This is a genomic window from Flavobacterium suzhouense (assembly GCF_042684765.1).
Taxonomy (GTDB): domain Bacteria; phylum Bacteroidota; class Bacteroidia; order Flavobacteriales; family Flavobacteriaceae; genus Flavobacterium; species Flavobacterium suzhouense.
Genome location: NZ_JBHUMD010000007.1, coordinates 57672 through 115342, shown reverse-complemented (window position 1 = coordinate 115342; position 57671 = coordinate 57672). Strand labels below are relative to the sequence as shown.

Here is a 57671-nt window from a genome sequence, read left to right as displayed (position 1 = left end):
GCCGTTACATGCTACATCTACCTGATCAAAAGTGATATCAGCCGGAAGGATCTCAATAGCATCCTCCAGTGTTACTGTAACTGTTTCATCACATAATGTAGTCGTATCGGTTATAGTTACCGTATATGTACCATGAGGAAGTGCTGTAAACAGCGGGCTTGGCTGAGCCGCCACATTAACAGGCCCTGCAAGCTCATAAGTATAGTTTCCTGAGCCACCATCGCCTTCTGCTTCAATCTCACCGTCATTATCAGCACATGCTGGCTGAACTGTAGGCTGTGCAGTTACGCTTAGAGGAGGATAAATAGTAACCGATACCGGTGCTATCATAGTACATCCGTTAGCATCCATAACCTGTACAGTGTGGTTACCGGAAGTCAGATCAGTATAGGTAAACGGAGCCGTTTGAGCTTCGAAAGCACCTCCGTCAAGGCTATAAGTATAACCACCTGCATTACCTGCCGTCTGGGTTACATCAATACTAAAGCCTCCTTCAGCAGCACTACACTGTATTCCCGGAGTAATTACTGCGGCAATTACCGGAGAAACATCTGTAGGCAATGTTATTGAGAAAGGTTTTATACAGTCGTTGGCATCTTTTACATATACAATGTAGTTACCACCTTCCGTATTAAATACCGGCGAAGCCTGTCCTGCCCATGTAGCTTCAGTAGGTGCAGGAGCCGCAGCTGCAAGCAGCTGGTATGAATATGGAGCTGTACCAAATGAAGCCGAAGCCATAATGATACCTGCATTAGTATCGCAATTGTCGTTTTTAGTTACTACAGCCGATGCTACAAGCATTGTTGCCGACTGGTTGATTTCAAAACTTGCCGATGACTGGCTACATCCTGCAACTGAACCATCAATTTCAGTATAAACGATTACGTAATCGCCAGGAGCCAAATCGCCAGGGATGCTAGTAACCGTAGTTGAAGTTCCTGTTGTAGGAATAGTAGCTGTTATACCTGTTGTAAGGTTTGAAGGAGACCTGAAAATCTCATATTTAACCTGGGTAGTCGTAGCGCTGTATCCGCTAAATGTAAATCCTACATTACCATCAGCTTCACCAAAACACGTTACGTTATTTGGTATAATCGTAGTTGTTGTAATTGTAGAGTTTGTAGGTATCGGGTAATCTGCCTGCTCAAAATAGTAACAATCGGTAGTAGTATCCCATACCACAAAAGTATACAGAACACCCGGTATAAGGTTATTGAATGTCGCTATTGTAGGAGTACCTGCATCTGCATCTTTATAGTCTGTAGCTACGTTAGCAACAAACGGCAGGCTGCTTTGCGTTAGTATTGCAAATTTATATGTACTACCAATGATAACTGCACCTACCTCTACAGTAGCTGTACCTCCGTTAACACAATCTACCGTTGAGCTAACATCAATATCAAGTGCATTTGGCGGAGATGCAATTACAATATTATTTATTGTAGAAGTACATCCGTTAGCATCCGTTACCTCGATGGTATAGATACCATAGTTTACAATCATGAATGTATATGGTGCACCGTTCATATTTGTCTGAACCGGAAGTACATCGCCAAAGTTATTACTTACAGTATAAGTATAAGGAGCGACACCACCTGTAACTCCGCCACCAAAACCTACTACGATCTGACCGTAAGCAATACCTCCCGGATTATTACATGAAATATCGGTTTTATCATAGTTAAAGGCAATCGGATCCGGCTCATCAATATATTCTGTATGTGTTACTGTACAGCCATTAGCATCAGTTACGGTAACCGAATAATTACCTTCCGGCAGTCCGCTTACCTGCGTACCGTAAGATGTTGAAGTGTCAGTGTTTGTAACCGCAATGGTATAAGGAGCAAGTCCTTTAGTATTATCAATATTTACAGTAAGGGCACCAGTACTGGCTCCGTTACATAAAATATCAGTAGTTGGCCCGAAAGCAAATTCAGGTTGTACCAATGGCGCTACTGTTCTTACAGGCGTTGTTACTGTACAACCCGCCGCATCAGTAATACGGAACTGGTAATTGCCCGCTGTAGCTGTGCTATATGTAAACGAACCTGTTACCGTTACCGGTGCAGCATATGTAGTACCTCCATCAGTTGTTACTTCATACGTATATGAAGCTTGTCCACCACCTATAGTCACTGCAATCTGAGCATCGGTTGGAGCCGGCACACAGGTAATTCCTTTTGTTAAAGATGTTGAAGCCGTAAGCTGAGCGTTTATTGTTCTGGTTACGGTTGTTGTGTTAGTACATCCGTTAGCATCCCTTACTGTAATAGTATGGGTACCCGCTGGAAGATTATTGTAAGTAGTACCATCAGCTGCTGTACCCGCAGCATAAGCTGCACCATTAAGGCTGAACTGGAATGGAGCTTTACCTGTTCCCGCAGTTACTTCAACAGTAATGAAAGATGAAGGAAGACAAAGATCTGAACCGGTAACTGTAAGTACCGGAGGCCCGTCTGCCTGAATAGTAAAGCTTGCTGTTGTTACAGTACATCCGTTACCATTTAGGTCGGTTACCGTGATTTCATATGTTCCAGGTGCAAGATTTGTAAACGTAGGTGAACTCTGAGGTGCACTTGGTGTTGTACTTGGGCTTGGGCCAGTAATAGTGTATATGTTACTACCCCATCCGCCTGTAACGTTAGCCGTTGCAGTTCCTGTTGCTACTGTACAGGTAGGCTGTAAAAGCGTAGTTGTAACCGCAAGAGCAGCAGAAGGTGCTGTAACTGTTACAGATGCTGAAGCCGTACAGTTTGTAACAGGATTTGTTACTGTTAGCGTATAAGTCCCTGCCGCAATGTTATTAAAGAATATTGGGTTTGAACTAGCTCCATTTACCGTACCCGGAGTGATTACCGTAGCTCCCGCAGATGAAGTTATCGTATAATTGTAGGTTGACCCAATACCACTTATATTAAAGCGTATTGCTCCTGTAGAAGTACCTATACAGGCAACTGGCTTCATCAAATAACCTATTACGCTTGCAGGTGTGATTGGATTTACAGTGAAGCTTCCTGTACGTGTACAGCCATAGCTATCTGTAACCAAAACACTGTATGTATTTGGTGCAAGGTTGTTAAATACACCTGTAGTATTTGAAGCAGCTGCCGAAGCCGGAGCTGTAATTGCATACGTAAATGAACCTGTACCACCTGTAGCGGTAAGTGTTACATTCGATGTTTGCGATGGACATGTTACTGGAGTCTGAGAAACATTTATCGCTGTAATTGCAGGTGGTGCAGTAACCGTTACCGATGCTGTCTGGAAAGTACATCCGTTAGCATCTTTAACCGTTACATGGTAAGTACCTGCTGCAATATTTGTAAATGTTTGAGACGTTCCAAATGTAGTACCATTTATGCTATACTCATAAGGTCCTGTACCACCCGAAGCGTTACCTACTGTAATAGTAGCATTTGTCACACAGGTTAACGGGGCTGTTATAGTTGGCGTTGGCGCTGTTACAGCTGTTGCCGGAACAAGCGTGAAAGTGCGTGGAATTCTACAAACATTAGTTGGTGTAGTTTGTATAACATCAACAGTATAAGTACCCGGTGCAAGGTTAACAAAACTACCGGTTGTACTAGGTGTTACTGTTCCAGAAGAATCTGTAAGTTCATAAGTAATACCCGATCCTGTAGCTGTTACGGTAATAGTACCATTGTTTTCTCCCAAACATTTAGGGTTAGTAAATGCAGTAGTAATGGTTGGCGTAATAGTAGTAATTGTAACGGCATTAGAGTTAACCGTACAGCCATTAGCATCTACCACTACAAATACATAAGTACCTGCATTGGCGGCAGTAACCTCATAAAGCCCATCAGAGAAATAAGGCTCTGCAGGATTGTATACAACTCCATCTTTGCTGTAAGCGGCAAAGCTATATGGTGCTTTACCACCTGTAGCCGTAATTCTTATTATCCCCGGATCACACGTTATACCTTGTTGTACAACTGCTGTAGCCTGAGGGTTGCTGTAATCGTTTATTGTTACTGTCCTTGTAAGAGTACATGTACCGTTGTTTACAACAGTAACAGTATAAGTACCCGGTGCAAGGTTATTAAACGTATAAGGATTGCTATTATTGATCCATGGCGAAGTTATCGTAGCAGGACCGGTAATAGTGTATTTGTATTGCTGGTTAGGATTTACAAACTGTAATCCAAGTGGCTGAATTGTTATACTTGCAGGATCAGTAGTGCTACATGTTTTATCAACAACTGTAATGGTAGCATCTAAAGTTGCATTGGTCATACCAAGGTTACCTATTGTAAACACACAGCCATCGGTAACACCTACCTGACGGATCTCTACATAATAAACACCATCTGCGTTTACGGTATACGTATCATTGGTTGAATATGCCTGAAGTATAGCACCGGTAGACTGGTTTCTAAACTGGTACTCATAACCCGCACCTACGTTTGTTACCTTAATTTCTCCCGGAGAGCCACATATCCTGCTCTTAATTACATACTGAGGATTTAGGTTGTTCTTATCTACATTAAAATAATAAACAGCCTGACAACCTAAGTTATCGATTACCAAACGGTATTCACCGGCGGCATTCGCAGTATAGCTGGTACCTGTCTGTAAAAGTGTCCAGCTTGATTCAGGACATGCATTGTGAGGACAGTTTGCAGGTAGTGCTGTATTACATGTAGCTGTGTTAAGCTTGTACCATCTTGCAGTACCTACTACAGATCCTGCAGATAATAAACGCTCATCATTAAGCCCACATAAAAATATATTAGTCATCACTATACCATTATTGGCACATACGGCAGTTTTATCTGCCTGAGCAATAAGTGGGTTTGGAGGAAGAACCGTAGACAAAACAACTGTAAAATGTTCTTCTATCCCAATACATGGTGCAGTCGGCGTATTAATTACATAATACTCTGCCGGAACATTAACGATTACCGATTGAGAGTTACCAATAGGAACGTCTCCTCCCGGATCTTTTCTGAACCATGCATAACCGGCATAACCGGCACCTGCAGTAAGCGTTAAAGTAGGTCCACAAAGTGTTACGGTACTTTGATACTGACATAATGAAACATCAGCAAGGAAGTTTACCGGCCCCGGTGCTGCATTACATGCAATAACAGAAACACTCGGGTCATCAGTAATTTGAGTTGTATTTTCTACACCTCTATAAGTACCATACGCCGAGTTTTGTATAATATTAGAACAATGGTCGGTAAACTCATTACAGTCACTCGCTACCCTAACTTTGATTCTTATGGTGTATTGCCCACCACCTTTTTTTATCTGGTTATTGTTAGAAACATTAAACAAGATCGTTCCCGGTGTTGGGAAAGTATAGGTCACTCCCGGAGGAAGCGGAAGCACTACCTCTTCAAAAACAGTATTGGCAGGTAATACATCACGAATTGTAAAGTTTTGTGCGTCATCATTACCATTATTCTGATAGGTAATATCATAATATAAAGATTCGCCCAAATCAAGCGGAGCCCCGGCAATATTGGTGCCCGCCATATTTTTTACAGTTTTGGTAAGAACAATTTTCGGTTCAATAACCTCAACCGAAAAAGTAGACAGGAAAGCACCATAACCGTCACCGCTCGTAGTTAATTTCAAAGCAGCTCCAGTAGTACCATTTGGTATTACGCTATTCTTATCCCCGTTTGCTTTTGGTGGATTCGGAATATCAAACATGTCCAGATCAAATCCGAGTGTATTGGTGCTGGCAGGATTCCGTGTGGTAACATACGCCGCATCCCTTGTAATAGTCGAGTTAAAGAAGTTATTTACAGGATTCAGAGCGTTTGACAATGCTGTCTCCGGAGCACTTGAAATATTTGCTTTTATGCTCAAACCATCACCTGTAGTATTTAAGTCACCCTCAAGTGCTCCGATACCAAAACGTGCCTTAACATCAAAAGGCGCAGGAAGTGTTGTAAATCCTGTTACATTGTAAGTTACGGTATTACTTGAACCAACTCCTGAATATCCGTCAAAAACAGACACAAATTTACTAGGAGTATTAGCATCACCATTCTCATAAATAATTACAAGAACCCATCCACCGGCACATCCTCCGTTTCTTTGACCTCTTGTAGCCCTTACGTTGGCAACAGTATATTCACCTTCGGGCTGCGCCAGTCCCTGTACAAGGCTGGTTACATCCTTATAACAAATAATAGGACAGTCTTTAAAAGAAGAATTCAACTGACCATTAGGGTTACCATTGTTATACCCAAAACCATCAAATATTGTAGTATCTGCGGTAAGGTTAGTATAAGTAGTAGCTAAAGGAAATTTTATTTTAACATCCCTAAAGTTATAACGTTGCGCATCTGTCGCACCATTACCCGGCGTAAAATTTTGCCCGCTGTTAGTACTCCTTTCAAAAGGATAAATAGAGGCCCAGTATAAACCTGCATAGGCCACACGATAACAGTTGCTCGTGGTAGGCCATACTAAATTGGCACTACTGGAACTGAATATTTCTCCGGGAGTAGATGTGGGGGCAACGTTAATATACTCCATCGTCTGGCCGTTATTATCACCTCCTGAGTTAAAAGCTGTGTTAGGATTTGGAGACCGGTTAAGTATATTGTTCCCCACAAATATAACGTCCCCCTTTATCCTCATGCTTCCACCCGGGAGCCTGGGAGCAAATGGAACGGCATTTTGTGCCATTACGCCCAGCGAAGATAAAAGCACTCCGAGAAGTACAACGATCCTAAGCTTTAAAAATGTAAAGTTACGCATTGGTTTTTTTTTGTTTTTAGTTGATTTTGGTATTCTTCTTTGGTAAATTCTTTCTTAATTATTGATGCTCATAATCCAGATGGAGTCAAAATAAGTATTGTCAACATTCGAATAATAAGAGATCAGGGCTTCTCTCCATGTAGCATGCTTTTTCAGGTATACATACCACATGTTGTTTTTAGGATTCAGGAATACTCCTGCTTTAATACCTCTCTCGCTCATTTTGTTTATAAACTTCTCTACGTTTTCCTGCGTAGAGTAAACATTAGCGATAATGTAATATCCGGAGTCCATCCCATCTACATTGGCCCTATTAACTTTTTTGATCGTTTCCCTGGGTTTAGAGGTCTTATCTGAGTAAAACTCTTTAATATCCTCCTCCGTTTTCAGGTTCTCGCTCTTTGGCTCCTCAGCTATGTTGGCCGGGGCATCCGTTGTCCTTTTTTGAGCATCTCTTTCATTTTGTAAGGTGTTAGATTTTTCTTTGGCTGCAATCTCTTCTTCCAGTTCAGGGTTAGGGTTATTGTCTACATGCACTATGTATACCCCTTTCCTTTTTCCGGAAGCTTTTTTCTTCTCCGATGCATTTGCTGCTTCGGTAAAAGATTTATGTTTTTCAATTTCTACCGTCTTATCACTGTCTTTGGCCTTCGCATCCTTAGAAACTACATAATAACCATCTTCGGCATGTTTTAGGTCTTCCAGTGTTTTTGGATCGGTTATCCTTTTATTCTGTCTTATATTTTTCAGTTCGATAGGCTTGTTTTCTCCGGCATTCTCTTTAGCCGCTTTCTCCCTCTTTGCATATTCCTTAAGGTTCTTCACCTTTTTGTCGAACTCAGCTTTTTTAATCTTATTCATAGAGTCTTCTTTAATAAGTGCATCCAGAAGGTGCATACTCTCAGGATCAAGATCCATTTTCAGCTTTTCAATTTCAGCTTTATTATCAAAATCAGCCTTAGCAATTTTCTCGGCGGCCTTGTCTCCTTTTTTTCCTGCCAGCTTTTCGGATAGTTCATCTGCAATGCTGTCTTTTAATGCAAGCGCTTCTTCACTTTCTTCGGCCAGACTATCTTTAAGTGCCGCTGCTTTTTCTAATTCAGCCAGCGTATCTTTAGGTTTTCCGGCTTTTTCCTTAAGCAGGTCTTTTCTTGCTACATCCCTGTCTTTTAAACAAAACACCATTGTTATCTCATGGGTCGGCCCAAGATTTACCAAGCCTTCTTTAGTGATTGTTTCATATGTATATCCCAATGAAAGCTTTTTGGTAAAGTGAAAACCAAGTCCTATTGCTATACCATAATAAGGATCAGTACCAGCCTGCGCCCACCCTATCCTTGGGACATTCATCAGTAACGAACCACCTACCCCAAAACCATCAAGTTCAGTATTTTTAGCACGTAGCATAACTCTGAACTCACTATCCTGAAACAGGTCTTTAAGAGCCATAGGGTGCGTATACATTACATGTCCTGAGAATGTTTTATTAGTATACTCTTCAGACATATCTGCCGATTTAAAATCATACTCAATCAGGTTTTCGGCATAAAAACCAAAATCAAACTGTTTGTACTGTACGTTAATACCCGGTTTGATACTTACAAGCGAATTATTTCGCATTGCCATTACCAGCGGATCAGGTTCAGCAGTAATAGTTCTGTTCTTATTAATCCCACTATTATAATAAGCTACATTAAAACCCAGGGTAACATCAAATTTTTGTTTGATTTTTACATTATACGCATAGTTGGCAACACCACCCCAACTGTTTATTACCCCAATGGTTTGCTGGAAAAGCCCGAAACCAAATCCGGCTCTTTCGGTAAATTTTCCGGTATAGGCCAACATATACACCTTAGGTGAATCGTCATACTGAACCCACTGGTTACGGTGGTAAAGCGATACATATCTGTTATCTTCTCTCACAAACGAAAATGCCGGGTTTAATAAAAACCTGTTGAATTTTAAATTGTTTTGCGGCTGCGGGCTAAATGTAAGTACAGGGGCATCCTGTGCATATAGCCCATTAAATGCGGTCAGAAAAACCAAAAGAAGTAAAGCAAAGTATTTTTTTATCATTCTTTATTTCACAATGGTTATCGAACCTCTTCTGGTTACTACATTCTTTTCCATGATCGTGTAATAATACACTGAACTTTTTCTTGACCATTCAAAATCTTCTTCCGGCCAATTATTATTATAATGCGTTTGCTTAAGTACAATGGTACCGTCTGTTCCATACACCACTACTTCTGTATCATCATTCAGGTATTTTAACGGAATAGCCCATTTATCATTGATACCATCGTTATTTGGCGAGATAAGGTTAGGAATGGCAATAAGTGTATTTTCAACAATTGATACAAAGAATGCCCTTGTAACCTCACACTCACCCACCACTACTTTCATTTCGTAGCTTCCCGGCTCTGTAATTACAATATGGTCATCATGTCCTATCACTACACCATTTTTGTACCATGTATATTCGTCTGCTCCGTAAGCCGTAACTGTCATGCTTGTTCCTTCAGGAAGATCTACTTCAGGACCAACGCTTATGGTTATCTGCTCCATGTCAAATGGTTCCAGAACCAATTCGTTAGAAGAAATGGTACAACCATTATAAATAACCTCAAGATGATACGTTCCTACTTCACTAACTGTAATAGACGAGTCAGTTCCTGTAAGGATACTGTTATCGTTACGATACCAGGTATACAGGTAATCGTGGTTAGTAACATTACTGTAAATGGTTACTTCGGTACCTTCTGTACAGAATATTTCGTCCATAGCTATAGTAACATTTTCAACAAATGCAAGCTGAATAGCAACCCCATTTGAAGTAACGATACCAAAATCAGGGATATTTACTTCAAGCGTATAGATACCTGTCTGAGTAGCCAGATATGTTATCTGTGTAGCACCCGGAATAATACCGCCGTCTTTATACCACTGGTAGGCATATCCAAAATTGTTATTAATAAGATCTACAATTCCTGTATCGGTAACAGCCTTAAATTCGGTAATAGAAAGGTTTACCTGTGTACTGATACAGCTTTGGTAATTCTGGTAACCAATGGTAAGTGCAAATCCTGAAGGGTTAGTAAGATCAAAAGTCACCTCTTTAGAAATGATACAATCCTGGTTTTGTGTTACTACTACTTTATATTCACCAGCCAGTGTCACTGTAACAGACGAAGTTGTTGCTCCTGCAATAACAGTTCCGTTTCTGTACCATACAAATGTTGGTTGTAATGCATCAGTAGTCACCGAAAGCACTTTGGTTTGACCCGGTATAATAATATCTGTAACTGCAGAAGTAGCTGTAAGGCTAAATGTGCTTTGTTCAATAGTTAGTGTGTTCGATGTAGTAGTACAACCTCCGGCAGTTACTTTTACCGAATAAGCTCCCGGTTCTGTAGCGATATAAACAGGATTTGTACCTGTACTAACCGAAGTACCGTCTTTAAACCATTCGTAAGTATACGACGGATCGGTAATATTGCTGGTAAAGGTTACCTGAGAACCTGCATCACATAATGTTCCTGATGAAGTTATGCTAACAGCTCCTGCGCCAAGGCCAAGTGCCACTGTAATATTATTTGATACAGCCGGTGCAAAATCAGGTATGGTAGCCTCTACCCTGTACACCCCGTTTTGCGAAGGGTTGTTTAATGTTAGCGTTGCCGATGTTGCGCCCGGTATTGCCACATTATCTTTATACCATTGATACTGGTATCCTATTGAAGCCACATTAATATTACCTGATGGCGTAAGCGCAATAAAATTAGATATGCTAAGTGTTACCGTGCTGCTTGTACATGCAGTATAAGAAGGTCCTGTAGCACTTGCCAGCTGGAAGCCTGTAGGGTAATTAAGCACAAATATCTTTTCCTGAGTAGCGGTACAGCCCGAAGTTTGAGTTACCACCACTTTATACGTTCCGTTTTGCGTTGCTGTAAGTGTTGCAGATGTTTCTGTAAGCAGCACATTATTTCTGTACCATGTATATGTAGGTGCAGCAGCATCGGTAGTTACGGTAATTATTTTTGTCTGACCCGGAAGGATAATATCTGTTGCAGGGCTTGTACTGTTTATTGCTATAACTGCAATCTGAAGTGTAACTGCATTCGACTGGTAAGTACAGCCGTTAAATGTTACTGTCTGATAATAACTACCTGCTGCCGAAGCTGTATATGACGACGCATTAGCTCCGGTTTCAGCCACCCCATCTTTGTACCACTGGTAGCTATAAGAAGGGTTTGTTGTATTCGATGTAAGTGCTACCGTCGATCCCTGGCATAAAGGCCCTGCTGCTGTAATAACAACCGGATCTATAGCGAGCTTAACAATTACTGTATTGGAGAATATTGGGCTAAACTGCGGTATGGTAACCTGTAGTTTATAATCTCCACTATCTGTCACACCATTCAGTGCCAGGGTAACCGAAGTAGCTCCTGCAATAGCAACATCATTTTTATACCACTGATATGAGTAACCCGGTACGTTTACAACAATATCTCCTGTAGGAGTTTGCGCTGTAAAGGCCGTAATAAGCATTGATGTAGAAGCACTCGTACATTGTGTATACGTTCCATCGGCAGCAACAGTGATCTGGAAGCCCAAAGGATACTGAAGCGTAAATATTTTTTGTTCAACTGCAGCACATCCTGCTGTTTGTGTTACCACTACTTTATAATCACCATCCTGCGTTGCGGTAATTGATGCTGAAGTTTCACCCGGTAACAGCACATTGTTCCTGTACCATTCATAAACCGGCAATACAGCGTCGGTAGTAACCGTAAGAGTTTTAGTAGCACCCGGAAGTATAGTATCTATAGTAGGGTTAGTACTACTTACAGTGATTCCTGAAACGATTACATTCAACACGTTTGACTGAGCTGTACAACTACCTGAAGTAACAACCAACTGATAATTGCCCGCCTCACTAACAGTATAGGTAGGAGCATTTACCCCGGCAACAGCTACACCGTCTTTAGACCACTGGTAAGTATAAGCCGCGTCAGTTATGTTTGATGACAATACAATCGTTGAACCCTCACAAAGCGTTCCACTCTTAACAATAGTAAGACCTCCGGTTGGTATTGCGATATTAACATTAATACTGTTGGAATTTACCGGGGCAAAATCAGGTACATTTACAACTACTTTATAACTTCCGTTTTGCGAAGCATTATTCAGGAACAGGGTTGATGCTGTAGCACCCGGAACAGGATTACTGCCCTTATACCACTGATAAGTATACCCAAGCGACGAAACGTTTACAGGTCCCGAAGGTGTTGTTGCTGTGAACGAACTTATACTCAATGTTACCGAGTTACTCACACATGGTGAGTAAGCCGCGTTGGTAGTAATGGTTAAGTTAAATCCTGACGGATAAGTAAGCACGAATGTTCTCTCGGCAGTAGCAGCACAACCTACGGTTTGTGTAACCACTACTTTATAAGTACCATCCTGTGTTGCGCTATAAGTAGCAGCGGTAGCTCCCGGTATAACCACGTTGTTTCTGTACCAAACGTATGCTGGCGAAACAGCGTCGGTAGTAACACTAAGTGTTTTAGGCTGACCCGGCATAATGATATCTGTAGCCGGATTGGTAGTATTTACAGTAATACCGGAAACTACCATGTTTATGGTATTAGACTGTACTGTACAGGTACCTCCGGTAACCACAAGATAGTATGAACCTGCTGTGTTAACGGTTATAGAAGGAGAAGTCTCTCCAGCTACAGTAACAGTATCTTTAAACCACTGATAAGTATATCCAGGATTAGTCACATTTGAAGTTATGGCAACGCTACCCCCTGCGCAAAGACCTGAAGCATTTGTTATCACTACGGCTTCGACAGCAAGATTGATCGTAACATTATTAGACACAATTACTCCAAAAGAAGGAACTGTAGCCTCAAGCCTGTAAGTACCGTTATCAGATGCACTGCTTACAATAAGCGATGCAGATGTTGCTCCTGGTACAGCCACGTTATTTTTATACCACTGATAAGCATAACCTAATCCCGCAACATTTACATTGCCTGAAGGCGTAGTAGCCGTAAACGCAGAAAGGCTTACAGTTGCTATAGTACTGCTACAAGCGGTATAAGCTCCATCTGCTGCAATCGAAAGATTGAGCCCTGAAGGGTAATTCAATACAAATGTACTTTCGGCAGTCGCAGCACAACCCACCGTTTGCGTTACCACTACTTTGTAAGTACCATCTTGTGTTGCACTATAACTGGCAGAAGTAGCACCCGAAATTACTACGTTATTTCTGTACCAAACATACGTTGGTGAAGCAGCATTTGTTGTTACATTTATTGTTTTAGGCTGTCCCGGAAGTATTACATCGGTAGCCGTTACATTAAGATTAATTGAAATTGTAGCTTCCTGAAGCGCAAACACAGGTGTTTGGGTTGTACATGTACCTCCCGTAACCACAACATGATAGTTGCCCAGTGTATTTGCAGTATAAGTAACCGCTGTTGCACCAGGAATCAACACTGTATCTTTATACCATTGGTAGGTATAGGTTGGGCTGTTTACGCTTGCCGATAAAACCACCGATGAGCCTGTACAGAATACAGCATTACCGGTAACGGTAATAGGCTCCATTGCCAGATTTATTACATAATCATTAGACGATACAGCAGGTACATTAGGTATGGTGGCAACAAGTTTATACGTTCCGTTTAGCGATGAGCTGTTTACCGTAAGGGTAGCCGCTGTTGCACCCGTTACCGGTACATTATTCCTGTACCACTGATAAGCATATCCCATAGATGCAACGTTTACGTTTCCTGATGGAGTTTGTGCTGTAAAGCTAGATATCACAAGAGTTGCCGTAGTACTTGTACAAGCGGTATAACCCGGTGCAGGTGCTATGGTAAGCGTAAATCCTGATGGATAATTAAGAACAAAAGTAGCTTCCTTAGTCGCGTTACATCCTATAGACTGTGTAACCACTACTTTATAAGTACCGTCCTGAGTTGCGGTATACGAAGCCGAAGTAGCCCCCGATATAGCCACATTATTTCTGTACCATGCATACTGAGGCCCATTAGCACTTGTAGTAACCGTAAGGGTTTTAGTCTGCCCCGGAATAATAACGTCAGTAGCAGGATTGGTGCTGCTTACTGTTATGCCGGTTACACTTACATGTATGGTGTTAGATTGTGTAGTACAGGTTCCTGACGTAATTCTCAGGTAATAATCACCCGCTGCATCGGCAGCCAGTGTAGATGTTGTTATTGCCGGTATTAAAATACCGTCTTTATACCACTGATATATAAAGGAAGCATCGGTAACATTAGAAGTAAGTGCTGCGATGGCACCTTCACAAATAGATGTAGGTCCGCTAATGGTAGCATTAGCAACACCAAGATTTACAGTAACTGCATTAGATTCCAGCTCCCCGTATCCCGGCATTGTTACTTTAAGTACATATGAACCATTATTTGCCGCATTATTTACAATTAGCTGACTGCTTGTAGCACCTGCCACTGCCGTACCGTTTCTAAACCATTGGTAGGCATAACCATAACTGTTACCTATAAGGTTAGTTGTAGTTGATCCCGAAATGGCATTAAAAACAGATATATTAAGTGTAGCCGATGTACTTGTACAAGACTGATAACCGGCTGCGGTCTGGATAGCCAGATCAAAGGTTTCAGGATAAGTAACTTCAAATGTAGCCACTTTAGTAATGTTACACGGAGTAGGTTCTGTCACCTCTACCTTATATGAACCTGCCTGAGTAGCATTGTAACTAATTTGTGTAGCACCATTAATAACCGCATTATTCCTGTACCATTTATAGACAGGACTCTGAGCGTCGTTTACCCCGGACAGGATAACCGTTTGGCCGGGAATGATTACCGACGCAGCAGGTGGATCCGGTGCTATGGAAAAATCTATAAGATCAAGGTCAATATCGTTAGTTATAAAAACACAGCCACCACCTGTTATCATAAGGTGGTAAATTCCATCAAGGGTTGCCTGATAGCTGGTTTGCGTAGCGCCCGGTATAACTGAATTATTTCGATACCATGTATATGTAAAAGAAGGATCGGTTACATCGCTGGTGAGGGTTTTTGTCCCTCCCGGACACAGCACATTGGTTCCGTCATTTGTGGTAATTTGTGGCGTGAGTACTGTTTGTACATTCACAGTAACAACGTTAGACTGCGAACTATATACGCAACTTCCATAATTTGTTACCGCATAATAACTACCGGCCTGTGTTACCGGAATAGAAGCTCCCGTCTGACCCGGTATTTCTACAAAGTCCTTATACCACTTATAAGTAAGCTGTGGATAGTACAAAGGAGAAGCCGGTGTACCTGTATTAGTAATAGCAAGGTTATAACTGTTGCCAGAGCACAGGTTTACAACACCCACATTATTATTAATGGCGAATGGCTGGTTATGCACTGCATAATAAGCAGGAAAAGCAACACTGGAACCACTAGTTTTTACCGGAGCAGAACTCCTTACCCTTATTTTATAGCTTTCACCATAAGCATTGGTAGGCATTGACACGTTTACAGTATAAGGCGGAGTTCCGTTTGGCACGGTCGCCAAAGTTACCGGAGCTGTAAAATTGCCGGCTGCATTAGAAAGCTCTACTGTAAACACATTCGCTGCAGTAAAACTGCCTGAGGTTACATTTACATTAAAAGAAACCTGAAAAGTGTTAAACGTAGATGAAGCACATGCCTGTGTAAACGCAAACTGAGGTGTAGTAATAGTCTGCGCGTTGGAATACACGCCAAAACCTAGCCATATAAAAAAGCTAAATATTAAATAAACTATTTGTTTTACTTTCTTCATTTCAGTAATTGATCATTGCACGAATATCAACTTTCGAGACTAAACCTATGTAAACAAATTCTTATCAAAAATTAAATTCGACAAAAGGAAATAAAAACACGACCAAATCATGAAGCATATTTACTTTATAAATCATTTTTTTACAAAACTTTAGAATTTAATTAACAGCAGCCATTTTTACTATTGTTACACATATAACAAAAACAGCATGTTTTTTGATTTATTTACATTTTTTCATCATCTCTGTTGTATTTTTTTATTTAAACTTTATACCAGATTCATGTTAAATTATTTAATATTTAAATAATCAACACCCCGAAAAATTGTAAGTTTTTTTAGCAAAGCGCATAAAAAGGTGAATTTTAACACTTATAATACGTCAAAACCGATTTTTTTATCAATACAGTTATTAACAATTACATATGTTGAAAATCAACGAATTAGACACTAAAACATGAAGAACCTGCAAAAAACCGGGGGATAATTTTTGGCAGAAAAGCTTTATACTAAGTTAACTTTTTTTATTAATTAATGAGAATTTTCCGCATAATTATTACTTAAGAAATTTTATTTGGAAATTAAATATGATATCGTGTCAAAAAAATAGTTTATAAAAATGTTAATAACTATTCTTACAAAAGCATACTAGGCGTAATTTGAATATTCAATAATACAGGCATAGTATTATGATAAGATGATTCAGGATCTCATTAGTTTGAATAAAACCTATTTCCTTATATAATAGAATGTTATACAACAAACCACACTAAACACTTCATTTTAATTTTAAATTTGAAACAAATAGGAACATATGGTTCGATTTTAATAAAAATTAAGGGTGTATACGGATTTTAACACGGAGTAGTTTTAAAATATCATACATTTGCACCCGATGAATAAAAAAGAATTACATATAACTAATATGTCACGGACAAAAAACCAGGCTATCAGCCGGATGGTGCGGTCTATCTAGTACCGCTTGTTTTTTGCCCGAATATTCACTTTTATTTATTTTTCTGAATTGAAATCACAATCCTTTTTTGGGAGTCCTGTACATACAGGCATAGTTATTATTGCTTCCCTTAATTTTCTTTTTAGTCCGCGGTCATTCCGGCCATAGGTCTGCATAGTTATTCCTGAACCGTTCCGTACGGTTCCCTCCCCGTTTTACACAATTGTTTTACAACTAATTATATTTTCTCAATGGATGTATCTATTGTGATAGCCCATGAAGGGCATTACAAATTTGCGCAGCAGATATGCGATACAATGGAAGCTTCGGCCATCATAAGGGGTACTGGCATTGCCAAAAGAAGCCCTGAATATATCATCAAAAAGATGGAAAACCGCGATGCCGTAATTGCAATCGCTAACGGAGAATTTGCAGGTTTTTGCTATATCGAGAGTTGGTCACACGGTAAGTTTGTGGCTAATTCCGGACTTATAGTACACCCCGACTTCCGTAACCTTGGCCTGGCCAAAAAAATAAAAGAACGCGTATTTGAGTATTCGCAGCAAAAGTTTCCGGGCGCGAAGATATTTGGTATAACTACCGGGCTGGCTGTTATGAAAATAAACAGTGAGCTTGGGTATAAGCCGGTGCCTTTTAGCGAACTGACCGACGATCCTACCTTTTGGAACGGATGTCGTGGCTGTACCAATTTTGATATCCTTGAACGTAAGGAATACAAAATGTGCCTGTGCACGGGCATGTTATATGACCCCAACGACAAGAAACAAAAAGAAGAGAAATACAATTTTAACCAAAAAGTGCTTAGCAGGCTTAAGAGCATTAAGCAAGCACTATTCCTGAAGAAAGAAAAAGTAGCATGAAAAAAGTAGTTTTAGCATACAGTGGAGGCCTTGACACCTCTTACTGCCTTAAATATTTAAAAAATGACCTTGGGTATGAAGTGCATACCCTGCTTATAAACACCGGAGGTTTTACCCCGGAGGAACTGACAAATATTGAAACAAGAGCCTATGAACTGGGCTCAGAACAGCATACAAATCTTGACATTATAGACAAGTATTATGAAAAAGCCATTAAATACCTGGTATTTGGCAATGTGCTTAAAAACAATACTTATCCACTTTCAGTAAGTGCTGAGAGGGTTTTCCAGGCATTGGAAACCGTTAGGCATGCAAAAAAACTAGGCGCAGATGCTATTGCTCACGGAAGCACCGGAGCAGGAAACGACCAAATACGTTTCGATCTTGTTTTTCAGACTATTGCTCCCGAAATGCAGATCATAACTCCTATCCGTGACCTGAAGCTAACCCGTCAGCAGGAGATGGAGTACCTTCAGCAGAATGGTGTAGAATATTCGTGGGAAAAAGCACAATACTCTATCAACAAGGGTATCTGGGGAACAAGCGTAGGAGGAAAAGAAACGCTTACGTCTGGTCAGCCGTTACCGGAAGAAGCCTATCCTTCTCCACTTACAAAAGCAGGACAGGAAAAAGTTACGCTTCACTTTGAGAAAGGAGAACTTGTTGGCCTTAACGGTACTTTTGAAAAACCGTCGCTTAACATCCAGAAGCTTGAAGAACTTGCTTCAGCTTATGCCATAGGCAGGGACATTCATGTAGGCGATACTATTATAGGTATTAAAGGGCGTGTAGGTTTTGAAGCTGCTGCTCCGCTCATTATTATCAAAGCACACCATCTGCTTGAAAAACACGTACTGGGCAAATGGCAGCAGTACTGGAAAGAGCAACTGGGCAACTGGTATGGAATGCTTTTTCACGAAGGCCAATACCTTGACCCCGTTATGAGAAACATAGAAACTTTCCTTACCGACACTCAAAAAACAGTAACCGGAACGGTAACCGTTTCCCTTAAACCTTATCATTTCTCGCTTGACGGTATAGCGTCGGAACACGACCTTATGAACAGCGGTTTTGGTCAGTACGGAGAGATTAACAACGCCTGGACAGCCGACGATGCCAAAGGGTTCATTAAGATTGTGGGCAACGCCCAGAATATTTATGCTCACGTAAATGCAGAAAGCTATGATTAAGGCGGGTGTCATTGGAGGATCGGGTTATACAGCTGGTGAACTGCTAAGGCTTTTGGCTTACCACCCTCAGGCAGAAATTGATTTTGTATACAGTACCACAAACGCCGGAAAACCGGTAACATCTGTGCATCAGGATTTGCTGGGAGAGGTGCACCTTAATTTTACAGACACCATAAACAGTAATGTAAATGTAGTGTTCCTATGCCTTGGCCATGGCCAGTCGAAAGCATTTTTAGCTGCAAATCCATTCTCTGTAAACACCCGAATAATTGATCTGGGTAATGATTTCAGACTCGAAAGCGATAGCCTGTTTGACGGAAAACAATTTGTTTACGGTTTACCTGAACTAAACAGAAAAGCTATTAAAAAAGCTAATTACATTGCCAATCCAGGGTGTTTTGCCACTACTATACAGCTGGCTCTTTTACCCTTGGCACAAAAGGGCTTATTGCAAAACGATGTGCACATAAATGCTACCACGGGAAGTACAGGTGCAGGAGTTCAGCCGTCGGCAACATCGCACCACCCGTGGCGTACCGGTAATATGTCGCACTACAAGGCTTTTGAGCACCAGCATGTGGGTGAGATCAACCAGAGCCTGAAGCAACTGCAAAGCGGTTTTGAAAGCGAGTTGCTATTTATTCCTAACAGAGGGGATTTTACGAGAGGCATATTTGCTACACTTTATACCCCGCTTACAACTGATTTTGAAGAAGTGCAACATATATATAAAGAGTACTATACCAATGAGCCGTTTGTAAATGTAACAACTGACAGCATAAACCTGAAACTGGCCGTACAGACCAACAAATGTTTTATCAGCCTGGAGCAAAAAGGAAAATACCTGCTGATAACGTCTGTAATAGACAACCTTGTAAAAGGAGCATCGGGACAGGCTATTGAGAACATGAACCTGATGTTTGGCCTTGAAGAAACTACAGGGCTGAAATTGAAACCAGCAGGGTTTTAACCACAAAAAAACAAAGAAAAATGAGCAATTTATTTGACGTATATCCAATATATAATATAACTCCGGTAAAAGCATTGGGGGCTAAAGTGTGGGACGATAAAGGACAGGAGTACCTGGACTTTTATGGTGGCCACGGCGTAATCTCGGCAGGACATTCGCACCCAGATTATGTAAAGGCCGTGAGCGAACAGGTAAGCAAAATAGGATTCTACTCTAACTCCATTGCTAATCCTGTACAGGAGGCACTGGCAACAAAACTGGTACAGCAATCGGGTTATCCTGATTACATGCTTTTCCTGTGCAACTCGGGAGCTGAGGCAAATGAAAATGCACTAAAACTGGCATCTTTTCACACACAGAAGAAAAAAGTAATCGCTTTTAAAAAAGCTTTTCACGGCAGAACGTCGGCAGCTGTTGCCGCTACAGATAATCCATCTATCGTAGCTCCGCTTAACGCAGGCCATGAGGTGGTTTTCCTTCCTCTTAATGATACAGCCTCATTTGATGCAGAAATCTCTAAAGGTGATATCTGCGCAGTAATTATTGAAGGCATACAGGGTGTAGGCGGACTTGATGAAGCCACTACCCTTTTCTTTAAACATATAGAAAAAGTCTGTAACACCAGTGGAACCGTATTAATTTTAGATGAAATACAAAGTGGTTATGGCCGTTCGGGCAAGTTCTTTGCACATCAGCACCACGACATAAAGCCGGACATTATCAGCCTTGCAAAAGGTATGGGCAACGGTTTTCCTATTGGTGGAATACTGATCTCTCCTAAGTTTAAAGCGTCTCACGGTTTGTTGGGCACTACTTTTGGCGGAAACCATTTGGCATCTGCGGCAGCATTATCAGTACTCGAGATTATCGAAAATGAGAACCTTATCGATAACGTAAAGGAGGTAAGCGCTTATTTTAAAGAATTGGCAAACCAGATTCCTGAAGTAAAAAATATAAAAGGGCGTGGCTTGATGCTGGGTCTTGAATTTGACTTTGAAGTGGGCGACCTAAGAAAGAAACTCATTTATAATGAGTACATCTTTACAGGCAATGCTTCGCAAAAGAACCTGCTGCGTATACTTCCACCACTATCGATAACAAAAGAAGATGTAGATGTGTTTTTTAAAGGATTTAAGAACGCTTTATCAGCTATTACTGTTGAAACAGTATAATTAATTCCCTACGGGAAATAAATCCAACATCCAATAATGAGCCTACCAACATCTATTCCCTAACGGGAAAATCAAGAAGTATAGATAATATAATGCATTAGTAGTATCGCGTAGCGATTTAATGTTGGTAGTAATGATAATGACGGAAAGAATGATTTCCCGTAGGGAATAAATAAAAATGAAAACAATGAAAAAATTCACTTCGGTTGATGATATTCAGGATCTTGACGAACTGATTTCATTGGCAACAAGCATAAAAGCGGCCCCCTTTGCCGATTCCGAAAAAGGGAAAAATAAAACACTTGGACTATTATTCTTTAACCCAAGCTTAAGGACAAGGCTAAGTACCCAGAAAGCAGCGCTTAACCTGGGTATGAATGCCATAGTAATGAACCTTAACACAGAAGGCTGGTCGTTAGAGTTTGAAGATGGAGCGGTTATGGATGGCAGCAGTGCCGAACATGTTAAAGAAGCTGCACAGGTAGTTTCGCAGTACTGCGATATCATAGCTATAAGAAGCTTCCCTACACTTACAGACAAGGAAAAAGACGAGGAAGAGTATGTTATAAATGCTTTTCTAAAATATGCGAATGTTCCGGTAATAAGCCTTGAGGGTTCTACCGAACACCCGCTTCAGGCTGTAGCCGATGCCCTTACGGTACAGGAATATAAAACCATTGCAAGGCCTAAAGTGGTACTTACATGGGCTCCGCATCCTAAAGCTTTACCCCATGCTGTGCCTAACTCGTTTGTAAAAGTGATGAAAAAGGCCGATGTAGACTTTGTGATTACGCATCCTGAAGGCTATAACCTGAATCCTGAATTTACTAAGGGAGTTACCATTACCCACAATCAGGATGAGGCTTTTGCCAATGCCGATTTTATCTATGCTAAAAACTGGAGCTCTTATGATGATTACGGGCAAATTCTCAGCAAAGACCCGTCATGGACTGTTACACCTGAGAAGATGACACTGACCAACAATGCGAAATTCATGCACTGCCTGCCGGTGAGAAGAAATATGATCGTGAGCGATGCTGTGCTTGACAGTGATGCATCTATAGTAATCCCGCAGGCGAATAACCGTACGTATGCCGCACAGGCAATACTTACCAAAATACTTGAAAATGAAAAATAAGCCACAGCTTACCGTTGTAAAAATAGGAGGCAATGTAATTGATGATGCTACAGCACTGGACAGCTTCCTTAAAGATTTTGCAGCTATAAAAGGCGCCAAAATACTGGTACATGGCGGCGGAAAACTGGCTACCCGAACTGCAGAAAGTCTGGGTATTAAAGCTGTTTTTCATGAGGGACGCAGAATTACCGATGCTCCTATGCTTGAAATAGCGGTAATGACCTATGCCGGATGGATAAACAAAAACATCGTGGCCAAATTACAGGCTCTGGGGGAAAATGCCATGGGCTTTACAGGAGCCGATGGCAACCTCATCCGTGCTAAAAAAAGAGAAAATACAACCATAGATTTCGGCCTCGTAGGCGATGTGATCTCGGTAAATACAGAATTGCTTAATGCCCTTTTAATTCAGGATATAGCTCCCGTTTTTTGTGCTGTAACACATGATGGAAACGGACAGCTCCTGAATACCAATGCAGATACCATTGCCAGTCCATTGGCAGTGGCCTGCACTGGTTATTATGATGTAAAACTGTTATACTGCTTTGAGAAAAAAGGAGTACTGCTTGATATAAACGATGAAGAATCGGTTATAAAAAGCCTTACTTTTGAGCGATACAGTGAACTTAGGGAACAGGGTGCCATACATAGTGGTATGCTGCCCAAACTCGAAAACTGTTTTGATGCCCTGAGTAAGGGTGTAACCCAAATAGGGATTGGCAGTCCGGCAATGATAACCGGAGAAACACATACCCTTATCACTTTATAACCAAAACATTTTATGGCCAATACATCCATACAGAAACTTACGCAGGAAGCCATTGCTTTGCTAAAACAACTCATAGCCACACCTTCATTTTCTTCAGAAGAACAGGATACGGCATTATTGATTGAAGCCTGGTTTGCGACTAATGCTATTCCTTTTAATCGCGAAAACAATAACATCTGGGCATTCAACAAGCACTATAACGAAGATCTGCCTACCCTACTATTGAATTCTCACCACGATACGGTTAAACCAAATCAGGGCTATACATTAGACCCTTTTGAACCTATCGTAAAAGAGGGTAAACTTTTCGGACTTGGAAGTAATGATGCAGGAGGCTGTCTGGTATCGCTTATGGCTACATTCACTTATTTTTATGACGCTGAAAACCTGCCTTACAACATTGTAATGGTAGCCTCAGCCGAGGAAGAAAGCAGTGGCCCTAACGGGCTTAACAGTGTATTAAAACATCTGCCTAATCTTGATTGCGCCATTGTGGGTGAGCCTACCGAAATGCAGCTCGCCATTGCCGAAAAAGGATTATTAGTGCTGGATGTTATTGTAGAAGGAACTCCGGGGCACGCTGCCCACCCTAACGACAATGTATCTATTTACAATGCTTTAGGCATAGTGGAATGGTTCCGTGATTACCGTTTTGAAAAAGTAAGTGAAGTATTGGGCCCCATGAAAATGACGGTTACAGGTATTAGCGCCGGCAAGCAGCATAATGTGATTCCTGCTGAATGCAATTTGGTTGTGGATGTCCGGGTAAATGACTGCTACTCTAATACAGAGGTATTAGAAATCATACAAAAAGAACTTGAAGGCAAAGCAACTGTAAAAGCACGTTCGCTGCACCTCAACTCTTCATCAATAGACAAAAATCACCCTATAGTACAGGCCGGTATTCAATTAGGAAGAACCACCTATGGTTCGCCAACATTGTCAGACCAGTCGGTATTATACTGCCAGTCGCTGAAGCTGGGGCCGGGCAGTTCGCCAAGGTCGCACACGGCAGATGAATTTATATATATTAACGAAATTGAAGAAGGAATAGAACTCTATACAACTATACTGAGTAAATTCCTGAAACAGTAAATACAACGAAAGCCTGGCTTTCGCATTAAAAGAATTACCATGAAACTTTGGGAAAAAGGAATACCTACCGATGTAAAGACTGATATGTTTACCGTAGGTAATGACCGTGAACTTGACCTGCTTCTTGCGGAATATGACGTAACAGGATCGATGGCCCATGCTAAAATGCTGGGCAGCGTTGGATTGCTTACCGAAGATGAAGTACAGGATCTTGTAATGGCACTTGAAGACATACTGACCGACATAAAAAAAGGCGACTTTACAATTGAGCAATCTTTTGAGGATGTTCACAGCAAGGTTGAATACCTGCTTATTGAAAAGCTTGGCGACACAGGAAAAAAAATACATACAGCACGTTCCAGGAACGATCAGGTTCTGGTAGACGTTCACCTGTTCCTTAAAGCTGAACTTATAGCCATAAAACAACAAACTAAAGAACTTTTTGACCTGTTGATGGCTAAGGCCGAAACGCATAAAGATGTTTTACTGCCGGGCTATACCCATTTTCAGGTAGCAATGCCATCATCGTTTGGCATGTGGTTTTCGGCTTATGCCGAAAGCCTTGTTGATGATGTTGTTATGCTTAATGCAGCCCTTAATGTAGTCGACCAGAATCCTTTGGGATCGGCAGCCGGGTATGGAAGTTCGTTCCCTATCAACAGAACATTCACTACTCAGGAACTGGGATTCAATACTTTGAAATATAATTCTGTTGCAGCCCAAATGAGCCGAGGAAAGGCCGAAAAAACAACTGCTTTTGCCATGGCTTCGGTAGCAGGAACACTCTCCAAACTGGCAATGGATATTTGCCTGTACCTAAGCCAAAACTTTAGTTTTATCAAGCTGCCACAGCACCTTACAACCGGAAGCAGTATTATGCCGCACAAGAAAAATCCGGATATTTTTGAGCTGATAAGAGGGAAATGCAACAAAATACAGGCTTTACCTTATGAACTCACACTTATAACCAACAATTTACCAAGTGGTTATCATCGTGATATGCAGCTATTAAAGGAAGGCTTGTTCCCGGCATTGCAAAACCTGAAATCATGTCTGGAGATGGCTATTTTCAGCATTAAGGAGATTGAACCGAACAACGACATTCTCGACGACAAAAAATATGACTATCTCTTTACTGTAGATGCCCTAAACGAATTAGTTTCCGGCGGAGTACCATTCAGGGATGCCTATAAAATTGTGGGGGAACAGGTAGAAAACAATTCTTTTGTCTCTCCAAAAGCCACTAAACACTCTCACGAAGGAAGTATTAACAATTTGTGCCTAAATGAAATACAGGCAAAAATGAATACCGCCTTTGAGCTTTAACAATGAACATTCTGTTTTTTGAGTAAGAAATAAACGCATGAACTAAAATCAGGTATTTTTACCTGTTTTTTATCAAAACACATGTTATAGATTTGCCGGTATCCCAACCAACCATTTTTAAATGCAAGGTTAGACCATCCGTAAAATCCAATTACATAATTACTAATAAGCTTCCTTCCGGAAGCTTATTTTTTTTCTATCCTATTACTAAACAATTCAGATAACCCTCAATCTGAAACAAAGCTACCTCATCCATAAAAATTTAATTTTTGTGATACCCAAAAGAATAAAATGTGTTGCGTTTTATAATTTGATACATGAAACAAAGGCAAAAAAAATACAACCATTCTAAAAAACTTATCTTTATGTAGCTGTTTATTTGCCATTTACCAACAATTATACGTTACAACCATGAAACAAACCAAACTCCTGACCTTGTTCTTATTTATTGTTTCTGCCCAAACCTTTGCACAGGTATATACCGATAAGGTAGTAGGTAAAAAAAATGAAGCCCTTATCGACAGCCTTCAAACCAGCGAGTACCCTTATGTTTTGCCAATATGGGGAGAAAAAGCAACTAAAAAAAGATTTCAGTTGCCCTACTCTGCCGGAGTATCTGTCAACTACTTTTGGTCGAAGTCGGATCTGCTCATAGAAAACCTTAGAGTTGGCTTTAACAATGGGCCTATGTTCAATCTGGACGAAGTAGTTCGCTTTAATGATGCTAACGCCACTGCTGCCGCCATAACTGTAAGGCCGGATGTATGGCTTTTGCCATTTCTTAACGTATATGGGATTTTTGGAAAGTCACACCTGGAAACTAATATTGGTGCGGGCATCTGGGTTCCTGATGGTAACAATAACTGGAGTGAAGTAGCTAATTTTAAAACCAAGGCCAATTTTGACGCGGTAAGCATGGGGCTGGGAATAACCCCAACAATAGGCGTTGCCGGAGGTTGGTTTGCCCTTGACATGAATATGATGTGGACAGATATACCTGAGCTGGACAAACCTGCTTTTAGCTATGTCTTTGGCCCCCGCTTTGGAAAAAGCTTTAAACTGAACAAACCTGAAAGCAATATAGCTGTTTGGGTAGGCGCCTTCAGGGTACATATCAATGGGCAAACTACAGGTAATATAAAACTATCCGATATTTTTTCGCTTGATAATGCACAGGAAAAAGTAGACAACGGTCTGGAAGCCGTAGCACAAAAGCAGGAATCGGTAGACACTTGGTGGGAAGGATTAACACCAATACAGCAGGCAAATCCTGCTAACATTGCCAAACATGCAGCTGCTAACAGAGCGCTGGAAACTGCCGGTAACTTCCTTAATGGCCTGGACGGTGCTTTAAGCACAGCAAGCAGTTCGACAGTTCAATATGGCTTACATAAATCACCTAAAGACATGTGGAATTTTATTGTAGGGAGCCAATACCAGTTTAACAGGCATTATATGTTTAGGGCCGAAGTGGGTTTCTTAGGCAGCCGAACACAGGTTTTGGGTAGCCTACAATATCGTTTTGGTCTGTAATAAATACTTTTATGAAGAAAAAACTACTTCTGATCATTGCTCTCTCGGGATTTTATACCGCCCACTCCCAAATACTCATTTCGTTGATATTTGGCGACAAGCTTAATTCGGAATATATTGAGTTTGGCCTGGAAGGAGGGGCTAACTTTTCATATCTGGCGAATCTGGATGACACAAAAATGAATTCCGGATTTAATCTTGGTTTTTATTTTGATTTCCTGATGAAGAAAAACCCCAAGTGGATGATAAATACAGGAGTAGTGGTAAAATCGCCAATGGGAGCCAAAGATCTTGATGTTTACTCTTTAAACAACGAAACACTTGATACCTCGTTTGAAGGTGGGCATGTAAACCGTGAACTTCGCTATTTCAATATTCTGGTATTATTAAAATACCGATTTAAGAACAATATTTACTTTAAAGCGGGACCCGAGCTTGGTGTCCGCGCCAAAGCTTTTGATATGTTCACAAAAGAAATAGACGGACAGGAACTAACCTACAAACACAAGATTAAAGACGAAGTTAACTTTTTAGACGCAGGCTTTACAGTAGGAACCGGCTACCATTTAATGAAAGGCCACGGAATGAACATCGGCGTTACCTACTATATGGGCCTGGTACCGGTAATGAAAGGCGACGGTCCTGACATTTACAACCGTTCCTTATATCTGAATGTGGGTATTCCGATAGGTAAGGGAAAAGCCGAACGAAAAGCGGCAGAGAAAAAAGCAGCAGAAATTGAGGGAATACAAACCCCATAGTACGAACTTTTCTGTAAGTTTTAAATAGGTTATATTTGCGGATATTACCTATCTATTACTCATGAAAAAGATTTTTTTATCCCTTTTACTCTTATTGAATTTATGTGCCTTAACGGCTCAAACCAGAAAGGATTTTACCGGTTGGGGAGCTGTTTTTGCTTCTTATAAGCTTAACGATAAGTTGAGCATTCACTTTGATGCCCAACTAAGAAGCTCAGACGAATGGGAAAAATTCCAAAGCGTGTTGTTGCGTCCGGGACTTAACTATAATATAAACAGCAAGAGTATTGCAACTGTGGGTTATGCTTACATAGACACACAAAGAAGTAAGGATGGTATCGCTGGATGGATTCCTGAACACCGCATCTGGCAGCAATACATTTACAAGCAAGGCTTTAACCTTGATGGACGCAATACATCATTACAGCATCGTTTACGTTTGGAGGAACGCTTTGTAGGTATGGGTGTCGTTGAAAACAACCAACTTATACGTGATGATTTTGAGTTTGCCTTAAGGCTGCGCTACTTTGCCCGTATGATTATGCCGCTGCAAAAAACTGATAACTTTACAAAAGGCGCTTTTGTAGCCTTTCAGGATGAGCTACTTTTTAATATACAGAACAACGATAAGATAACTAACGGTAAAGTTTTTGACCAAAACAGGGCTTATGTAGCTTTAGGATGGCGTTTCTCCTCTAAATTTGACCTTGAAGCCGGTTACATGAACCAATATGTAGTAGGCAGAAGCCTTGATGTTTCCAATAGTATTATTCAGCTGGCGGGGTACGTGAGGATGTAATTTGGTTATTTGTTGATGGGGTTATTTGACAACACATCGTTTACGCAACCTTTACGCTCGTGACATATAAAATTTAACATTATGACTGAATTAGCAGACAGGGTTTTTAGAATATGGGTATGTACAATAAGTCATCACATCCTTATTCTCAGGAGTCCGATGAAATTTCCAGATCAGGACGATTTTGATGAAAATCATACCTGTAATATCGACATTGAATTTGATTCAGTCACCTATCTCGACATCCCGTGGACTATGAGCAACATAGAAATAAGGCAACTTATTGAAGCCATACCCGAAAAATTCGCACACTATAAAGGATATGAAAAAGTCTTTGAATTCAAATGTAACGAAGGCATCTATTATATTGTTGCCAATAGTTACAAGATTGGCACAAACACCTGGATAAATGAAAACAGGGTTTTTAATATGAGATTAGAATATGACAGCATAATAAAAACATCAGATCATTAATCGACACCTCCCGGCACTAACATCACACTCCCGGTCACAAACTTACGTGCAAACAAGTAATTTCCTATATTTGGTTTATCAAACAAAACCAACAAATGAAAAACCTAAACGAACTAAACGACCTGGAATTATTACAGGAATCAAAAAAACTTAAAACGGCAGCGGTAATCAATGCGGTACTTGTTGGGTTCCTGTTTGGAATCGTATTTTACAGTGTAATGAAGAATACCTGGGGCTTTCTTACAATTATCCCTTTATTTTTAGCCTATAAGCTAATTAATAATTCCAAATACAAGAACAAAGAAGTAGAAGCTCTTTTAAAAGAACGTAAGCTTAAATAACCAATAAAGGCGACCTGATGGTCGCCTTTATTGGTGTTGGTTAAAAAAGCCGTAATCATTATACAATACCGCTGTGTTGCTGACCGGTTTCCGCAAAATGCGCCGGCGTAGGTTGTATTTCATGTACGAACGGGCGGAAAGCACATGAACCCTTTACAGCCTCCTCAGCAGCCTGACAGCCCGTCATCTACGTTTCTGCAAAAGATTACGGCTTGTGGTATTTCAAAAGTACCAAATAGCACAATGCCCTAACGGTAAAGAAATGCTAAGCTTGTTATAATTTATCTTAAAAAAGCAGCAGTATTAATCCTCGTTTAACGGGATAGAGAAACCTACAGCCACTGCTCCCGAGAACTGCTCTACACTATTATGGTAGTAATAAGTGAATTTAACCTCTGTACCATGTCTCTTACCTATTGCCAGTCCCAATGTAAAAGGAATATGAACCAATGCGCCACTCTTTTTGATATGGACAAATTGCGTAGATGTCTCAAAAGAACCTAAAGACATCCCTACCCCTGTTTCCAGGAAAGGCGCAACATAAGGTATTGGTGCTGCAATTCGCACTTTTCCTCCAATCAGGAAAGCATTTGATTTGATATATTCTTTTACACCCGGGGCTACTTCTACAGTTTCCGATTCGCCCGATGCAATGATAAGTCCGGCATATGGCCTTACAGCAAACCAGGTGCGTGGCGCCCAGACATACTCGCCCTGCGCATAAAAGCCACTACCTGTTACATCTGCCTCGTCATAGGGAGCGACCAAACCAATCCCCGCAGAAACATTAATGAATTCACCCTTTTTAGGCTGGGCATACGCCAAATTAGAAAATAAACCTGCTAAAAGAAGGATAAGAGAAAAATAAAGTTTGTTCATTTTAAGTGTATTAAGGCCGCAAACTTAATATTAATCTTCGAGATTAATTCCTACATTTTATTTTCTATTCTTGTATTAAATGTTAAAAAATAATTTTAAATTATATTATTTGTTAGATATTTATTTTTTTAGTGATAAATATTAATATGTTTGCTAATTTTAACAAGTTTTAATCTATAAATAGAATTTATTAGCCAATAATTAAACCACTACATCAATTAATAATAACAACCATAAATATGAATCGAAAAATTACCCAATTAAGGAATAAACTAACCAAGGCCGGAGCATTCATGCTTTGCCTGGCAGGTTTACAAGCTGAAGCTCAGGAAACAGTAACCGTTTATGATGGTGTATTGTTTTATGACGGATATGCCACCTTTTTAACCGACGCTGAACTATATGAACCTATCCCTACCGACATACACAGGTTTACCAATGCCAAGTATTCAAAAAAACTTAGTGATGAGCAGCTGGATGCCATAGGCAACACCCTGCAGCTAAACATAACTCTTGAAGCCGCCTGTGACAACTATGACCGTCTTGGCCACATCTCACTAGCCTTTGTTCCTAAGGGATCGGAGACCTATGTGCAGGCTGAAGTACAACGCATAGAGATGGCACGTATTATCACTCCTTTTATGAATAAGAACGTCTCTCCAAGTAATGTCCCTTATACTTTTAAACTTGACAATGTTGCTTCGATACTTTCGGACACCGCTCTTCGGGAAGAGTACGATATGTGGTTAGAAGTTGAACTATTTGGAACAACAAGTGCAGGACAAACACAGATTCCGGGATGTTCAGGCCGTAAAGATACTTTTAGGGCTACAATTGAATTTGAGACCACTGAAGATCCTTCAATAATTTATGAAAATGAATTATTCTTTAAACCTGTACTGGGTAAAGTAAACTTCAACAATTATAATGCTACTGATGTACCCGGTGAAACCACCAAGCTAATCAATTTCACACTGGATACGGAAGTACAAAACCTGAAACTATTCCTTATTACTTCTAACCACGGTGCTAATGAAAATGGCGAAGAGTATATTCGCCGTCAGCATTATGTATATCTAAACAACAACCTTATCTATGCCTATGCTCCCGGAGGAAAATCATGTGAACCATACCGTCAGTTCAACACTCAGGGCAATGGTATTTACAATGCTACAGTAAAACCTCAGCGCGGATGGATTTACTGGAACAACTGGTGTCCGGGAGATAAAATCCCTGTACATGAAGTAGACCTTGGTACACTGCCGGCAGGAACATATACCGTAAAAGTTGATGTTCCTGACGCAGTATTTAATGCCGGTCAGGGTAACTTCCCTATCTCAGCTTATTTAGAAAACAGAGGTAGTGGCAATACCGCTATGTGTGCCATGCCTTATCAGTTAACAGGCACGTCACCAGCTAGCGGAATTAACGCTAACTGGAATCAGTTGGGCAATATCGACGAATGGGAAGTACTTTACGGAAAAATCTATAACGCTCAGGGACAAACAACCAATGCTGTTTTAGCTGAAGAGAACTACGCTACTTTTAGCGGCGATTCTCAAGGATTGATCACTGAAAACCTTTCTTCTCAGGAAGTATATCAAATTTTTGTTCGCTCTAAATGCAGTGAAGAAGTTAACAGCCCCTGGTCATTGCCTTATTACAGACAAACAACAGTACTAGCTTTATCACAAAACGCAATAACACCATTTATGTACTACCCTAACCCGGTTGAGAATAACCTTTTCCTGGTAGCAGGCGACCGTGAAATGAGCAATGTCTCGGTTTATGACATGAACGGAAGACTGGTTATGCAAAAAGAACTTAGCGGTGTTGATGCCATGGTAAACATGGAAAACCTTACTACAGGCGTTTACCTTCTTAAAGTAACGGTTGAAGGCGAAACACAAACCTATAAATTCCAAAAGAAATAACCCCCACTTATATAAACCAACCTAAACCAATAAAGGCAGCCTTGCGGCTGCCTTTATTATTTAATAACCTTAAATCAGGTGTTTTTACGCTGTTTTTTTTAGGTAGTACTTCGTTATTTTACCCTTACACCAAACTAGTATTAACCTTACACCTAAAAACTATGTATTACATTATTCTAATTGTGCTTAGCGGACTCATTATCTGGATTTCAATGAATTCCAATATGCTCCGCAATACGGTATTTAATGATCAGAATTTTCAAAAAATAGCGGTTAAATCTAAAAACAGAAGTCCAAAACCAGCGTATAGTCTTGGACGTACTCAATTGGCTTTCTGGACCGTGATTGTAGTAAGTTCCTTTATATACCTGCTTATATCTCAATCGGTCTATCCTGATATTCAGGTTCCCGTACTGGACACTGTTAATCTTACATTAATAAGCATCGCCGCAGGTACAACACTGGTATCTAAAGCTATCGATATTAGCCAGAATAACAATCAGGGAGAAACCATTCCGCAACAGGACTATCCTTCAGAAGGTTTCTTTATCGACATCATTTCAGATGAAACAGGAGTAAGCATTCATAGGCTGCAAAACGTGATATGGACAGTGGTCGTTGGTGGTATCTATATCGTGTTTGTATCCGGCCATACTACGCTACCTGACGACATGACACTTACTCCAAACCTGCTTACGCTTATGGGTATCAGCACAACCGCCTATCTGGGGCTAAAGCTAAGTGAGAATAAAAGTCCGGTTGTTAATGACACTATGACTAACGAGAGTTTAAACGATAGCAACACTGCCTCTGTACAACAGCCAACACCACAAACATTTGTTCAACCAACACCACAATCAACACCGGCAGTAGTTCCAGTAACACCCGTGCAACCTACGGTAGTTACTCCTGCCCAAACAGTTATCCCTACCGATACACCTATAATAAATAATACCCCTCCGGAAACAGCAACTGTTACTCAACCGGCAGCAGTAACTGCCCCAACAGACACAGCTCCCGTACCAGAGGAAAAAGCATAAAATAAAAAAGGAAGCTATTAAGCTTCCTTTTTTGTACCTGGAGTGGGAATCGAACCCACACACCTAAGTACACGAGTTTGAGTCGTGCGCGTCTACCAATTCCGCCATCCAGGCTTGTTGATTGTGGTGTCAATCTGTACCAAAACAGCAACAATATTCCTGTTTTGTGGGTGCAAATGTAAAAATAAATATTTAATTTCTATGAAAATACATTGAAATTTCCTTTTAGAGTCAAATTAAATTTCTAAATTTGCACCCTCGTATATAGGTCTAAAGACTAACTAACTACAAAACAACAAATTAAAATGTCATACAACGAGCCCGAAGCAAAGATATTTGCATGTTCTCAAAGTGTGTACCTGGCCGAGAAAATAGCCAAAAGCTATGGTATGGAGCTGGGTAAGGTTACGTTCTCAACGTATAGTGATGGCGAATTTCAGCCTTCATTTGAAGAATCAATCAGAGGATTAAGGGTTTTCCTTATCTGTTCTACATTCCCTAGTTCAGACAACCTGATGGAACTGCTTCTTATGATTGATGCTGCAAAAAGAGCATCGGCAAGACACATCACTGCTGTTATCCCTTACTTCGGTTGGGCAAGACAGGACAGAAAAGACAAACCAAGAGTTCCGATAGGAGCTAAACTTGTAGCTAAATTGTTAGAGTCGGCTGGTGCGACAAGGATCATGACAATGGACCTTCACGCAGACCAGATTCAGGGCTTCTTCGAAAAACCGGTAGATCACCTTTTTGCTTCTACGGTATTCGTTCCTTACGTTAAGAGCCTTAACCTTGAGAACCTTACTATCGCATCTCCTGACATGGGTGGATCGAAAAGGGCTTATGCTTACTCTAAATTCTTAGGGTCTGACGTGGTTATCTGTTACAAACAACGTAAAGAAGCTAACAAGATCGAGACGATGGAACTTATCGGTGAAGTTACCGGAAAGAACATCATCCTTGTTGACGACATGATTGATACGGGAGGTACGCTTGCAAAAGCTGCTGAACTAATGATGGAAAAAGGTGCGCTTAGCGTAAGAGCTATCTGTACTCACCCTATACTATCAGGTGGTGCTTATGAGAAAATTGAAAACTCCGCACTTACCGAACTAATCGTTACAGACAGTATCCCTCTTAAGAAGGAAACGTCTAAAATTAAAGTTCTTACTTGTGCCGACCTGTTTGCAGATGTTATGCACATGGTACAGAACAACACTTCCATCAGCGGGAAGTTTATCGTGTAATTTATTTTTATTAACTATATAATTATTTCAAATGAAATCAATTACGATCAAAGGATCTGAAAGAGAAAGCGTGGGTAAGGCGGCAACGCGTGCGGCACGTAATGCTGGAATGGTTCCTTGCGTGTTATACGGAGGAAATCAGCCAGTACATTTTACTGCAGAAGACATGGCATTTAAAGGCCTTGTTTACACTCCAAACGTACACACTGTAGTAATTGACCTAGGTGGAAAAACTTACAACGCTATCCTTCAGGATATCCAGTTCCACCCGGTATCTGACAAAATCCTTCACATCGATTTCTATGAGCTTGATGCTGCAAAAGAAATCACTATGGAGGTTCCTGTTAAAGTTGTTGGTAACTCTAAAGGAGTTATGGCAGGTGGTGTTTTACGTCTTAACCAACGTAAACTTAAAGTTAGAGCTTTACCTGCTAACCTACCTGACTTTATCGAGGCAGATATCACTGAACTTGAAATGGGTAACAAGCTTTATATCACTAAGCTTCCAACAAACAACTACAAACTTCTTCAGCCAGACAACACTGTTGTAGCTCAGGTGAGAATTTCACGTGCTGCTATGAAAGCTGCTCAGGAAGCTGCAAAAGCTGCAAAAGCTCCAGCAAAAGGAAAGAAAAAATAATTTTATTATTTCCACATACAGAAAGCGCTTCCAAAAGGAGCGCTTTTTTTGTGACCGGATCTTGGATTCAAGAGTATTCAAATCGTCTAACAATCGAACTGTCAAAGAATCGAATAACCAAATCAACAAATAATCTTATTTTTGCCTCATGAAATGGTTAACCTCCCTTTTTAGCAAAAGAGAAGAAAAAGAAGATACAGACCCCATGAAGAAATACCTCATCGTAGGCCTTGGCAACATAGGCGCAGAATATGTAAATACCCGCCACAACATAGGCTTTAAGATAGTAGACCGTATTGCACAACAGGAAGGCGCTTCATTTGAAACCGCTAAGCTTGGTGCTATGGCTAAAGTAAGTGTAAAAGGACGTACACTTTTCCTTCTTAAGCCAAACACCTACATGAACCTTAGTGGTAAGGCTATTAAATACTGGCTGGATCAGGAAAAGATTCCGCTTGAAAACCTTTTGGTAATTACCGACGATCTCAATCTGCCCTTCGGAACCATCCGTATTAAAGGCAAAGGAAGCGACGGAGGCCATAACGGACTGAAAAGCACCCAACAATTGCTAAATACTGCCGATTATGCCCGTTTCCGTTTCGGTATCAGCGACGATTTTAAAAAAGGCAAACAGGTGGACTATGTACTTGGCGAATGGGATGCCGAAGAAACAGCAAAACTTTCGGAAAGGCTTGATATGTCGTCCGAAGCAGTAAAGTCTTTCGCTCTTGCCGGACTTGCCAATACCATGAGCAACTTCAACGGAAAGTAAACATAAAGTTTCAAAGCCCCAAAGTTCCAAAGTAACTGAGTGAAGCTCCTACATTTCCTTTAGAGAGACCCGATAGCTATCGGGAAGGTCAAGGCCTAAACATAACAAAAGAGGGACGCGAAAGCGTCCCTCTTGTCCCTCTTTTGTTATTCTATAATTATCTTTTTGGTGACCGTACTATCGCCATCCTGAATGCTTACCAGATAAATTCCGGCTGCAGCATTATTTAATGATACTGACTGCTCGATAAGACCTGTATTAGCATAAGCATTGGCAAAAAGCTGTCTGCCTCTTATATCATATACAGCTATCTTAACATCATTTCCTGTAAGCGAATTGAATCGAACCATAAAATCACCTTTATTAGGGTTTGGTGTTACCGTTACCCCTGCTAAAGCATTTTCATTCAAACCAGTAACCGGCGGCTCTTCAACACTACAAATATTCAGGCTCCAGCTTACCAGCTCTCCGCCTTCAAATACAACATCATCATTAACTGTAAGCGTCCATGTTCCTTCAGGTGATTGCCCATTAAAAGCACTCAACGTTTGAAGTGGTGCAATAAAACCAGACACAACAGGGTTTGTTCCACATACTAATGCATTTCCATTATCATCAAAAGTAGCATCAACATTATCAAAATCACCTGCACAAACATTCTGGAAAAGCGTTATCTGAGTTCCCTCCGGACTCGTAAGTTTTACCGTAAGATCGTTCACTCTTGTGTGGTTAATCTTCAGTCCTACTGTTACCTTAGCGATATCTCCCGTTCCTGTAGCCGATAGTGTTGAAGTTACTGTTCCTGCATCCGGAAGTACAACAGGCACATTTACAGGCGCAAAGTTACTGCATATTGCTGCACTGGTAGTAAAGCTGAAAGCCTCGCTTGTCGTTCCTGAACAAGTCGCGCTTAACGGCTGAACCCTCCAGAAATAAGTACTTTCACTATTTAAAGCGATGGTATAACTTGTAGCGGTTAATGACTCATTAGCTACAACTGTTTCAAATTCAGCATCTGTAGCTACCTCAAGCTGATATGACGTTGCTCCTGCAACTGCCGCCCACTCAAGCTGAACATTACTTACTACATCTACGGCATTATTAGCCGGAGAAGTAAGTACTACCGAGTCAAAGTTAGTATTAATAACATCTAGATAAAGACTTGCAGCTTTAGTTACTGAACCTGATGCAGCTGTTACCGTCATAGAATACAGACCCGGAACAACTGATTGCGGTACAGTCACCGTTACTGTAACATTACCCGATGCTGTTATGCTATCAGGGCTGAAACTTACTGTAGAACCTTCAGGATTACCCGTAACAGTAAAAGTTGTAGCGTCCGAAAATCCTGATAGTGCCTGATAAGAAAGTTCAAAAGTAACCTCGCTACCTTTACACGCAGGCTTATTTTGCTCTCCGTTTACAGAAATTGCCATTGTAGACGATGCCGAAGTAACTGCAAAATTTGTATTAGAAAGATCGTAGAATATATGATTGTAACCTCTTACCATAATTCTTTTGTTAGTACCATTTCCAACCGGAACTGTTATTATCTCACTACCGTCATTTGGCACTTTAGCAGCCAAAACTACAGGATAAGTCTGTCCCCCGTTGTTAGACATCAGTATATCTACATACTCGGCATTGATACCATTAGCAGTAGTTCCCGCAACGTTCCAAGTAACTGTCTGGTTGCTTCCTGCCTGCCATGATACATTCGTATTTGGCGAAGTCACTAAAAATGGCCCAGCCACACCCGATACCGTTATCTGAGTATCATCATAAGCGGTTTGTCCGCCCTCAACATTATTATCTCTTGCGGTAACCATAAAGTTGTAGGTACGCGCCACATCAGAGATTACTTCCCAGGTAGGGTAAAGATTATTGCTAAGCACAGAATTTAACGCAGGCATATAACGCTCCGGAGAATTCTGTGGAGCAATAGAACGGAAGTTAGGCCCTTCAGTTGAAGTTGATACCGGAGGCTGAACCGTCATTTCAAGGTCCATTTGCTCCCACGAATAAGTAAGTGCGTCATTATCTGCATCAGTACCGGTTGCCTTCAGTATGAAAGGAGTACTTTTCGGAATTGTATAATTAAGCCCTGCATCTACCACAGGTGCTGCATTTCCGGTTTCAGTATTTACCGAACAGTCACCCCATCCTTTTATGAAATCAGTAATCTCTTCTATGCTAATCCTATGGAAATAGGCATCTGAATGATCCTGAACACTTGGAAAACATACTCCTGCATAACCCATAATTGTGCTTCCGCTACCTGTTTCATAAGCTGTGCTTTCGTTTACATTGCCATCGCATTCATTATTAAACGTATGGTTACCACCAAACTGGTGTCCCATCTCGTGCGCAACAAAATCAATATCATACGGATCACCCACCGGAGCCGGCAATCCTGTAATACCTCTTGCCTTACTGTTAGAACATGGCGACCATAGCTGCGCTACACCTCCACCACCTGTACTCACTACGTGGCCAATATCATAGCTATCGAAACCTACAGCCCCATCAATAACACCCTGACTCTGGTTAAGTAGCGCGTTATTGGTATTGTTGTTGTCAAAATTATCAGATGTAATAAATATAAGCTGGTCGTTATCATCTATTAACTGTAACGTAACCGCAAAATCTTTTTCATATACACTGTTTACCCTTGTAATAGTAACCACCATGGCAGCAAGTACAGCCTCTGTCTGCTGAGCTATCGTACCTCCGGTAAGCGCCGCCGCCTGGATATGGAATGCCGCATACTCGATAGTACAAGCCATTGCCAGTCTGTATGTGCGTAGCTGACCATCAGTAGCCGTTACACTAAATGGCACGGTTTCTAAATTCTTGGTTTTCTTTTTAGAAGTAGTCTCGGTAACTCCGCAATGGAAAGTCCTTGGCTCAACAGATGCTCTTTTATAAGAGATACTAGTGAGTCCATCTTTAGTATAAGGATCGGTATAGGCAGTACCTTCGTTAGTAGATAACATTGTATGCAATCCGTAGCGTGTAACACTAAGACGGATTACTTCGGCAGGGTTATCAATACCCTGACCTACATATGATTTCATATCAGGATATTTTGCAGCAAGACCAGGCTGCATAACCGGAGCTTCAAACATTTTAAAGCTTTTAAGCTCACCATTTCCGTCAGGAAATTGTATAATTACACCTGAAGCCACTTTTCCGCCTCTCATTGGCGCATTCGCCAGTTGCGATTTTAGCAATGGAAGATTAAGCTGATACAAATGGTATTCCGAAGGAACGGAAGCTCTGTCTGACAAATCCGTTGGAGATATGTTTTTACCCTCGGTTCTGCTCCAAAGCGCATTTTGCGCATAGGCACCGGTCATAAATACAACCGAGACCATGACAATTAGTAAATATTTTTTCATAAATTTTTCTTTTTATAGAAGCACGAAGATAAGAATTTACACAACGCAACAAAATTTTAACATTATGACATAGTTATTATTATGCCTTTTTTACTTATAAATTTTCAGTTTATACTATATTTCGTACTTTTAAGCTATGAAAAAATCAATCATTACCGCTGGAGCTATAGCCTTTATTCTGTTTTCCTGCTCTACAGGAAAGAACACCATACAATCGTTTGACAATGCTACTATTACCAATAATTGTACTGAAAATTACGATTGTACGTTTGAAGTCCAAAAAGACAAAAGCCTTGTGGTTAAGACCGATGATACCGGGCATAACTACTTTAATGTAATTGATACGCCCGGCAAGACAGTATTAAAATATTCATACAAGAGTATCACCGACCCAAGGATACAGGACGCCGGTTATACAGAAACAATAACTTTTGAAATTGACAACTCTACAAAAGATTTAAATCTTACTGGCAAGGACATCCGAAAAACAAAAATGGTATTGAACATTGCCTGTTTTTGCAAAGGCAAAGCCGGAGTCAGAAAAATTGAAGAAGGAACACTGACTTTTAAAAACAATAAACTTCATATAGAAATCCCTGAACTGGTAGAGGGGCAGGTAACGAGGGTTGTAGATGTGGTGGTGAGGTAGATTTTTGGATTGTTAGATCTTTTGAAACTTCTGATGATGCGGATTTACTTATAAAAAAACATTAATTACTTATAATGGAACAGATACTATTATCATTTATAGTTATTCTATTTTTTAATTTAAAAATATATGGTCAGGATCAATTTAGAATAGTAACAATTGATTCATTAGAAAATTATTATTGCATCAAAATTCAAAAAGTAGATACTAAAAAAACTACTCTGATTTATTCCAGCATGAACAAGTATTACAGAGGAAACGAAATAATCAAAGTAGGAGGTATATATAAATTTTCATTTGTGTATAAGTATAAAATATCAAAACCTGAATTAAGATACGATTCCTCGATGCGTGAAACTGTCGCAACACAGCAGACAACATTTAAAAAAAATAAAAAAAATAAAACCTATTCCGCAGAAGAATTGGAAGGGATGTATTACGTAAATGACTTAAGATAACTCCCCCTGACGCGAGCGTCACGCTTGTACCAATAATAAACAAAACGGCATCAGTCATTGCGAACCCGTCTGATGGCAAAGGCAGGGAAGGATGACGAAGCAATCTATTAGATTGCCACGCTCCGTTGCACTTCGCTCGCAATGACGGACTACATGCATCATCGGACTTCCGACTTCGGACTTCGGACCATCTCATCTAAAAAAATCCATAACGAAGTAATTTAATTGGATACAGATAGTTAAATTTGCCGAACATATTTGAGCGGTTTGAAAATTTTCAATTCAATACAGGAGTTTACCCCAACTACCAAGACAATCGTTACACTGGGTACTTTTGACGGCGTGCACAAAGGCCACAAAAGCATACTGGAAAAACTGACCAACAGCAGCAAACAATCAGGCTGTGAGAGCGTTGTGCTTACATTTTTCCCGCATCCGCGAATGGTTTTGCAGCAAAACAGCGACCTGAAGTTACTGAACACTATGGACGAAAAGGCTGCCCTTCTTGAAAAAGAAGGCATTGACAACCTTATCATCCATCCGTTCGACATAGCCTTTTCAAGGCTCACCGCCGAAGAATTTGTTAGGGATGTATTGGTTGAAGGACTCAACATTGCCAAAATAATCATTGGTCACGACCACCGTTTTGGACGCAATCGTACCGCAAATATCGACGACCTTATCCGATTTGGGGAAGAATATGGCTTTGAAGTTGAGAAAATATCAGCACTTGCCATAGACGAGGTATCGGTAAGCTCTACCAAAATTCGCCACGCCCTGAACGAAGGACATATTGATGTTGCCAATAGCTACCTAGGTTATCCTTATTTCATCAACGGAACCGTAGTGGAAGGCAAACAATTAGGGCGCACCATAGGGTTCCCTACGGCTAACATCCAACCTACCGAAAGCTATAAACTTATTCCTGCTAATGGCGTTTATGTAGTATCATCAGAATTGGACGGGAAGACCGTTCACGGCATGATGAACATTGGCACCCGTCCTACTGTAAACGGCACAGGAACTACGATAGAAGTACATTACCTCAACTTTAACGAAGACCTGTATGGTAAACCTCTTAAAGTAAGCTTTCACCACAGGCTTCGCAACGAGGTAAAGTTCGAATCGTTTGATGCCCTAAAACTACAAATTGAAAAAGACAGGCTTGACACCATCGCCTGGTTTGAAAAACAGAACTCATGAAACAGCGCCTGTTCCTCCAAATAGATAACGCCCCGTTAATTATTTTCAGGATCTTCTTAGGTTTCCTGTTGGCCTGCGAAACCTTTGGCGCCATACTTACCGGCTGGGTTAAAAGCAATCTTGCAGACCCTACTTATACTTTTTCACATATTGGCATGGAATGGTTGCAACCACTTCCGGGCTATGGCATGTATTTTTATTTTGCCGCTATGGGTATTCTGGGCCTTCTCGTAATGGTAGGTTATAAATACCGATGGTCAATTGGGCTGTATACCCTGCTGTGGGCCGGAGTCTACTTTATGCAAAAGACATCATACAATAACCACTATTACCTGTTACTATTGGTGTGCCTTATGATGTTTTTCCTTCCGGCAAACCGATACGCTTCCATAGACGCTAAGCAAAACCCATCAATAAAAAAACTTACCATGCCAGCCTGGTGCTCGTGGGTAATGATCCTACAGGTTACTATTGTATATTTTTATGCTACACTGGCCAAATTTTACCCCGGTTGGTTAAGCGGAACGTTTGTATATAACCTGCTTAACAATTCTGTAAGCAATCCAACGCTGAATGATATAATGACGCAAAAGTGGTTTTATCTCTTTATTACTTATGCAGGTATGGCTTTTGACCTGTTGGTAGTACCACTAATGCTTTTTAAACGCACGCGTACCATTGCTTTTGTTGCTTCGCTGATTTTTCACATCTTTAATTCGATTACGTTACAAATAGGCATTTTCCCGTTTTTTGCCCTTAGTTTTGCAGTTTTCTTTTATCCGCCCGACACTATTAGGAAACTCTTCTTTAAAAAGAAACCTTTTGCCGAAGATGCCGGAAAACCTACTAATGAAAACAAAAGCATACTGCTGTTCTTTTTTGTTCCCTATCTTATCCTTCAGCTGTTGCTACCGTTAAGACACTATCTTATTAAAGGCGATGTGCTGCTTACCGAAGAAGGCCACCGTTTAAGCTGGCGCATGATGCTGCGCAGTCGTGGCGGTTATACCACATTTAAAATAATAGATAAAAAAACAGGTGAAAAACTGCACTTTGACACACACCGGGCTTTTACTCACAAGCAGATAAGCAGTATGGAAACCAAGCCCGACATGATATGGCAAACGGCACAATACATCCATAAGTATTTTGAAAAACAGGGCACCGATGTAGCGGTTTATGCCAATACAAGCGTAAACATAAATGGAGGGCCATACGTCACTCTTATTGATCCTACTGTAGACCTTGCAGCCGCAAAATGGGACTATTTTTTCCATTGCGACTGGATACTGCTTCCTAAAATTAAATAAAACGCAACAGATAAAACTATATCCTAATTTTATCATAATTGTTTTATTAAATATTTATTAATCTTCATTCACTTCTCCCATTTTATGCCTAACTTCGGGTATAAATACATGAGAAACTGTACAGTTCATTAAAATGTGTTTTTAGCCCACCATTGGGCTATGTGTTAACTGAAATAAGAACCAAAAAAACAAAAACTATGAACTTTTCAAGAATAGCACTTAACGGCTTTTTAATTTTTGTGGGCATCGCATTGTTTTTCCTGCTTATGGAGATGGTAGGCTTATCAAATCAGATTTATCTTAGGTTGGTAAACTTCATTTTTGTGATATGGGGAGTAAACAAGACCATAAAATCAAACTACCATGAGCACATCTATGGTTATTTTACTAATCTTACTTCCGGAATATTTACGGCAATCATCAGTTTAGTACTGGGCATATTCAGTTTTATTGCCTATATCGAATACAAAGGAGCAAGCCACGGTGGTGCTAACGAATACCTGCAAAACTATGCTGCAGCCTATATTTTTGGTGGTGGTGAACCGTCATTATATCAGTTCGTATCGGCACTAACTATAGAAGGCTTAGCCGCTTCGATTATAGTGTCTTTCGCACTTATGCAGTACTGGAAAGATAAAGTAGAAAAAATCAATAAGGTAGATGACCTTGCCCATAATCAGCATTAATCTTTGAAGATATTTCTGTACATAACAGGAATTTGCTACTTTTGGCGCAATTTAATTTACCAATATGAATACAAAAAGGCACGACTGGACTAAAGAAGAAATTATAGCCTTATATAATAAACCGATGATGGACCTTCTATACGAAGCAGCATCGGTACACAGGGTAAACCATGACCCTAACGTGGTACAGGTTTCAACGTTACTATCAATTAAAACCGGAGGTTGCCCTGAAGATTGCGGATACTGCCCTCAGGCTGCCCGTTACCATACAGGTGTAGAAGGCAACGACCTTATGGGTGTACAGCAGGTAAAAGCACAGGCGCTTCGTGCGAAAGCAAGCGGATCGTCGCGTGTATGTATGGGTGCTGCATGGAGAAACGTAAAAGACGGACCTGAGTTCGATCAGGTACTGGAAATGGTAAGAACCATCAACAAACTTGACATGGAAGTTTGCTGTACGCTGGGTATGATCACCGAGAATCAGGCTAAACGTCTTGCTGAAGCGGGTCTTTATGCATACAACCACAACCTCGACACATCTGAAGAATACTATAAAGAAGTTATTTCTACACGTGGGTATGAAGACCGTCTTCAAACCATTGATAACGTAAGAAAAACGAATGTTACCGTATGTAGCGGTGGAATTATAGGAATGGGAGAAAGTGTTGAAGACAGAGCAGGAATGCTTGTTGCACTTGCTTCACTTAACCCTCAACCGGAATCAGTGCCTATCAATGCACTGGTAGCAGTAGAAGGCACTCCAATGGAAAACGAAAAACCTGTTGAGATTTGGGAAATGATCCGTATGGTTGCTACAACACGTATTGTAATGCCGGATACTCAGGTAAGGCTATCAGCAGGACGTACACAAATGAGCCGCGAGGGTCAGGCAATGTGCTTCTTTGCAGGTGCTAACTCAATTTTTGCAGGAGACAAGCTACTTACAACCCCTAACCCGGATGTAAACGAAGACATGAAAATGTTTGAGATGCTCGGACTGACTCCACAAAAACCATTTACAAAGATATCTCAGCCTAAAACCGTTGAAGCTGAAGACTCTCAATATGCTCCGCTTGGCGAAAAACCTAAATGGTCACGCCCGGGACACACAATTGAGCGTAACCTTGAAGCTTCAGGTAAAAAAGCTTAATTTTAAACAATTCATAAAAGCTCCTTAATACAGTTAAGGAGCTTTTTTATTTGAAACCTTATTACTTATCTTTGGATTCATCAATCAAATCCAAATGAGAATTCTTTTTAACCGGAAGCATACCGGTACGGTATATATACTACTGTTGCTTTTTTCATTCTTCCCTGCAAAAGCGCAGAACCTTGAGTATTGCGATTCGCTCGTGGTTAAAGGTATAGATGCCATGTGGAAAAAAGAACATGTAAAATCGCTTGAACTACTTACTAAAGCCCGAACTATAGCCGAAAGAAAACAATGGCACCGCCAGTTTTTTTTAGCTACCAATAATATCGGGGCCAATTATTTCGAGATGCTCGATTATGGTGAAGCGCTGGATTATTACCTGGAAGCATATAATACTGCCCTTAAACATCTGGATCCAACATCTGAAATGGTAGTTTTAAACAATATTGCTATCTTATACTCCAAAGAAGACAATAATGAAAAGGCGCGCGAGTATTTTAAAAAAGCCTATGATATTGCTAAAGAAAACAAAGATGCTATAAAGATAGGCCTGTATGCCATGAATCTGGGTAGTGCCTATAATGCCTCAAAGGATGCAGAGACAGCACGAAAGTATATTTTGGAGTCAATCCCGTATTTAAAAAACGACCCCAACCTGTATGCCATGAGCCAGGTAACCCTGGTACAGAATGACCTTATATCAGGCAATGTCTCTGAAGCACGAAAAAGAGCGCAGAACCTATATGAAACCCTCCCTAACAAAAACTTTAATAACATTGGACTCCAATTACAGCTTGTCATAATCGAGGCATACATTAAAGAAGGCATCTATCCACTGGCTGAAGCCGAAGCAAAAGATTTATTAAGAAAAACCAAAAGTCCTGAAACAAGGAAAATTATTTTTGATTTCCTTTCCCAGACCTATGTAAAAACAAAACGTTTTGAACAGGCTCTGCAATACAAGGACTCCGTAATAAAAGCCGAGAAAGAACTAGAAAGTATAAAAAACGGACGCCTTTATGAAAATAATAAGGTAAAATTCGAGATTAGCGAATACCGAAAGCAAATTGCTGATAATGAAGCAAAACTCAAACATGAAAGAAGGCTGTTTTATACTGCAATAGGATTTTTGGCTGCATTTGCCATAATCATTGCGCTTATTGTTCGAAATATGCTTAGCCGCCATAAACAAAAAAAGATTATCGCAGAGCATAACGAACGTGTAATTGCCCTCGAGCTTGAAAAAGAGAAATCGGAACATGAACAGAAAGAAACCGCTGCACTTTTAGAAGAAGAACGCCTTAAGAACGAACTTGAAATAAGGAATCGTAAGCTGTCCGCTAAAGCATTGTATCTATCCGGCAGGAACCAGCTTATTAACGAAGTGATAAATACACTTTCTTCTTCTCCCGAAATAGCTAAAAACAAAACGCTTTCTGTTCAGATAAAAACACTTGAAAACCATCTTAAATCAGATGACGAGTGGGATAGCTTTATCACACACTTCGAAGAAGTGAATCATGGTTTTATAAACCGTCTTAAAACAGACCACCCAACCCTGACTGCAAATGACATACGTTTCATATCATACGTATACATGAATCTTAGCAATAAGGAAATAGCATCTATGCTTAATATTACAGCTGAAGCTTGCCGAAAACGTAAAGAACGCATCAGTGCAAAAATGGAACTGCCGGAAAACACTACGCTATTTGACTACCTGTCTTCATTGTAAAATTTGTAAGTAAAACATTGTGCGTAATTTAGAATTAGTTAAAATTTAACTATTCGTTAAACCTTCTAAATCTGCGCGAGTCTAATTAGTATGTTGCTGCTGCCTGATATACTGAAGACAGCAGCAACAAATGTCTTAAAAGGCTACTAACTAAACTAACTTACATTACCAAATGAAGAAATTATACCTGGCAGCATTATTAGCTCTTGGCGGCCTTGCAGACGCTATAGCCCAGCAGGATCCGCACTACACACAGTACATGTACAACATGAACGTGATTAACCCTGCGTATGCGGGTTCAAAAGAAAACCTGTCGTTTGGGTTATTATACCGTAAACAATGGGTTGACATTGAAGATTCACCAACGACTATGACCTTTTCGGGGAGCAGCCCTGTGGGCAAGAACGTAGGTTTGGGACTATCGGTAATCAATGACAAGATTGGTCCTGTAGAGGAAACCAACGCTTACGCGGATTTCTCGTACACGCTTAACCTTGGAGGCGAGCACCGTTTGGCCTTAGGTCTTAAAGCGGGAGCTACTTTCCACAAAGTGGGTTTATATAGCGATATCGGAAACGGTCACGTTCCTAATCCTGAAGACCCTGCATTCTCAGAAGATATCAGCAGAACTTACTTCAATGTTGGAGCAGGATTCTTTTACTACACCAACAAATACTACCTTGCCTTCTCGGTGCCAAACATGCTGAAGAGCAAGCACCTTGATTATACACCAGCAGGAGGTGGAGATGAACAGCATTTCGGTTCTGAGACATCCCACTACTTCTTAACGGGAGGTTATGTATTCCAGCTGAACGATAACCTGAAGATGAAACCATCATTCATGTTAAAATCGGCATTTAATGTTTCTCCATCTATTGATGGATCATTAAACTTCTTATTCTTTGAGCGTTTTGAGATAGGCGCTACTTACAGATTAGACGATAGCTTTGGCGGTATGGTAAACTATGCCATTACACCAAACCTAAGGATAGGTTATGCCTATGACCATATCGTATCAGACCTGAATGTTACAACTCCTGCATCGCACGAGGTAATGTTACTGTTTGACCTGAACTTCCCTAAAAAAGTATCACGTTCACCACGTTATTTCTAATAGCATAAGCCATTTTAACCATGAAAAAGATATACATCTCTCTTAGCCTGCTTATGGCAATGACCGTGGCGGCACAAAATAAAGATACTGAAACAGCAGATAAACTATACGCAAAATTCGAATACCTTGATGCTGCAAAAGCCTATGAAAAACTGGCTGCAAAAGGTAAAGACGCTTATATATACAAACAGATAGCCGACAGCTACTACAACCTTTTTAATGCTCAGGAAGCATCTAAATGGTATGCTAAGCTTATTGAAATAAAACAGCAGGATGCCGAAACCTACTATCGTTATGCACAAATGCTTAAGGTAGAAGGCAAATATGAGGAGGCTAACAAACAGATGCAAAAGTTTGCTTCACTTGCTCCTCAGGATCAAAGGGCTGTAGAGTTTAAGCAGGACCCTGATTATCTGCCAAAGCTAAAATCGCAAACAAAGCTTTATGACGAAAAGAAACTGGACATAAATGACCCTAAGTATGCTGATTTTGGTGGTTTTGTTACAGACGACAATACATTTTATTTTGCGTCTACCCGTAACACTGCACGAAGAAAATATGGCAGGAACGAAGAGCCTTATATGGACATTTATACTGCTACCTATAACAACGGCAGCTTTAGCGAACCTGAACCTTTATCAGACCTGAACACGCAATGGCATGATGGTCCTGCTACCGTTACCGGTGATGGAAACACCATGTATTTTGCCAGCGAAAGTTGGAAAGAAGGCAGCTTTGAAAAAGATACTCCGGGACAGCGAACAGGACTTATTTACCTGTTTGTAGCTACAAAAGAAAACGGTAAATGGGGCAATGTAAAAGCTGTACCATTTAACGACAAAAAATATTCAACGGGTAACCCATCGGTTAGCAAAGACGGAAAGACACTTTACTTTGCTTCAAACAGACAGGGCTCCATGGGTGGCAGCACCGATATATGGAAAGTTAGCGTACTAGGCAATAACACCTATAGCAAACCTGAAAATCTTGGAGCAAAAGTAAACACTGAAGGCCGCGAGAATTTCCCATTCATCACTGATGACAATAAACTTTTCTTTGCCTCAGAAGGCAGAAAAGGTTTTGGCGGTATGGATATCTTTATGATTGACCTTAACAAAGGTACCGAGGCCATTAATTTAGGCCTACCGGTAAACTCTCCAAAAGACGATTTTGCCTTTACATTTAACGACACCAAAAATGTTGGTTTCTTTTCGAGCAACAAGGCCGGAAAAGACAACCTGTACCTGGCTACTCCTATATGTGGCGTAGAAGCTATTGTAACTGTTAAAGATGCCAAAACAGGAAAAATACTTGGTGGTGCTACAGTTGCCATTCTTGACGATAGAAACAACGTGATACAAACCACTACTGCTGACGCAAATGGTATAGCATCATATAGCGTAGACTGCGACAGGGCTTATGTAATACAGGCCTCAAAAGATGGCTACCTGCAAAACACTTTCCCGATTTCGAAATCAAGAGAACGCAAAGTAAACATTACAGCAGACCTTACTCCGGTTGATGTGCTTATTGTAGGCAACGAAGTAAAACTGAAAGATATTTACTTTGAATACAACAAAAGTAACATTACTCCTGAAGGTGCTGCAGAACTTGACAAGCTTGTATCGTTAATGAAGTCAATGCCAAATATGGTTATTATGGCAAAAGCACACACTGACAGCAGAGGTAGTGCAGAATACAACATGGCGCTATCTGACCGAAGAGCAAAAGCTATGGCACAATATGTTATCTCTAAAGGTATTGATTCATCAAGGCTTTCAGGAAAAGGCTATGGCGAAAGTGAACCTAAAGTGAACTGTGGTGAAAACTGCACAGAAGAGCAGCATGCACTAAACAGAAGAATCGAATTTATTATCGTAAAGAAATAAATATATAAATGCAACTATTATTGATAAGCGGCCTTGGGAAGGGCTGCTTTTTTTTATTTTCATTTTAGTTAATAAAATTTTAAGAATTAGAGCTTTACAATTACATAACGCTTTAGTAATTTTGTTTAGCTAAAAACCCTATCCGATGCCGTTAGATCTCACCGAAATTGAACGTGTAAAGACAATTACCAAAGAGGACTTTTATAACAACTACGTAAAGAAGCAAAAACCACTTGTAATAGAGAAACTTACAGAAGACTGGCCTGCTTATGAAAAATGGAAGCTTGATTATATAAAAGACATAGCCGGCGAAAAAACAGTACCGCTTTATGATGATCGTCCGGTATCGCACAAAGATGGTTTTAATGAGGCCCATGCAAAAATGAAAATGGCCGACTACATAGATTTACTACAGTCTAAACCTACCAATTACAGGATATTTTTATACAACCTGATGAAGGAGGTGCCTTCGCTAAAAAATGATTTTAAATGGCCCGATATAGGCCTGAAGCTTGTTAAGCAGTTGCCCATGCTTTTCTTTGGCGGAGAAGGGTCACGTGTATTTATACATTATGACATTGATTTCTCAAACATACTGCATTTTCATTTTCACGGAAAGAAACGCTGTATATTGTTTGCTCCCGACCAGACACCTTACCTGTATAAAGTGCCTCATGCACTGATATCGCGTGAAGATATTGATTTTGATAATCCTGACATGGAAAAATGGCCGGCGCTTAAATATGCCAAAGGACTTGTAGCCGATCTTGAACATGGAGAGATGCTTTACATGCCCGAAGGCTACTGGCACTATATGAAATATGTAACTCCGGGATTCTCTATGAGTTTAAGGGCATTTCCCCGCAAGGTGAGTAATCTTGGAAAAGCCGTTTACAATATTACCTTCATGAGATACTTTGATAACGTAATGCGAAAGTTTAAAGGGCAGGCATGGATAGATTATAAAAACAAACAGGCAATAGTAAACACTCACAAAAAACTCAACTTACCGGTATAACAAAAGAAGCCCATTATGTAATGGGCTTTTGTTTTAACTTTGCCCTTATAATCAGGCAAAGGCATGCAAAAATCGTATACAGTAGAAGAAGCCAAGAGAAAAATGGAGCATTATTGCGCCTATCAGGAGCGTTGCCATGACGAGGTAGTGCTAAAACTGAAAAGCCTGAATATGATACCGCAGGCCATAGATGTTATTATGGTGCACCTGCTTGACAATAACTATTTGAACGAAGAACGTTTTGCCTGTAGTTTTGCCCGTGGAAAATTCAGGATAAAACACTGGGGAAAGCGCCGCATTACCAATGAGCTAAAAGCCCGAAACATTTCCCGCTACAACATAGAACGCGCTCTTAAAGAAATTCCCGAAGGTGAATATCTTGATGCATTCCATGAATTGGCCGACAAACAATGGGAAATTACACTTGAAAGCAATATTCAGAAGAAAAAAAAGAAAGTAATGGATTATTTACTACGAAAAGGTTATGAAAGTAATCTCGTACAAGAAAAAATTTATGCTTTTGAATAACGTTTTTTAAAACCTACACAACACAAAATCCATAAAATTTTGTTAAATTGGTTGTGCCCAATTTTCTTAATTGAAAACCAAATACCGTAAACTATGGTAAAAAAACTACACCTTATTTTTTTATTAATAACCGGGTTATCTTATGGCCAGGAGTACAATTTTAAAGCCGCTGATGCCAATGCCCGTAAACTGTTAAACTCTAATCCTGCAGCTGCGAAGGCAATTATAAAAAAAACACTTGCTCAGGAAGACCTCCACGATACCATATACGGTAATACCTATAACCTATACGGAATTTATTACGGGATGACAGGCAAACCTGACTCTACCATATTTTATACCAAAAAGGCGATAACATACCTGAATGATTACCCAAAAATAAAGGTGAAAAGCCTAATGAACCTGGCTATAGGCTACCGAAACAAAGGGGAATATACTACATCTATAAAACTTCTCAAAGAGGCTGCAACAATTCAAAAAAAGCAGAAAAACAATTTAGGCCTTGCAATTGCTTATGGTGAACTTGCAACAAATTACAATTATACAACAGACTACGAAAACTCCTTATCGTATCTTACTAAAGCTATAGAGCTGCTTAAGAATACAAACCACAAAAAAGAACTTATCGTTATAAAGCAAAAGCTTGCGGGCACCTATATTGCCAAAGAGAATTTTGCTTTTGCCATAGATCTTTACAAGGAATGTGCGGCATTTTTTAAAGAAACAGGAGCTAAACACAACTATTATCTTACTGAGATTAACCTTGGCGAGGCTTTTACCCATGTTAAAAAATATACTGAGGCCCGAAATGCACTGGAAACAGCAAGAAAAGGATTGCAGGAGCTTGGCGATGAAGAAAATTTAGGAGTAACGGCTTTTAGAATGGCCGGGCTTGAATCGGAGATCGGAAATATATCAAAAGCGACCTTGGAATTTGAAAAAGCACTTACACTTTTAAAAGAATCCGGTTCGAAAAGAATTATAAATATGGGGGGAACTTACATAAATTTCCTGAACAAACACAATAAAGCTAAAGAAGCTCTTAGAGTAATAACCCTAATTGAGGCTACTAAAAAATTTAAGAACGCCGGTAATCAGGAACAGTTAACTTACCAAAATGCCATTGCCGAAACTTATAAAGCGACTAACAACGATAAAGAAGCTATTAAAGCCTACCAGAATACGATTATAATAATGGACTCTATTGCAAGTGCTAAAAAACGCGTAGCCATAGAAGAAATACAGGCAAAATTTCAAACGGAGCTACAACGTGAAAAAAATCTTGCTCTTGAAACAAATAACAGAATTCTTCAGAAGCAGATGCAGGCTGAAAAAACAACTATGGTATTCTACATCGTAATAAGCATTGCGCTAATTCTGCTGATTCTCCTTTTTCTCCGTGGATACTGGCTTAGGAACCGATTACAGCAGGAAGAGCTAAAAACCATTGAGACAGAAAAGAATCTTATCGAACAACAGCATAAGCACGAACAGGAACTCACTTATTCTCAAAAGAACATTATTGACGAGAAGCAACGGGAACTTACATCTACAGCCCTGAGGATGGCAAACTACCAGGATAACATAAGTGAGATCATTGCAAAATGTAACAGTAATGCTTCGCTCAGCGTGAATGACATTAAGAAAGAACTGCAACTACTTATGAAACAGAAAGATTACTGGAAACAGTTTGAAACCCGTTTCAACACCCTGCATCCTGAATTTGGCAATCAGCTTACTGCAAAATTCCCTAAACTCACTAAAAACGATATAGAGTTTTGCTCACTGCTAAAACTAAACCTCTCAAATAAAGAGATTGCATCATTGCTACAGATATCACACGAAAGCGCGATTACAAAAAAATACCGGATTAAGAAAAAAATGGAGATTAACGACGACGCCGAATTTGAAAAACTTCTTATGGAAATCTGATATGATAAAACAATTAACTCTATTAATATGCTTCCTTTCCTTCTTTGGACATTCTGGTCGCGCTCAGCAAAACAACTTCAATTACAAGGCAGTTGAAGCAAAAATAAGAAAGCACATCTACTCATCGGCAGATAGTACAAAATACTATATTAATTATGCCCTTAGCCAAAAAACATTACCTGACAGCATTAGGGGAGCGGTTTATAATATCTATGGTATTTATTACGGGAATATGGGGAAAACCGATTCCTCTATCTATTATTATAAAAAGGCAATAGCACAATTAAAGAATTATCCTAAGATAAAAACTATGCCATTGATGAACATTGCTGTTGCCTATCGTAACAAAGGGGAATATGACACTTCTTTTCAGATCCTTAATGAAGCGCTGGAACTTAGCAAGAAATTAAACATGAAGGTTTTTGAGGCATCAGTATACAGCCACATGGCTTCTAACTACCAGTTTACACTGGAATATGAAAAATCTATCGAGTGCCTTTTAAAAGGCATAGCCATCGTTAAAAAAGAAGAAGACAAAAGCAGTTTGGTAAACATGAACCAAAAACTGGCCAACACCTATATGAAGATGCGCAATTTTACTTTTGCAAAAGATCTTTACAAAGAATGCCTCGCTATATTTAAAGCTAATAATGATAAAGGCAACCATGCCCTTACCCTTATAAATTATGCTGAATGTGTTATTCATCTTGATGAAGTAGAAGAGGCTAAACGCAGCCTGAGAGAAGCCCTGATTGAGCTACAGGACATAAAAAATGAAGAGCATATGGCTGTTGCCTATTCTAAACTGGCCAATATAGCTGCTTATGAGCAAAAACATAATGTCGCGCATACGAATTACACCAATGCCTTAGCAATCTTCCTGAAAGGGAATTCGATGAATACCGTTGTTATTGGAGCTGAATTTATAGAATACCTGAATAGACAAAAAAAATATGACGAAGCCCTAAAAGTAATTGATGCCGTAAAAAAATCAACTATGTTTAGCAAGGCAAACTCCGAAGACAGGCTTCGTTTTGATGTTGCTACAGCTGAAACAAATAAAAATACTAACAATCATAAAGAAGCTGCTGAAGGACTTGAAGAGGCAATAAAACTTAAAGATTCCATAGCCCGTACTGACAACAATGAAGCTATAAATGAACTTCAGGCGCGTCTTCAAAAAGAACTGCAACAGGAAAAAAGTCGTATATTAAGTAAAAGGAATAATTCGCTGCAACAGGAAAAGGACGCAAAAAACAAGCTAACATTTCTTTATGTTTTTGCCAGCATATTTTTTATTATAATTGTATTGCTGTTCTTACGTAGTCTATGGCTTAAAAACAGACTGCAGAACGAAGCCCTCCGCCATCTAAACGCCGAAAAAAACCTGGCAATGCAACAACAGGAGTATGAGCATGAATTTGCCAATTCACAGAAAGAAATTATTGCCGAAAAACAAAGAGAGCTAACATCAACAGCATTAAGGCTTGCCAATTACCAGGATAATATTAATGAGATTATTGAAAAATGCGACAATGGACAAATTAAAGATACTGCTCAGCTGAAAAAAGACCTTACAACTTTGTTAAAGCAAAAGGATTACTGGAAACAGTTTGAAACCCGTTTTAATAACCTGCATCCGGATTTTGCCCATTCACTTGCCTCTCAGTACTCAAAACTTACAAAAAACGACATTGAGTTTTGTTCATTGCTCAAACTAAACCTGTCAAATAAAGAGATTGCCACGCTTTTACAGATTTCACACGAAAGCACTATCACTAAAAAATACAGGATAAAAAAGAAAATGGAAATCAATGATGATTCAGAATTTGAAAAGATACTTATGGAAATTTAGTCAAACAGTCCTCTGTCTGACTCTTCTATCAGTATCTATCAAAGTATCATCACAGGAAAAACGCTGCAGTTATCAAAATTTTTGGTTCAAGGCTGATTACAAAAATCTCCTTCATGCCGAAAAGGAAAAAAACAAACATGAAACCATTCTCAAAACCAAAGGGCTTCATGACACTGTATATGCTAAGGCGCAAAATGTAATCGGTATATACTATGACTATGCAGGCTACCCTGAAAAAGCACTCGCTTGTTTTAGCAAAGCAATAACACTGCTTAAAAAATATCCTCAAAAACAAATTGCTCCGATGGTAAATAGTGCCACCGAGAATAATATTTTAGGCAATTTTGAACTCGCCCTCAAATGGAGTAACAAAGCTTATAAACTGAACAAAAAGTTCAACAATCCTATTTATCAGGCTCATATTTATCATTCAATTGCGGCTTCATACCTTTACAAGGGTAACATCGAGATAGCTACCCAGTATCTACTTAAGGGCATAAAAATACTCGAAGCCAAAAATGACAAATGCTATATATGGCAATTAAAGATAACCCTCGCCGGCACTTACCTCCAAAGCAACAACTATAGGTTTGCAGCCGATTTACTTGAAGATTATCTTACTAAGAACAAAGCAGACAGCGACAGCAAAGTCTATATAATTGCAACTGTTAATTATACCGAGAACTTAATAGCTCTCGATCAAACCAATAATGCCTATACTATATTAAACAATATCATTCCTTCTGCAAAGAAGTCTGGCGACAAAGAGCTTGAAGCTGTTATATATGCCAAAATTGCTAACATTGAAGACCTGCGTGGAAACAAAGAGAAAGCTTTACTTCAGTATGCAAATGCATACCAAATGCTTTCTGAAAAAAAATCGAAATATACCATGCTTATTTTTAGCAACTATATAACAGTATTGAACGAGACAAAAAAATACAAAGAAGCTATAAAACTCATAAATGAATTTAGGAATTCACCCGCCTATGTTAAAAGTCACACCCATGAAAGATATGAGTATGAGCGTTCTATAGCTGAGATATATACTGAAACAGCTAACTGGAAGGAAAGTTCTAAAGCTTTTGAAAGAGCAATGTTAATGTGTGACACGTTACGAATGCATGAAAACGGCTCAGGTCTTAATGCCATGCAGGCAAAATTTCAGACTGATTTTCAGAGAGAAAAAAATGAAATATTAAAAAACAATAATGAAGCCTTAAAGAAAAGAGTTCAGGCCGAACGTAGGTTAACATATATGTATATAATCGCCAGTCTGTCTCTAATTGTGTTCATTCTTTTTATACTCAGAGGTTCTCGCCTGAGAGCCCGACTTCAAAAAGAAGCATTAAAATCAGTAGAAAAAGAACGGAATTATCTGGAACAGCAACATATCCTGGAACAGGAGCTGAGTAACTCACAAAAACAGATGATTGATGAAAAGCAACGCGAAGCAACCTCGATGGCACTACAAATGGCAAATTATTATGATAGTCTCAATTCGATAATTGAAAAGCTGGATAACGCCCCTCTTACAAAAACAACTGAAATAAGAAAAGAACTGAAACAAATTGCACAGCAAAAAAATTATTGGAAAGAATTTGAGATTCGTTTTAAAAATGCAAACCCGGATTTTGAAAACAGCATCATTGAAAAATATCCAATGCTAACAAAAAACGACATTCAGTTTTGTTCACTTCTTAAACTTAATTTATCCTATAAAGAAATTGCATCGCTTTTACAGATATCATATGAAAGCACAGTAACAAAAAAATACCGAATCAAGAAAAAAATGGGTATTAGTGAAGACGATGAATTTGAAAGAATACTTTCACGACTGTAAGCTGATCGAATTTTACTTACAGGATGTATGTATGCATATATTCGACGTATTTTTCTGCTTATGTCTATGCATTTCATCTGTTATTTTTCCACATAATCCGTAACACATTGATTTACAGTAGTTATTTTTGACGCAAATTTTGTTCTGTCTATACTTTGTCTATTAAGTTCTTGATGATGATTCCGTTTTTTCACCGTTACTTTGCTTCAGAATCGATCGGGTTTTTTCCTTACAATCTATCACCCTTTTATTTCTGACCACAAACTAAAAAATATACTTGAGCAGCCTATGACAATATAGCAGAACCAAAATAATTTAAATGCCATCCGCCCCCAATGGCATACTGTTTCTAAGCAGTACTATAAAATGAGCCCCCCGTTTTATAGTATTTTTTGATCCGATTACAGAGAGTAATCTCTGATGTGAAGGTTGATTTTTGCCCCCAAAAAGCTTCCTCAAAAATATTTACTATCTTTGCATTATTAATCTCTTAAAAGAGATTCTAAGACATACTGATTTATTGCTTATTTAATAAAAAGTTATCCCCCCAATGACTACTTTATTCAACGAGCAAAATAGAATTGCAAACAAACTATTCTATTTACTCATACTATTACCTCTTGCGGCTTTTCCGCACAAAATTACACCTCCACAGGGTGCAATACTATATTGCAACAATGAAACTACATGGAATGGTAGCAGTTGGAGTAATGGCGAACCTGAAGCAGGGAAAGATGCTATATTTACTGCCAACTATACTTTTACCGCTGGTACATTTACTGCATGCTCTATAAACGTGCTTCAGGGTGCTAATGTAAACTTTGCCCAGCATACTAATGCAATAATAACTCATAATGTTCATGTGGCGGTAAGCGGCCGGCTAACCTTTGAAAGCGGCGCTAATCTTATACAAACTGAAGGTCAGGAAAACTCAGGAGACGTTATCATAAAAAGGAATTCGTCTAAAATTGTAAAAGAAGCTTATACCATCTGGTCTTCACCGGTAGCAGAACAAAAGCTTCTTGGCTTTTCACCGGAAACATTGCCAAACCGTTTTTATACTTATAATACGGCAAATAATATTTATGCCAATATAACATCTCCGGCAACAACACCTTTTGATGTTGCAAAAGGTTACCTTATACGCAGCGGAGAAAACCATCCTTTGACACCAACTATTTGGGAAGGTAAGTTTGAAGGCACACCGAATACTGGTGATATTACGGTACCTCTTGATTACTTAAGCGACACTAAGTCATATAACACTATAGGTAACCCATACCCTTCTCCAATAAGCATCCAAAAGTTTTTCGAAGCAAATGCTGAAGCCATCAATGGAACAATTTGGCTATGGAGAAAAACTAATGACCCGGCAAAATCAAGCTATGAAACAATT

Annotated in this window: 38 protein-coding genes and 1 tRNA gene (2 of these 39 cut by a window edge); 33 read left to right on the top strand and 6 right to left on the bottom strand. The window is 39.9% G+C overall.

Annotated features, from left to right (window positions below):
• The 3 genes in view from ACFSR3_RS05800 to ACFSR3_RS05790 are tightly spaced (at most 54 nt apart) and all read right to left on the bottom strand, a layout consistent with a single transcriptional unit that may run on beyond the window.
• Positions 1–6744, bottom strand: the 5' portion of a protein-coding gene (locus ACFSR3_RS05800; RefSeq protein ID WP_379820129.1) for a T9SS type B sorting domain-containing protein. It extends 7194 nt beyond the left edge of the window; 6744 of the gene's 13938 nt are visible here — the first part of the coding sequence; it begins with the start codon at positions 6742–6744; its stop codon lies off the left edge, out of view.
• Between the two features lie 54 nt (positions 6745–6798).
• Positions 6799–8823 carry a PorP/SprF family type IX secretion system membrane protein gene (locus tag ACFSR3_RS05795; RefSeq protein WP_379820128.1) on the bottom strand — a complete coding sequence of 675 codons (2025 nt, stop codon included), beginning with the start codon at positions 8821–8823 and terminating at the stop codon, positions 6799–6801.
• Positions 8824–8826: 3 nt separating this feature from the next.
• Positions 8827–15588, bottom strand: coding sequence for a T9SS type B sorting domain-containing protein (locus tag ACFSR3_RS05790; RefSeq protein WP_379820127.1), 6762 nt, complete (start codon positions 15586–15588; stop codon positions 8827–8829).
• Positions 15589–16791: 1203 nt separating this feature from the next.
• Between ACFSR3_RS05790 and ACFSR3_RS05785 the strand changes: the two genes are divergently transcribed.
• The 13 genes from ACFSR3_RS05785 (at position 16792) to ACFSR3_RS05725 (ending at position 28989) form a co-directional block, all read left to right on the top strand.
• Positions 16792–17421, top strand: a complete 630-nt coding sequence (locus ACFSR3_RS05785; RefSeq protein WP_114758203.1) for a GNAT family N-acetyltransferase — start codon at positions 16792–16794, stop codon at positions 17419–17421.
• A complete protein-coding gene (locus ACFSR3_RS05780) occupies positions 17418–18611 on the top strand; it encodes an argininosuccinate synthase (RefSeq protein WP_379820126.1) in 1194 nt (397 codons plus the stop codon). Before ACFSR3_RS05785 ends, ACFSR3_RS05780 begins: the two co-directional genes overlap by 4 nt.
• Positions 18604–19581, top strand: a complete 978-nt coding sequence (argC, locus tag ACFSR3_RS05775; protein ID WP_379820497.1) for an N-acetyl-gamma-glutamyl-phosphate reductase — start codon at positions 18604–18606, stop codon at positions 19579–19581. The genes ACFSR3_RS05780 and argC overlap by 8 nt, the downstream gene beginning before the upstream one ends.
• Positions 19582–19601: 20 nt before the next feature.
• Positions 19602–20753, top strand: coding sequence for an aspartate aminotransferase family protein (locus ACFSR3_RS05770; RefSeq protein ID WP_379820125.1), 1152 nt, complete (start codon positions 19602–19604; stop codon positions 20751–20753).
• 187 nt (positions 20754–20940) lie between these two features.
• A complete protein-coding gene (locus tag ACFSR3_RS05765; protein ID WP_379820124.1) occupies positions 20941–21891 on the top strand; it encodes an N-acetylornithine carbamoyltransferase in 951 nt (316 codons plus the stop codon).
• The gene (gene argB / locus ACFSR3_RS05760; RefSeq protein ID WP_379820123.1) at positions 21881–22660 is read left to right on the top strand and encodes an acetylglutamate kinase; all 780 of its coding nucleotides are present in this window, start codon (positions 21881–21883) and stop codon (positions 22658–22660) included. Before ACFSR3_RS05765 ends, argB begins: the two co-directional genes overlap by 11 nt.
• Before the next feature lie 12 nt (positions 22661–22672).
• Positions 22673–23755: a M20 family metallo-hydrolase gene (locus ACFSR3_RS05755; protein WP_379820122.1), complete on the top strand. Its 1083-nt coding sequence runs from the start codon at positions 22673–22675 to the stop codon at positions 23753–23755.
• A gap of 39 nt (positions 23756–23794) precedes the next feature.
• Positions 23795–25081: an argininosuccinate lyase gene (argH, locus tag ACFSR3_RS05750; protein ID WP_379820121.1), complete on the top strand. Its 1287-nt coding sequence runs from the start codon at positions 23795–23797 to the stop codon at positions 25079–25081.
• A 411-nt stretch (positions 25082–25492) separates the two neighbouring features.
• Complete coding sequence (locus ACFSR3_RS05745) at positions 25493–26614, top strand: hypothetical protein (protein ID WP_379820120.1); 1122 nt, start codon at positions 25493–25495, stop codon at positions 26612–26614.
• An 11-nt stretch (positions 26615–26625) separates the two neighbouring features.
• Entirely contained in the window at positions 26626–27375 is a 750-nt protein-coding gene (locus ACFSR3_RS05740) for an outer membrane beta-barrel protein (RefSeq protein ID WP_379820119.1), read from the top strand.
• Between the two features lie 61 nt (positions 27376–27436).
• Positions 27437–28174, top strand: coding sequence for a DUF2490 domain-containing protein (locus tag ACFSR3_RS05735; protein WP_379820118.1), 738 nt, complete (start codon positions 27437–27439; stop codon positions 28172–28174).
• Positions 28175–28255: 81 nt separating this feature from the next.
• The gene (locus ACFSR3_RS05730; protein WP_379820117.1) at positions 28256–28648 is read left to right on the top strand and encodes a hypothetical protein; all 393 of its coding nucleotides are present in this window, start codon (positions 28256–28258) and stop codon (positions 28646–28648) included.
• A gap of 95 nt (positions 28649–28743) precedes the next feature.
• Entirely contained in the window at positions 28744–28989 is a 246-nt protein-coding gene (locus ACFSR3_RS05725; protein WP_114758215.1) for an FUSC family protein, read from the top strand.
• Positions 28990–29292: 303 nt separating this feature from the next.
• On the opposite strand, the gene ACFSR3_RS05720 is transcribed toward ACFSR3_RS05725, so the two are convergent.
• Positions 29293–29868, bottom strand: coding sequence for a hypothetical protein (locus ACFSR3_RS05720; protein WP_379820116.1), 576 nt, complete (start codon positions 29866–29868; stop codon positions 29293–29295).
• A gap of 239 nt (positions 29869–30107) precedes the next feature.
• Between ACFSR3_RS05720 and ACFSR3_RS05715 the strand changes: the two genes are divergently transcribed.
• Positions 30108–31802 carry a peptide-N-glycosidase F-related protein gene (locus tag ACFSR3_RS05715; RefSeq protein ID WP_379820115.1) on the top strand — a complete coding sequence of 565 codons (1695 nt, stop codon included), beginning with the start codon at positions 30108–30110 and terminating at the stop codon, positions 31800–31802.
• Between the two features lie 161 nt (positions 31803–31963).
• Positions 31964–32842 (top strand): hypothetical protein, encoded by an 879-nt coding sequence (locus tag ACFSR3_RS05710; protein WP_379820114.1) that lies wholly within the window; start codon positions 31964–31966, stop codon positions 32840–32842.
• Positions 32843–32876: 34 nt separating this feature from the next.
• Here ACFSR3_RS05710 and ACFSR3_RS05705 read toward each other — a convergent pair.
• Positions 32877–32956 (bottom strand) — tRNA-Leu (locus ACFSR3_RS05705).
• Between the two features lie 191 nt (positions 32957–33147).
• Here ACFSR3_RS05705 and ACFSR3_RS05700 point away from each other — a divergent pair.
• From ACFSR3_RS05700 to pth, 3 genes are all read left to right on the top strand, one after another.
• Positions 33148–34089: a ribose-phosphate pyrophosphokinase gene (locus ACFSR3_RS05700; protein WP_114758220.1), complete on the top strand. Its 942-nt coding sequence runs from the start codon at positions 33148–33150 to the stop codon at positions 34087–34089.
• Positions 34090–34120: 31 nt separating this feature from the next.
• Positions 34121–34729: a 50S ribosomal protein L25/general stress protein Ctc gene (locus tag ACFSR3_RS05695; protein WP_379820113.1), complete on the top strand. Its 609-nt coding sequence runs from the start codon at positions 34121–34123 to the stop codon at positions 34727–34729.
• Between the two features lie 148 nt (positions 34730–34877).
• A complete protein-coding gene (pth, locus tag ACFSR3_RS05690; RefSeq protein ID WP_379820112.1) occupies positions 34878–35501 on the top strand; it encodes an aminoacyl-tRNA hydrolase in 624 nt (207 codons plus the stop codon).
• Between the two features lie 146 nt (positions 35502–35647).
• Here pth and ACFSR3_RS05685 read toward each other — a convergent pair whose 3' ends face one another.
• On the bottom strand, positions 35648–38902 hold the full coding sequence (locus ACFSR3_RS05685; RefSeq protein WP_379820111.1) for a zinc-dependent metalloprotease: 3255 nt from the start codon (positions 38900–38902) through the stop codon (positions 35648–35650).
• A 136-nt stretch (positions 38903–39038) separates the two neighbouring features.
• On the opposite strand from ACFSR3_RS05685, the gene ACFSR3_RS05680 reads away from it, so the two are divergent.
• From ACFSR3_RS05680 to ACFSR3_RS05610, 15 genes are all read left to right on the top strand, one after another.
• Positions 39039–39551: a hypothetical protein gene (locus ACFSR3_RS05680; protein WP_379820110.1), complete on the top strand. Its 513-nt coding sequence runs from the start codon at positions 39039–39041 to the stop codon at positions 39549–39551.
• Positions 39552–39625: 74 nt separating this feature from the next.
• A complete protein-coding gene (locus ACFSR3_RS05675) occupies positions 39626–40009 on the top strand; it encodes a hypothetical protein (protein WP_379820109.1) in 384 nt (127 codons plus the stop codon).
• 267 nt (positions 40010–40276) lie between these two features.
• Positions 40277–41212 (top strand): bifunctional riboflavin kinase/FAD synthetase, encoded by a 936-nt coding sequence (locus tag ACFSR3_RS05670; protein WP_379820108.1) that lies wholly within the window; start codon positions 40277–40279, stop codon positions 41210–41212.
• The gene (locus ACFSR3_RS05665; protein WP_379820107.1) at positions 41209–42522 is read left to right on the top strand and encodes an HTTM domain-containing protein; all 1314 of its coding nucleotides are present in this window, start codon (positions 41209–41211) and stop codon (positions 42520–42522) included. Before ACFSR3_RS05670 ends, ACFSR3_RS05665 begins: the two co-directional genes overlap by 4 nt.
• Positions 42523–42719: 197 nt before the next feature.
• Positions 42720–43208 (top strand): hypothetical protein, encoded by a 489-nt coding sequence (locus tag ACFSR3_RS05660; protein ID WP_379820106.1) that lies wholly within the window; start codon positions 42720–42722, stop codon positions 43206–43208.
• A gap of 64 nt (positions 43209–43272) precedes the next feature.
• Complete coding sequence (bioB, locus tag ACFSR3_RS05655) at positions 43273–44358, top strand: biotin synthase BioB (protein WP_169519932.1); 1086 nt, start codon at positions 43273–43275, stop codon at positions 44356–44358.
• Between the two features lie 94 nt (positions 44359–44452).
• Complete coding sequence (locus tag ACFSR3_RS05650) at positions 44453–46096, top strand: tetratricopeptide repeat protein (protein ID WP_379820105.1); 1644 nt, start codon at positions 44453–44455, stop codon at positions 46094–46096.
• 172 nt (positions 46097–46268) lie between these two features.
• A complete protein-coding gene (locus tag ACFSR3_RS05645; protein ID WP_379820104.1) occupies positions 46269–47210 on the top strand; it encodes a PorP/SprF family type IX secretion system membrane protein in 942 nt (313 codons plus the stop codon).
• A 20-nt stretch (positions 47211–47230) separates the two neighbouring features.
• The gene (locus ACFSR3_RS05640; protein ID WP_379820103.1) at positions 47231–49099 is read left to right on the top strand and encodes an OmpA family protein; all 1869 of its coding nucleotides are present in this window, start codon (positions 47231–47233) and stop codon (positions 49097–49099) included.
• A gap of 145 nt (positions 49100–49244) precedes the next feature.
• Complete coding sequence (locus ACFSR3_RS05635; protein ID WP_379820102.1) at positions 49245–50117, top strand: cupin-like domain-containing protein; 873 nt, start codon at positions 49245–49247, stop codon at positions 50115–50117.
• A 63-nt stretch (positions 50118–50180) separates the two neighbouring features.
• On the top strand, positions 50181–50645 hold the full coding sequence (locus tag ACFSR3_RS05630) for a regulatory protein RecX (RefSeq protein ID WP_379820101.1): 465 nt from the start codon (positions 50181–50183) through the stop codon (positions 50643–50645).
• A 93-nt stretch (positions 50646–50738) separates the two neighbouring features.
• Positions 50739–52577, top strand: a complete 1839-nt coding sequence (locus ACFSR3_RS05625) for a tetratricopeptide repeat protein (RefSeq protein WP_379820100.1) — start codon at positions 50739–50741, stop codon at positions 52575–52577.
• A 1-nt stretch (position 52578) separates the two neighbouring features.
• Complete coding sequence (locus ACFSR3_RS05620; protein ID WP_379820099.1) at positions 52579–54432, top strand: tetratricopeptide repeat protein; 1854 nt, start codon at positions 52579–52581, stop codon at positions 54430–54432.
• The gene (locus ACFSR3_RS05615) at positions 54392–56275 is read left to right on the top strand and encodes a hypothetical protein (protein ID WP_379820098.1); all 1884 of its coding nucleotides are present in this window, start codon (positions 54392–54394) and stop codon (positions 56273–56275) included. Before ACFSR3_RS05620 ends, ACFSR3_RS05615 begins: the two co-directional genes overlap by 41 nt.
• A 550-nt stretch (positions 56276–56825) precedes the next feature.
• On the top strand, positions 56826–57671 hold the 5' portion of the coding sequence (locus ACFSR3_RS05610) for a hypothetical protein (protein WP_379820096.1). It continues 885 nt past the right edge of the window; only the first 846 of its 1731 coding nucleotides appear in the window; its start codon is at positions 56826–56828; its stop codon lies beyond the right edge, outside the window.

Bases quoted from the DNA above. Each gene is read 5' to 3' on its own strand.
- ACFSR3_RS05795 (WP_379820128.1), bottom strand. From the start codon at position 8,823: ATGATAAAAAAATACTTTGCTTTACTTCTTTTGGTTTTTCTGACCGCA.
- ACFSR3_RS05790 (WP_379820127.1), bottom strand. From the start codon at position 15,588: ATGAAGAAAGTAAAACAAATAGTTTATTTAATATTTAGCTTTTTTATA.
- ACFSR3_RS05785 (WP_114758203.1), top strand. From the start codon at position 16,792: ATGGATGTATCTATTGTGATAGCCCATGAAGGGCATTACAAATTTGCG.
- ACFSR3_RS05780 (WP_379820126.1), top strand. From the start codon at position 17,418: ATGAAAAAAGTAGTTTTAGCATACAGTGGAGGCCTTGACACCTCTTAC.
- argC (WP_379820497.1), top strand. From the start codon at position 18,604: ATGATTAAGGCGGGTGTCATTGGAGGATCGGGTTATACAGCTGGTGAA.
- ACFSR3_RS05770 (WP_379820125.1), top strand. From the start codon at position 19,602: ATGAGCAATTTATTTGACGTATATCCAATATATAATATAACTCCGGTA.
- ACFSR3_RS05765 (WP_379820124.1), top strand. From the start codon at position 20,941: ATGAAAAAATTCACTTCGGTTGATGATATTCAGGATCTTGACGAACTG.
- argB (WP_379820123.1), top strand. From the start codon at position 21,881: ATGAAAAATAAGCCACAGCTTACCGTTGTAAAAATAGGAGGCAATGTA.
- ACFSR3_RS05755 (WP_379820122.1), top strand. From the start codon at position 22,673: ATGGCCAATACATCCATACAGAAACTTACGCAGGAAGCCATTGCTTTG.
- argH (WP_379820121.1), top strand. From the start codon at position 23,795: ATGAAACTTTGGGAAAAAGGAATACCTACCGATGTAAAGACTGATATG.
- ACFSR3_RS05745 (WP_379820120.1), top strand. From the start codon at position 25,493: ATGAAACAAACCAAACTCCTGACCTTGTTCTTATTTATTGTTTCTGCC.
- ACFSR3_RS05740 (WP_379820119.1), top strand. From the start codon at position 26,626: ATGAAGAAAAAACTACTTCTGATCATTGCTCTCTCGGGATTTTATACC.
- ACFSR3_RS05735 (WP_379820118.1), top strand. From the start codon at position 27,437: ATGAAAAAGATTTTTTTATCCCTTTTACTCTTATTGAATTTATGTGCC.
- ACFSR3_RS05730 (WP_379820117.1), top strand. From the start codon at position 28,256: ATGACTGAATTAGCAGACAGGGTTTTTAGAATATGGGTATGTACAATA.
- ACFSR3_RS05725 (WP_114758215.1), top strand. From the start codon at position 28,744: ATGAAAAACCTAAACGAACTAAACGACCTGGAATTATTACAGGAATCA.
- ACFSR3_RS05720 (WP_379820116.1), bottom strand. From the start codon at position 29,868: ATGAACAAACTTTATTTTTCTCTTATCCTTCTTTTAGCAGGTTTATTT.
- ACFSR3_RS05715 (WP_379820115.1), top strand. From the start codon at position 30,108: ATGAATCGAAAAATTACCCAATTAAGGAATAAACTAACCAAGGCCGGA.
- ACFSR3_RS05710 (WP_379820114.1), top strand. From the start codon at position 31,964: ATGTATTACATTATTCTAATTGTGCTTAGCGGACTCATTATCTGGATT.
- ACFSR3_RS05700 (WP_114758220.1), top strand. From the start codon at position 33,148: ATGTCATACAACGAGCCCGAAGCAAAGATATTTGCATGTTCTCAAAGT.
- ACFSR3_RS05695 (WP_379820113.1), top strand. From the start codon at position 34,121: ATGAAATCAATTACGATCAAAGGATCTGAAAGAGAAAGCGTGGGTAAG.
- pth (WP_379820112.1), top strand. From the start codon at position 34,878: ATGAAATGGTTAACCTCCCTTTTTAGCAAAAGAGAAGAAAAAGAAGAT.
- ACFSR3_RS05685 (WP_379820111.1), bottom strand. From the start codon at position 38,902: ATGAAAAAATATTTACTAATTGTCATGGTCTCGGTTGTATTTATGACC.
- ACFSR3_RS05680 (WP_379820110.1), top strand. From the start codon at position 39,039: ATGAAAAAATCAATCATTACCGCTGGAGCTATAGCCTTTATTCTGTTT.
- ACFSR3_RS05675 (WP_379820109.1), top strand. From the start codon at position 39,626: ATGGAACAGATACTATTATCATTTATAGTTATTCTATTTTTTAATTTA.
- ACFSR3_RS05665 (WP_379820107.1), top strand. From the start codon at position 41,209: ATGAAACAGCGCCTGTTCCTCCAAATAGATAACGCCCCGTTAATTATT.
- ACFSR3_RS05660 (WP_379820106.1), top strand. From the start codon at position 42,720: ATGAACTTTTCAAGAATAGCACTTAACGGCTTTTTAATTTTTGTGGGC.
- bioB (WP_169519932.1), top strand. From the start codon at position 43,273: ATGAATACAAAAAGGCACGACTGGACTAAAGAAGAAATTATAGCCTTA.
- ACFSR3_RS05650 (WP_379820105.1), top strand. From the start codon at position 44,453: ATGAGAATTCTTTTTAACCGGAAGCATACCGGTACGGTATATATACTA.
- ACFSR3_RS05645 (WP_379820104.1), top strand. From the start codon at position 46,269: ATGAAGAAATTATACCTGGCAGCATTATTAGCTCTTGGCGGCCTTGCA.
- ACFSR3_RS05640 (WP_379820103.1), top strand. From the start codon at position 47,231: ATGAAAAAGATATACATCTCTCTTAGCCTGCTTATGGCAATGACCGTG.
- ACFSR3_RS05635 (WP_379820102.1), top strand. From the start codon at position 49,245: ATGCCGTTAGATCTCACCGAAATTGAACGTGTAAAGACAATTACCAAA.
- ACFSR3_RS05630 (WP_379820101.1), top strand. From the start codon at position 50,181: ATGCAAAAATCGTATACAGTAGAAGAAGCCAAGAGAAAAATGGAGCAT.
- ACFSR3_RS05625 (WP_379820100.1), top strand. From the start codon at position 50,739: ATGGTAAAAAAACTACACCTTATTTTTTTATTAATAACCGGGTTATCT.
- ACFSR3_RS05620 (WP_379820099.1), top strand. From the start codon at position 52,579: ATGATAAAACAATTAACTCTATTAATATGCTTCCTTTCCTTCTTTGGA.
- ACFSR3_RS05615 (WP_379820098.1), top strand. From the start codon at position 54,392: ATGATGATTCAGAATTTGAAAAGATACTTATGGAAATTTAGTCAAACA.